55 protein-coding genes and 1 riboswitch (2 of these 56 cut by a window edge) are annotated in these 56,194 nt (G+C 62.3%); of the genes, 34 read left to right on the top strand and 21 right to left on the bottom strand.

Going from position 1 to position 56,194, the window contains the following annotated elements; genetic code table 11:
* Nucleotides 1–229: the 5' portion of a VOC family protein gene (locus EDD52_RS08095; protein WP_132243660.1), read on the bottom strand. 188 nt of this gene lie to the left of the window's left edge; 229 of the gene's 417 nt are visible here — the first part of the coding sequence; it begins with the start codon at nt 227–229; its stop codon lies off the left edge, out of view.
* A 110-nt stretch (nt 230–339) separates the two neighbouring features.
* Between EDD52_RS08095 and ychF the strand changes: the two genes are divergently transcribed.
* The 3 genes from ychF (at nt 340) to gndA (ending at nt 4,220) form a co-directional block, all read left to right on the top strand.
* Complete coding sequence (ychF, locus tag EDD52_RS08090; RefSeq protein WP_132243658.1) at nt 340–1,437, top strand: redox-regulated ATPase YchF; 1,098 nt, start codon at nt 340–342, stop codon at nt 1,435–1,437.
* Between the two features lie 250 nt (nt 1,438–1,687).
* On the top strand, nt 1,688–2,662 hold the full coding sequence (locus EDD52_RS08085; protein WP_132243656.1) for a glycosyl transferase family protein: 975 nt from the start codon (nt 1,688–1,690) through the stop codon (nt 2,660–2,662).
* A 160-nt stretch (nt 2,663–2,822) separates the two neighbouring features.
* Complete coding sequence (gene gndA / locus EDD52_RS08080) at nt 2,823–4,220, top strand: NADP-dependent phosphogluconate dehydrogenase (RefSeq protein ID WP_132243654.1); 1,398 nt, start codon at nt 2,823–2,825, stop codon at nt 4,218–4,220.
* 6 nt (nt 4,221–4,226) lie between these two features.
* Here the strand turns inward: gndA and EDD52_RS08075 are convergent, their stop codons facing one another.
* Both EDD52_RS08075 and EDD52_RS08070 read right to left on the bottom strand, forming a co-directional pair.
* A complete protein-coding gene (locus tag EDD52_RS08075) occupies nt 4,227–4,685 on the bottom strand; it encodes an NUDIX hydrolase (RefSeq protein ID WP_132243652.1) in 459 nt (152 codons plus the stop codon).
* Nucleotides 4,686–5,106: 421 nt separating this feature from the next.
* Nucleotides 5,107–5,598 (bottom strand): SH3 domain-containing protein, encoded by a 492-nt coding sequence (locus EDD52_RS08070; protein ID WP_132243650.1) that lies wholly within the window; start codon nt 5,596–5,598, stop codon nt 5,107–5,109.
* Nucleotides 5,599–5,710: 112 nt separating this feature from the next.
* On the opposite strand from EDD52_RS08070, the gene EDD52_RS08065 reads away from it, so the two are divergent.
* Nucleotides 5,711–6,697: a 2-hydroxyacid dehydrogenase gene (locus tag EDD52_RS08065; RefSeq protein ID WP_132243648.1), complete on the top strand. Its 987-nt coding sequence runs from the start codon at nt 5,711–5,713 to the stop codon at nt 6,695–6,697.
* A gap of 169 nt (nt 6,698–6,866) precedes the next feature.
* On the opposite strand, the gene EDD52_RS08060 is transcribed toward EDD52_RS08065, so the two are convergent.
* Nucleotides 6,867–8,435, bottom strand: a complete 1,569-nt coding sequence (locus EDD52_RS08060) for a 2-isopropylmalate synthase (RefSeq protein ID WP_132243646.1) — start codon at nt 8,433–8,435, stop codon at nt 6,867–6,869.
* Nucleotides 8,436–8,916: 481 nt separating this feature from the next.
* The gene (locus tag EDD52_RS08055) at nt 8,917–10,380 is read right to left on the bottom strand and encodes an MORN repeat-containing protein (RefSeq protein WP_132243644.1); all 1,464 of its coding nucleotides are present in this window, start codon (nt 10,378–10,380) and stop codon (nt 8,917–8,919) included.
* 154 nt (nt 10,381–10,534) lie between these two features.
* Here EDD52_RS08055 and EDD52_RS08050 point away from each other — a divergent pair, with 154 nt between their 5' ends.
* From EDD52_RS08050 to EDD52_RS08040, 3 genes are all read left to right on the top strand, one after another.
* Complete coding sequence (locus EDD52_RS08050; protein ID WP_132243642.1) at nt 10,535–12,193, top strand: NAD+ synthase; 1,659 nt, start codon at nt 10,535–10,537, stop codon at nt 12,191–12,193.
* A gap of 199 nt (nt 12,194–12,392) precedes the next feature.
* The gene (locus tag EDD52_RS08045) at nt 12,393–13,700 is read left to right on the top strand and encodes an NAD(P)/FAD-dependent oxidoreductase (RefSeq protein WP_243651874.1); all 1,308 of its coding nucleotides are present in this window, start codon (nt 12,393–12,395) and stop codon (nt 13,698–13,700) included.
* 76 nt (nt 13,701–13,776) lie between these two features.
* Nucleotides 13,777–14,202 (top strand): DUF1801 domain-containing protein, encoded by a 426-nt coding sequence (locus EDD52_RS08040; RefSeq protein ID WP_132243638.1) that lies wholly within the window; start codon nt 13,777–13,779, stop codon nt 14,200–14,202.
* A 25-nt stretch (nt 14,203–14,227) separates the two neighbouring features.
* Here the strand turns inward: EDD52_RS08040 and EDD52_RS08035 are convergent, their stop codons facing one another.
* Nucleotides 14,228–15,172: a 1-phosphofructokinase family hexose kinase gene (locus EDD52_RS08035; RefSeq protein ID WP_132243636.1), complete on the bottom strand. Its 945-nt coding sequence runs from the start codon at nt 15,170–15,172 to the stop codon at nt 14,228–14,230.
* On the opposite strand from EDD52_RS08035, the gene EDD52_RS23635 reads away from it, so the two are divergent.
* From EDD52_RS23635 to EDD52_RS08025, 3 genes are all read left to right on the top strand, one after another.
* Nucleotides 15,173–15,328: a hypothetical protein gene (locus EDD52_RS23635; RefSeq protein WP_165907482.1), complete on the top strand. Its 156-nt coding sequence runs from the start codon at nt 15,173–15,175 to the stop codon at nt 15,326–15,328. It begins immediately after the preceding gene.
* 64 nt (nt 15,329–15,392) lie between these two features.
* Nucleotides 15,393–16,721, top strand: a complete 1,329-nt coding sequence (gene gltX, locus EDD52_RS08030) for a glutamate--tRNA ligase (RefSeq protein ID WP_132243634.1) — start codon at nt 15,393–15,395, stop codon at nt 16,719–16,721.
* Between the two features lie 163 nt (nt 16,722–16,884).
* A complete protein-coding gene (locus EDD52_RS08025) occupies nt 16,885–18,186 on the top strand; it encodes an acetylornithine deacetylase/succinyl-diaminopimelate desuccinylase family protein (protein WP_132243632.1) in 1,302 nt (433 codons plus the stop codon).
* Between the two features lie 99 nt (nt 18,187–18,285).
* On the opposite strand, the gene EDD52_RS08020 is transcribed toward EDD52_RS08025, so the two are convergent.
* Nucleotides 18,286–18,861, bottom strand: a complete 576-nt coding sequence (locus tag EDD52_RS08020) for a gamma-glutamylcyclotransferase family protein (RefSeq protein ID WP_132243630.1) — start codon at nt 18,859–18,861, stop codon at nt 18,286–18,288.
* A gap of 97 nt (nt 18,862–18,958) precedes the next feature.
* Between EDD52_RS08020 and EDD52_RS08015 the strand changes: the two genes are divergently transcribed.
* The 5 genes from EDD52_RS08015 (at nt 18,959) to EDD52_RS07995 (ending at nt 25,482) form a co-directional block, all read left to right on the top strand.
* The gene (locus tag EDD52_RS08015) at nt 18,959–19,444 is read left to right on the top strand and encodes an RrF2 family transcriptional regulator (protein ID WP_132243628.1); all 486 of its coding nucleotides are present in this window, start codon (nt 18,959–18,961) and stop codon (nt 19,442–19,444) included.
* Between the two features lie 9 nt (nt 19,445–19,453).
* A riboswitch (glycine riboswitch) is annotated at nt 19,454–19,540 on the top strand.
* Nucleotides 19,541–19,633: 93 nt separating this feature from the next.
* The gene (gcvT, locus tag EDD52_RS08010) at nt 19,634–20,836 is read left to right on the top strand and encodes a glycine cleavage system aminomethyltransferase GcvT (protein ID WP_132243626.1); all 1,203 of its coding nucleotides are present in this window, start codon (nt 19,634–19,636) and stop codon (nt 20,834–20,836) included.
* A gap of 18 nt (nt 20,837–20,854) precedes the next feature.
* Nucleotides 20,855–21,217, top strand: a complete 363-nt coding sequence (gene gcvH, locus EDD52_RS08005) for a glycine cleavage system protein GcvH (RefSeq protein ID WP_132243624.1) — start codon at nt 20,855–20,857, stop codon at nt 21,215–21,217.
* Between the two features lie 118 nt (nt 21,218–21,335).
* Entirely contained in the window at nt 21,336–24,185 is a 2,850-nt protein-coding gene (gene gcvP / locus EDD52_RS08000; protein WP_132243622.1) for an aminomethyl-transferring glycine dehydrogenase, read from the top strand.
* A 61-nt stretch (nt 24,186–24,246) separates the two neighbouring features.
* Nucleotides 24,247–25,482: a lytic murein transglycosylase gene (locus EDD52_RS07995; RefSeq protein ID WP_132243620.1), complete on the top strand. Its 1,236-nt coding sequence runs from the start codon at nt 24,247–24,249 to the stop codon at nt 25,480–25,482.
* A 108-nt stretch (nt 25,483–25,590) separates the two neighbouring features.
* Here the strand turns inward: EDD52_RS07995 and EDD52_RS07990 are convergent, their stop codons facing one another.
* The 3 genes from EDD52_RS07990 to EDD52_RS07980 form a co-directional block, all read right to left on the bottom strand.
* Nucleotides 25,591–26,481, bottom strand: coding sequence for an inositol monophosphatase family protein (locus EDD52_RS07990; RefSeq protein WP_132243618.1), 891 nt, complete (start codon nt 26,479–26,481; stop codon nt 25,591–25,593).
* 69 nt (nt 26,482–26,550) lie between these two features.
* Nucleotides 26,551–29,079 (bottom strand): ABC transporter permease, encoded by a 2,529-nt coding sequence (locus tag EDD52_RS07985; protein ID WP_132243616.1) that lies wholly within the window; start codon nt 29,077–29,079, stop codon nt 26,551–26,553.
* Nucleotides 29,076–29,780, bottom strand: a complete 705-nt coding sequence (locus tag EDD52_RS07980) for an ABC transporter ATP-binding protein (RefSeq protein WP_207905985.1) — start codon at nt 29,778–29,780, stop codon at nt 29,076–29,078. The genes EDD52_RS07985 and EDD52_RS07980 overlap by 4 nt, the downstream gene beginning before the upstream one ends.
* 18 nt (nt 29,781–29,798) lie before the next feature.
* Here EDD52_RS07980 and EDD52_RS07975 point away from each other — a divergent pair, with 18 nt between their 5' ends.
* Nucleotides 29,799–30,470, top strand: a complete 672-nt coding sequence (locus EDD52_RS07975; RefSeq protein WP_132243612.1) for an arylesterase — start codon at nt 29,799–29,801, stop codon at nt 30,468–30,470.
* A 169-nt stretch (nt 30,471–30,639) separates the two neighbouring features.
* Here EDD52_RS07975 and EDD52_RS07970 read toward each other — a convergent pair whose 3' ends face one another.
* From EDD52_RS07970 to EDD52_RS07960, 4 genes are all read right to left on the bottom strand, one after another.
* The gene (locus tag EDD52_RS07970) at nt 30,640–30,846 is read right to left on the bottom strand and encodes a cold-shock protein (RefSeq protein WP_132243610.1); all 207 of its coding nucleotides are present in this window, start codon (nt 30,844–30,846) and stop codon (nt 30,640–30,642) included.
* 201 nt (nt 30,847–31,047) lie between these two features.
* Nucleotides 31,048–31,224 carry a hypothetical protein gene (locus tag EDD52_RS23630; RefSeq protein WP_165907481.1) on the bottom strand — a complete coding sequence of 59 codons (177 nt, stop codon included), beginning with the start codon at nt 31,222–31,224 and terminating at the stop codon, nt 31,048–31,050.
* A 92-nt stretch (nt 31,225–31,316) separates the two neighbouring features.
* The gene (locus EDD52_RS07965; protein WP_132243608.1) at nt 31,317–32,459 is read right to left on the bottom strand and encodes an NAD(P)/FAD-dependent oxidoreductase; all 1,143 of its coding nucleotides are present in this window, start codon (nt 32,457–32,459) and stop codon (nt 31,317–31,319) included.
* Nucleotides 32,460–32,480: 21 nt separating this feature from the next.
* Complete coding sequence (locus EDD52_RS07960) at nt 32,481–33,038, bottom strand: L,D-transpeptidase (protein ID WP_207905984.1); 558 nt, start codon at nt 33,036–33,038, stop codon at nt 32,481–32,483.
* Between the two features lie 217 nt (nt 33,039–33,255).
* On the opposite strand from EDD52_RS07960, the gene trxC reads away from it, so the two are divergent.
* Both trxC and EDD52_RS07950 read left to right on the top strand, forming a co-directional pair.
* A complete protein-coding gene (gene trxC / locus EDD52_RS07955; RefSeq protein ID WP_132243606.1) occupies nt 33,256–33,684 on the top strand; it encodes a thioredoxin TrxC in 429 nt (142 codons plus the stop codon).
* A 52-nt stretch (nt 33,685–33,736) separates the two neighbouring features.
* Entirely contained in the window at nt 33,737–34,234 is a 498-nt protein-coding gene (locus EDD52_RS07950) for a DUF2938 domain-containing protein (RefSeq protein ID WP_243651873.1), read from the top strand.
* 43 nt (nt 34,235–34,277) lie between these two features.
* Here the strand turns inward: EDD52_RS07950 and EDD52_RS07945 are convergent, their stop codons facing one another.
* Together EDD52_RS07945 and EDD52_RS07940 are read right to left on the bottom strand one after the other, a co-directional pair.
* Entirely contained in the window at nt 34,278–34,484 is a 207-nt protein-coding gene (locus EDD52_RS07945) for a cold-shock protein (RefSeq protein ID WP_132243604.1), read from the bottom strand.
* Nucleotides 34,485–34,744: 260 nt separating this feature from the next.
* Nucleotides 34,745–35,359 (bottom strand): TetR/AcrR family transcriptional regulator, encoded by a 615-nt coding sequence (locus EDD52_RS07940; RefSeq protein WP_132243602.1) that lies wholly within the window; start codon nt 35,357–35,359, stop codon nt 34,745–34,747.
* Nucleotides 35,360–35,450: 91 nt separating this feature from the next.
* Between EDD52_RS07940 and EDD52_RS07935 the strand changes: the two genes are divergently transcribed.
* The 15 genes from EDD52_RS07935 to EDD52_RS07870 all read left to right on the top strand — a co-directional run bounded on the left by EDD52_RS07935 (nt 35,451) and on the right by EDD52_RS07870 (nt 52,165).
* Nucleotides 35,451–37,496 carry an NADH:flavin oxidoreductase gene (locus EDD52_RS07935; RefSeq protein WP_132243600.1) on the top strand — a complete coding sequence of 682 codons (2,046 nt, stop codon included), beginning with the start codon at nt 35,451–35,453 and terminating at the stop codon, nt 37,494–37,496.
* A 343-nt stretch (nt 37,497–37,839) separates the two neighbouring features.
* Nucleotides 37,840–39,114: a flavin-containing monooxygenase gene (locus EDD52_RS07930; protein WP_132243598.1), complete on the top strand. Its 1,275-nt coding sequence runs from the start codon at nt 37,840–37,842 to the stop codon at nt 39,112–39,114.
* Between the two features lie 14 nt (nt 39,115–39,128).
* Nucleotides 39,129–40,271 (top strand): aromatic ring-hydroxylating oxygenase subunit alpha, encoded by a 1,143-nt coding sequence (locus EDD52_RS07925; RefSeq protein WP_132243596.1) that lies wholly within the window; start codon nt 39,129–39,131, stop codon nt 40,269–40,271.
* 37 nt (nt 40,272–40,308) lie between these two features.
* On the top strand, nt 40,309–40,725 hold the full coding sequence (locus EDD52_RS07920; RefSeq protein WP_132243594.1) for a RidA family protein: 417 nt from the start codon (nt 40,309–40,311) through the stop codon (nt 40,723–40,725).
* Between the two features lie 4 nt (nt 40,726–40,729).
* A complete protein-coding gene (locus EDD52_RS07915; RefSeq protein WP_132243592.1) occupies nt 40,730–41,404 on the top strand; it encodes a DUF1028 domain-containing protein in 675 nt (224 codons plus the stop codon).
* A 15-nt stretch (nt 41,405–41,419) separates the two neighbouring features.
* On the top strand, nt 41,420–41,569 hold the full coding sequence (locus EDD52_RS23625; RefSeq protein WP_165907480.1) for a hypothetical protein: 150 nt from the start codon (nt 41,420–41,422) through the stop codon (nt 41,567–41,569).
* Nucleotides 41,570–41,754: 185 nt separating this feature from the next.
* Complete coding sequence (locus tag EDD52_RS07910) at nt 41,755–42,693, top strand: LysR family transcriptional regulator (RefSeq protein ID WP_132243590.1); 939 nt, start codon at nt 41,755–41,757, stop codon at nt 42,691–42,693.
* Between the two features lie 88 nt (nt 42,694–42,781).
* The gene (locus tag EDD52_RS07905; RefSeq protein ID WP_132243588.1) at nt 42,782–44,851 is read left to right on the top strand and encodes an oxidoreductase; all 2,070 of its coding nucleotides are present in this window, start codon (nt 42,782–42,784) and stop codon (nt 44,849–44,851) included.
* 37 nt (nt 44,852–44,888) lie between these two features.
* Nucleotides 44,889–46,031, top strand: coding sequence for an acetylornithine deacetylase (argE, locus tag EDD52_RS07900; RefSeq protein ID WP_132243586.1), 1,143 nt, complete (start codon nt 44,889–44,891; stop codon nt 46,029–46,031).
* Between the two features lie 352 nt (nt 46,032–46,383).
* Nucleotides 46,384–47,475 (top strand): ABC transporter ATP-binding protein, encoded by a 1,092-nt coding sequence (locus EDD52_RS07895; RefSeq protein ID WP_132243584.1) that lies wholly within the window; start codon nt 46,384–46,386, stop codon nt 47,473–47,475.
* Nucleotides 47,475–48,404: an ABC transporter permease gene (locus EDD52_RS07890; RefSeq protein WP_132243582.1), complete on the top strand. Its 930-nt coding sequence runs from the start codon at nt 47,475–47,477 to the stop codon at nt 48,402–48,404. Before EDD52_RS07895 ends, EDD52_RS07890 begins: the two co-directional genes overlap by 1 nt.
* A 1-nt stretch (nt 48,405) precedes the next feature.
* Nucleotides 48,406–49,209 carry an ABC transporter permease gene (locus tag EDD52_RS07885; protein WP_132243580.1) on the top strand — a complete coding sequence of 268 codons (804 nt, stop codon included), beginning with the start codon at nt 48,406–48,408 and terminating at the stop codon, nt 49,207–49,209.
* Nucleotides 49,210–49,230: 21 nt separating this feature from the next.
* Nucleotides 49,231–50,268: an extracellular solute-binding protein gene (locus tag EDD52_RS07880; RefSeq protein ID WP_132243578.1), complete on the top strand. Its 1,038-nt coding sequence runs from the start codon at nt 49,231–49,233 to the stop codon at nt 50,266–50,268.
* A gap of 59 nt (nt 50,269–50,327) precedes the next feature.
* Complete coding sequence (locus tag EDD52_RS07875; RefSeq protein WP_132243576.1) at nt 50,328–51,356, top strand: histone deacetylase family protein; 1,029 nt, start codon at nt 50,328–50,330, stop codon at nt 51,354–51,356.
* The gene (locus tag EDD52_RS07870; protein ID WP_132243574.1) at nt 51,353–52,165 is read left to right on the top strand and encodes a nitrilase-related carbon-nitrogen hydrolase; all 813 of its coding nucleotides are present in this window, start codon (nt 51,353–51,355) and stop codon (nt 52,163–52,165) included. Before EDD52_RS07875 ends, EDD52_RS07870 begins: the two co-directional genes overlap by 4 nt.
* 349 nt (nt 52,166–52,514) lie before the next feature.
* Here EDD52_RS07870 and EDD52_RS07865 read toward each other — a convergent pair whose 3' ends face one another.
* The 3 genes from EDD52_RS07865 to EDD52_RS07855 form a co-directional block, all read right to left on the bottom strand.
* Entirely contained in the window at nt 52,515–52,790 is a 276-nt protein-coding gene (locus EDD52_RS07865; protein ID WP_132243572.1) for a periplasmic substrate-binding domain-containing protein, read from the bottom strand.
* 147 nt (nt 52,791–52,937) lie between these two features.
* Complete coding sequence (locus EDD52_RS07860) at nt 52,938–53,522, bottom strand: ATP-binding cassette domain-containing protein (protein WP_132243570.1); 585 nt, start codon at nt 53,520–53,522, stop codon at nt 52,938–52,940.
* A gap of 164 nt (nt 53,523–53,686) precedes the next feature.
* Nucleotides 53,687–54,124 carry a pyroglutamyl-peptidase I family protein gene (locus EDD52_RS07855; protein ID WP_132243568.1) on the bottom strand — a complete coding sequence of 146 codons (438 nt, stop codon included), beginning with the start codon at nt 54,122–54,124 and terminating at the stop codon, nt 53,687–53,689.
* Between the two features lie 36 nt (nt 54,125–54,160).
* On the opposite strand from EDD52_RS07855, the gene EDD52_RS07850 reads away from it, so the two are divergent.
* Nucleotides 54,161–54,649, top strand: a complete 489-nt coding sequence (locus EDD52_RS07850) for a LysR substrate-binding domain-containing protein (RefSeq protein WP_132243566.1) — start codon at nt 54,161–54,163, stop codon at nt 54,647–54,649.
* 22 nt (nt 54,650–54,671) lie between these two features.
* On the opposite strand, the gene EDD52_RS07845 is transcribed toward EDD52_RS07850, so the two are convergent.
* Together EDD52_RS07845 and EDD52_RS07840 are read right to left on the bottom strand one after the other, a co-directional pair.
* Nucleotides 54,672–55,445: a LamB/YcsF family protein gene (locus tag EDD52_RS07845; protein WP_132243564.1), complete on the bottom strand. Its 774-nt coding sequence runs from the start codon at nt 55,443–55,445 to the stop codon at nt 54,672–54,674.
* Nucleotides 55,446–55,455: 10 nt separating this feature from the next.
* A protein-coding gene (locus EDD52_RS07840; protein ID WP_132243562.1) for a 5-oxoprolinase subunit C family protein crosses the window boundary here: on the bottom strand, nt 55,456–56,194 show its 3' portion. Its footprint extends 275 nt past the window's final position; only the last 739 of its 1,014 coding nucleotides appear in the window; the start codon falls outside the window, past its right edge — the gene reads right to left on this strand; its stop codon occupies nt 55,456–55,458.

Genomic DNA, 56,194 nt, shown 5'->3' with positions numbered 1-56,194 from the left:
GTTTTGCCTCGCTCGAAGGGTCGTCGCTGCCATAGATCCACCCGTCGCCCGTATCCAGCCCCGCATGCATCACCGCATCCGCTGGCACGCCGGGCATCTGCGCTCGCACCTCCTCGGGCATGGCGGAAAAGGGCATGATCTCTGGCGGGGGTGTGCCAAGGACGCTGGCGTAGAAAGCCATCGCTTCGGCGCAGGTTCCGTTGAAGAAGAGATAGGGGATCGGCTGCATGGCGGGACTCCTCTTGCTGGCGATTCCACGCATCCTAACACAGGACCATGTTGCAGCGGGGCCGGCTTGTGCCTAGAAGGCGCGGGAAACCTAGCTGGGAAAGATGTGTCATGGGATTCAAGATGGGAATTGTGGGTCTGCCGAATGTGGGCAAGTCGACCCTGTTCAACGCGCTGACCCGAACCGCCGCGGCGCAGGCGGCCAACTTCCCGTTCTGCACGATCGAGCCGAATGTCGGCGAGGTCGCCGTTCCGGATGCGCGGCTTGATAAGCTGGCAGAGATCGCGGGCAGTCGTCAGATCATCCCCACGCGCATGACCTTTGTGGATATCGCGGGCCTTGTGAAGGGCGCGTCCAAGGGCGAAGGTCTGGGCAACCAGTTCCTGGCCAATATCCGCGAGGTGGACGCCATCGCGCATGTGTTGCGGTGCTTTGAGGATGGTGACGTCACCCATGTCGAGGGGCGCGTTGATCCGGTTGCCGATGCCGAAACCATCGAGACAGAGCTGATGCTCGCCGATATCGAATCCATCGAAAAGCGGATGCAGAACATCGTGCGCAAAGTGCGTGGCGGCGACAAGGAAGCGGTTCAGCAGGAACGCTTGCTGAAGGCGGCGCTGGCCGTGCTAGAAGAAGGCAAACCCGCCCGCACGGTCGAGGTGGATGCCGAGGACGCCAAGTCCTGGAAACTGCTGCAACTGCTGACGACAAAGCCGGTGCTTTATGTCTGCAACGTCTCCGAAGAAGAAGCGGCAGAGGGCAACGCCCATTCCGCGCGTGTGGCCGAGATGGCCGCGGCCGAAGGCAATTCGCATGTCATCATCTCTGCCCAGATCGAGGAAGAGATCAGCCAGCTTGACGATGACGAAGCAGAGATGTTCCTGACCGAGATGGGGCTGGAAGAACCCGGCCTCGACCGTCTGATCCGCGCCGGATACGAGCTGTTGCACCTTGAAACCTATTTCACCGTTGGCCCCAAAGAGGCACGCGCCTGGACAATTCGTCAGGGCACGGCAGCCCCGCAAGCGGCGGGCGTCATTCATGGCGATTTCGAAAAAGGGTTCATCCGGGCCGAGACCATCGCCTATGACGATTTTGTTGCTGTCGGCGGCGAACAGGCTGCGAAAGAAGCGGGCAAGATGCGGGCCGAGGGCAAAAGCTACATCGTGAAAGACGGCGACGTGCTGCATTTCCTGTTCAACACCTGAGCGACTTGCGGCGGGCCTGCTCGCTTATCAAGCGGGCGGGGGGGCTGCGTTGCGGGCAGGGTGCAAAGCTGCTGGCCGGGTGTTATCCGGGCGTGTTAGCTGTGTTCAAACAGCGGTCGCGTCGTGATCTTTGCGCCAACCGAAGGGCGTGCTGAGCGGCTGCGGGACCGAAGGCCAAAGGGGCGAATATGCTGAACGGCAATACGGCGGGATCTGTCCAAGACGTTGTGCCGAACCGAAAGGCCGTGTCATGAGCCTTGCACCCTATGTTCGGATTCTTGCCCGTGGTCAGGGTCGCGCGCGGCCGTTCACGCTGGACGAGGCGCGCGAGGCGATGACGCTGATGCTGCGCGAGGATGCCGACCCGGAGGCCTTGGGCGCGATCCTGATGCTGCTGCGCCTGCGCGGCGAGACTGCCGAAGACATCGCCGGGTTCACGTCTGCTGCGCGCGCCAGCCTGCCCGAATGGCAAGGCATGCGGCCCGCGCTCGACTGGCCCAGCTATGCTGCGGGGCGCACAAGGGGCCTGCCGTGGTTCCTGCTCTCGGCCAAACTGGTGGCGGGCGGCGGTGTGCCGGTGCTGCTGCACGGTTGGAACAGTCATCAGCAGGGGCGTGCCTCGGTGCGCGATGCGCTTGCGCCCTTGGGTATTCCCAACGCCGCAACGATGGCCGAGGCGGGCGCTTTGTTGCAAAGCCACGGCATCGCCTATCTGCCGCTGGAAGTGCTGTCGCCCCGGCTGATGCACTTGCTGAGACTGCGCGACAAGTTCGGCCTGCGGTCCTGCGTCAACACGGTGCTGCGAATGCTCAACCCCGGTGCGGCACCTGCTGCGGTTCAGGGCGTCTTCCACCCCAGCTACCGCGAGCTTCAGGCCGATGCCGGGCGCCTTCTGGGCGATGCGCGGCTGAGCGTTCTGAAAGGCGGGGGGGGCGAATTCGAACACCATCCGGCCAAGGATATTGCTGTCTACGGCCTGCGGGACGGAGAGTCGTGGACCGGCTTCACCGGGCGCAGCATTGCCGAACACCGCCGTTTGGCGGAGGATGAGCTGGAACCACAGGCCCTGTCTGCGCTTTGGGCCGGAGAACTGGACGACGCCTTTGCACGCGCCACCGTCCTTGGCACGGCCGGTCTGGCGTTGGAGGCTGCGGGCGTCACCAAAGAAGGCGCCCTGATGGCAGAGGATCTCTGGGCGCGGCGCCGCGCAATCACGTCAGTCTGAGGCGACTGACGCGGCCCGTCGGTTTGACCGGTTCTCGCGATAGCGTTAACAACGGCAGCGGTGCACAGGGCACGTTTGTACCTGCGTCCGAAAGGGCACAGCAACGCTGCCGCCTTTGCATCCCGATATGCGTCGCAATCCAACCAGGAGACCAGACCTCGTGAGTAAAGCTGAGATTGGCCTGATCGGCCTTGGAACCATGGGTGCTGCGCTCGCGCTCAATATCGCGGAACATGGCTTTGACATCGCGGTCTGGAACCGCACCGCAAGCGTCACCCAGGGGTTTCACGCCTCTGCCGGGGAGCTTGCCGCGCGCATCACCCCGACCGAGACGCTGGAGGCGCTGGTCGAGGCCATCGCCCAGCCCCGCGCCATCATCCTGATGGTTCCGGCGGGGGCGGCGGTGGACGAACAGATCGCGGCGCTGCGTCCGCTTCTGGGGCCGGATGATCTGATCATCGACGCGGGGAACGCCAATTTTCACGACACCAACCGCCGCACGCGCGACGCGACCGGGCCCTTCCTTGGCATCGGCGTTTCGGGCGGCGAAGAGGGCGCGCGCCACGGCCCTGCCATCATGGGCGGCGGCAAACGCGCGGACTGGGATCGCGTGGCGCCCATTCTGACCGCCATTTCCGCAAAGCATGACGGCGAGCCTTGTGCCAACTGGATGGGTGAAGAAGGCGCCGGGCATTTCGTCAAGGCCGTCCATAACGGCATCGAATATGCCGATATGCAGATGATCGCCGAGATCTACGGCATCCTGCGCGACGGGATGGGATACACGCCCGACCGTGTCGCGGATGTCTTCGCGCGGTGGAATGACGGCCCGCTGCAAAGCTATCTGGTCGAGATTTCGGGCAAGGTGGCGGCTGCTGTCGACAAAAAGACCGGCAAGCCGCTGCTGGAGGTCATTGTCGATGCCGCAGGTCAGAAAGGCACAGGCCGCTGGACGGCAATCGAGGCGCAGCATCTGGCCGCGCCCATCCCCTGCATCGAGGCGGCCGTGGTCGCGCGCAACCTGTCCTCGCGCCGTGACGCGCGGGCCGAGGGCGAACGGCTGTTCGGTGCTGGCCCGGTGCCAATGGGCGACGCGGTTCCATCCGAAGCGGCACTGGAAAGTGCGCTGATCTGTGGCAAGATCCTGTGCTACGCGCAGGGGTTCGAGATGATCGCTGCGGCGTCAGAGCAGTTTGGCTGGTCGCTGGATCTGCCCACGATTGCGCGCACATGGCGCGCTGGCTGCATCATCCGTTCGGCGATGCTGGACGACATGGCAACCGCCCTTGCCGAAGCCTCCAGCCGCAACCTGATGTTCGCGGACTTTTTCACCCGCAAGATACAGGACAGCCATGCCGACTTGCGGCAGGTTGTCTGCGCAGGGGCCGCGCATGGCATCGCGCTGCCGGCCCTTGGCGCGGGCCTGTCCTATTTCGATGCAATGCGCACCGCGCGTGGCACGGCGGACATGATCCAGGGACAGCGCGATTATTTCGGGCTGCACGGCTTTGAAAGGTTCGATGGCCGCAAGGACCAGCACGGACCGTGGGCGGGCTAAGGGGGCTTACGACGCCTTCCTGACCATCCTGACGCTTGGTTCCTTGTGGGGCTTCTTGTCCAGACGAAGAAGAAGCGCCGAAAGCTCGGGCTCGTGCACGCGTTTCGCGGCGGCTTTTGGCGTGAACCAATGCCTCTTGCGCTGGTCGCGCTCTTTCCAGTTGCGTTTCAGCTTCCGGACTTTCATCGGATAGACGGTCACCCGGCATCGCAGGGTGCTGCCATCGTCCAGCACCTTGTCATAATGGTATGCACCAAGCTCCTCATCCGCGATGCAACCGTCGGCGCCCGCTTCCTCCAGCGCCTCGATCTTGGCGGCATCCCAGGGTTTCTTGTTGTCCATGATCCAGCCCTTGGGCAGTACCCAGCGCCTCGTCTCGCGCGATGTGACCATCAACACCGTGATCTTGCCGCTCTTGTCCCACTTTATCGGCAGGGCTGCGATCTGCTCGCCTTTCTCGTTCATCGTCGTTCTGCTCCTCGGCGCCCCTCGGGGTCACCTCTGCGCGCTGTTGTTTCTTAACGTTTCTCGCGCGTGCCTATAGGCGGTAATCATTACACCCGCCCTGATGGGACCGGGCTTTATACCTTCGTCTTCAAGGCCGGGATGGGCAGTTTCGTGCCAGACATATCGTGCCTGTTGCCCGAAGATCACGATTTTTAGATCGTGTCGCTGCGCCGCCCATGACCTTGGGTCAATATGCGCGAAAGGCATGTGTGACCAATCCGCGACGGAGGCTATACCAGTCATCCTCAGCGCCTTCAATCGTGGCACGAAAGCGCAGGTCTTGCGGTTGCGAAAATGCCTCTGCCGACCGTCAGTGGCAGGGTTTTACGGGGCACCGCAGACGCATCAATGCGAAGCGGTGGTGATCGCCTTGGGGCGGCTATTCGCGGATTTCGTCCGGCTTCACACCCCAAAGGGCGGTCTTGTGCGCCCACCCCTTGTAGCCGGCGGCGGTAAGCTTGCACCATTTCTGCGTGCATTCGCCAAGCCGCGCTATGACACCCATCTCCAGCCGGGCAGAGATCTGGGCATCATCCGCAGGACGGGTGCGCAGCTCCAGCATTTCCTGTTCGACGATGACGGTGCGCACACCGGACAAAAGCGAATAATGCACCCAGCCACCGGCGCCGTCGCGGTCGCGCACCCGGCGCCAATGCCCATATTCCGCCGTGATCTCGAGCGGCATGTCGCGGCGTTTGAACACCCAGTCGATCCGGTGCGACAGCGAGGGGCCGCGCCGGACGTTCCCTTCGTTTGCCTTCATCGACACGAACCGGGGAATGGGCAGGTTCGTCACCGGCCCGCGCTCTTGCGCCTGCGCCGAAACTCCCAGCAATATTGCGAGTATAAGCCCAATCGCGATGGGTTTCATTCTACCGGTCCCTGACTGCCTCAGTGTTTTTCGCGCAGGGTTCTTGTGCCCCGTCGCAGCTTGCGCCACTGTGCCAAAAGCCATGAGGGTTTGAAAGCAGCTGGAGGGCAGGATGCCATCAAAACGCCTGAGTGTTGTCGTGACGCGACGCTTGCCGGAGGTGGTCGAGACCCGGCTCACGGAACTCTTCGACGTCCGTCTGCGCGATGATGACACGCCCATGACGCGGGCAGAGATCGTGGCCGCCGTGAAAGAGGCCGACGTTCTTGTGCCGACGCTGAGCGACACGATCGATGCATCCCTGATTGCTCAGGCAGGGGAGCGTCTGCGCCTGATCGCGAATTACGGCGCGGGCTTTGATCATATCGATGTCGAGACCGCCCGCCAGCGTGGCATTCTTGTCTCCAACACGCCCGGCGTGGTGACGGAAGACACGGCCGATATCGTGCTTTCACTGATCCTCGCGGTCACACGGCGGCTGCCCGAAGGGCTCGGCGCGATGCAATCGGGCGACTGGAGCGGCTGGGCGCCCACGGCCTTTCTGGGCGGGCGGCTTGGCGGTCGCAGGCTCGGCATTCTCGGGATGGGGCGCATCGGCATGGCAGTGGCCCGGCGCGCACGGGCTTTCGGGATGCAGATCCACTATCACAACCGTCGCCGCCTGCGCCCCGAGGTCGAGGAGCAGGTCGAGGCGACATGGTGGGAAAGCCTTGACCAGATGGTCGCGCGGATGGACATAATCAGCGTGAACTGCCCGCATACGCCCTCAACCTTCCACCTGTTGAACTCGCGTCGACTGAAGCTGTTGAAGCCCAGTGCCGTTGTGGTCAACACATCCCGCGGCGAGGTTATCGACGAGGCCGCACTTACCCGCATCCTCAAGGCGGGCGAGATCGCAGGCGCGGGGCTGGACGTCTATGAGCAGGGCTCGCAGCTTAACCCCGAACTGCGCAACCAGCCCAATGTCGTATTGCTGCCGCATATGGGCTCTGCGACCGAAGAAGGCCGCGTGGAGATGGGCGAAAAGGTGATCATCAACATCAAGACCTTCGCTGATGGCCACCGTCCGCCCGATCAGGTCGTGCCCTCGATGCTCTAGGGCGAATAACGCCCGATGAGCAGTGTCTTGGCGCGCGGGCGCCAGACGTTGGTTGGTCAATCCTTGCGGAACCCAGCGCAGATCAAAGAAAAAAGCAACCCCGTCGTCATGACCGGGCTGCTTTTTCGGTTCTGGCGCAGGGCAGGGTTGCTCTGCAGGTGCGGGGCGTTCAGACGTCTTTGTAGCTGACCTCGCGCGCATCCGCGCCCGGGCCCGCCTTTTCGCGGCGTACAAGCAGCCGGTTGAGCGCGTTGACATAGGCCTTGGCCGAGGCCACGACCGTGTCGGTATTGGCCGACTGGCCGGTTGCGATCATACCGTCCTCTTCCAGCCGCACGCTGACCGTGGCCTGCGCGTCGGTGCCTTCGGTGACCGCATTCACCTGATAAAGCTGCAGCTTTGCCTTGTTGGGATGAATGGCGCGGATCGCCTTGAAGGTCGCATCGACAGGTCCGTCACCTTCGCAGGTCGCGGTCTTCTCTTCACCGTCAACCTCCATCTCCAGCACGGCCTCGGCCGGGCCGCCGGTGCCGCAGATCACGCGCAACGACACGATCTGAAGCCGGTCGGTTTCGCCCTCGGCTGCGGCCGTCACAAGCGCAAGAATGTCTTCGTCGAACACCTCTTTCTTGCGATCGGCCAGTTCCTTGAACCGCACGAAGATATCCTTGAGCTGGTTGTCGCCCACATCCACGCCCAGATCCTTGAGCTTGGCACGCAACGCCGCCCGGCCCGAATGTTTGCCCAACGGCAAGGAGGTGCCAGCAAGGCCCACATCCTCGGGGCGCATGATCTCGAACGTTTCGGCATTCTTCAGCATGCCGTCCTGATGGATGCCGGACTCGTGCGCAAAAGCGTTCTTGCCCACGATGGCCTTGTTGAACTGAACCGGAAAGCCCGACACGGTCGCAACGCGGCGCGAGATATGCATGATCTTCCTGGTGTCGATGCCGGTGTCGAAGGGCATGATGTCGCCGCGCACTTTCAAGGCCATGACGACCTCTTCCAGCGCGGTGTTGCCCGCGCGTTCGCCCAACCCGTTGATCGTGCATTCGATCTGGCGCGCGCCCGCCTCGACGGCGGCAAGGCTATTTGCCGTCGCCATGCCAAGATCGTTGTGGCAATGCGTGGCCCAGACAACCTCGTCCCCGCCGGGCACCTCGGCGATCAACCTGCGGATAAGATCGGCGCTTTCACGCGGGGCGGTATAGCCCACCGTGTCGGGGATATTGATCGTGGTGGCGCCCGCCTTGATCGCAATTTCGCAGACGCGGGCAAGGTAGTCCCATTCGGTCCGCGTCGCATCCATCGGCGACCATTGCACGTTGTCGCACAGGTTGCGGGCATGGCTGACGGTCTGGTGAATCCGATCTGCCATCTCATCCTTGGTGAGGTTCGGAATGGCCCGATGCAGGGGCGAAGTGCCGATGAAGGTGTGGATGCGCGGCTGTGCTGCGTTTTTCACCGCCTCCCAGCAGCGGTCGATATCGGGCAGTTGCGCCCGCGCCAACCCGCAGATCACCGAGTTTTTCGAGCGTTTTGCAATCTCTGACACGGCGGCGAAATCGCCTTCGGAGGCAATGGGAAATCCCGCCTCGATGATATCGACGCCCATGTCGTCCAGAAGCTCTGCAATCTCGAGCTTTTCGTCATGGGTCATGGTGGCGCCGGGGGATTGTTCACCGTCGCGCAAAGTGGTGTCAAAGATCACCACGCGGTCTTTGGTCGTGTCGGTCATGGAATTTTCCTTTGGTTCTCCTGGGGTTCTGGCGCGAACGATGCCTCCTCTGAGCGGTCGCGCCGGAACGGCACGCTCAGAGGCGGCTTAGGAGAAGCAGGCCAGCCAGCAGCGCCGCCGAAGGGCGGGCAGGGTGCGTGATATGGCCTTGGGTCAACATGGGCGCGACTATACGGGTTTTGTAGCCGGGGAAAAGCCCCTTTTGCAGGTGATTTTTCGCAAGGTCAGATTGATGAAGGCGGTGCGGGCATTGTCTGTGCAGCAGTGGATCGGACTGGCATCCGATAGCCCGCCGCGCTTCCGGGATGAAGGACGAGCGCTGTCATGTGGTCCGGGCAGGGCCGAGAGCCACCCCGACGGATTGCGCGGCTGGCACGGTGAACTGACGGGCGTTCTCGCAGACGTCTATCAGGGCGCGGTTCAGACACAGCGCCCCGAAGCGTGCTTGCGCAGTGCAGCAGTCAGCACGCGTTACGTCGGATCAGTCGCCATCCGCGGGGGCCGCGGTTTCCTGAGCCGCTTCGACCTCTTCGGCCGACCGGGTTTCGCCCTCGGTGAGGGCGCCGTTTTCCCAACTGCCGACCGCCTGTTCGCCGCTGGCATAGCGCATCGTGCCTTCGCCCTGACGTTTGCCGCCCTGGAACGTGCCTTCGTAGACATCGCCGTTGAGATACGTTGCCTTGCCGCTGCCACTGATCTCTCCGGCCTTCCATTCGCCTTCGTATTTAAAGCCATCGGCCATCACGATCGTCCCCTGACCCTCGCGCTGCCCATCCACGAATTGCCCGGTATAGACGGTGCCATCGGGGTAGGTGGCCGTTCCCTGACCATGACGCTGGCCGTCCTGCCACGCGCCTTCATAGCGATACCCGTCGGCATAGGTCATCACACCCTGGCCGTGGTTGCGCGCATTCTTGAACTCACCCTCGTAGACCAGCCCGCTGGGATAGGTGGCCCGGCCCGTGCCTTCGATCACCCCGTCGACCCAGTCGCCCTCGTAGGTCGACCCGTCGGGATAGACGATCTTGCCCTTGCCATTGGCAAGGTCGCTGCGGAATTCACCGGTATAAACCGACCCGTCAGGATAGGCGACTTCGCCCTGACCCTCGATCTGCCCGGCGACCCAGTTGCCGGTGTATTTGTAGCCATCCGCCCCGATGAACGTGCCCTGACCCTCGCGCTGGTCGTCCTTGAACATGCCATCATAGACATCGCCATTGGCATATTCGACGCGGCCTTTGCCCTGACGGCGGCCGCCAACCAGTTCCCCGGAATAGATATCGCCATTGGGTTGGGTCAGTGTTCCCAGCCCCTCGATCTGGCCCGCATGCCACATGCCTTCATAGACAAGGCCGTCCTGCATGGTCAGCTTGCCCTCGCCTTCGCGCGCGCCATTCGCGATGCGGCCCATATAGACCGACCCGTCGGGATAGGTGATGCGGCCATTGCCGTCTTTCACCCCGTTGACCCAGTCGCCTTCGTAGACATAGCCGCCGGGGCTGGTCATCGTGCCGCGCCCGTGATGCATGGCATTGCGAAAGCTGCCCTCGTAGCGCACGCCATTGGCATAGGTCGCGATGCCCTGTCCCGTGATCTGGCCGTCGACCCAGGTGCCCTCATATGTGCCACCATCGGCAAAGATGATCTTGCCATCCCCGTCCGGCTTGCCCTTGGCAAAGGTGCCCTCATAGACCGATCCGTTGGGGAAGCGCGCGACGCCCTTGCCCTTGATCTCTCCGTCGACCCACTGGCCCGTATATTCGTAACCATTGGGCAGCCGGTAGGTGCCGGTGCCGTGTTGCAGCCCGTCCTGGAAGGTGCCCTCATAGACGCCGCCATCATCATATTGCTTGGTGATGACCTCAGCCTCTTGCGCCGAGACGCTGCTGCCCAGCAGGATCAGGGCCGAGATCCGGCCCCAATGGCGTCGGTTTTTGGCTGTCATGCTGCGTGTGCCCCCGCTACGGTACTTGCTGCCTCAAATCGCCTCGAAACTAATTGACGCCCCCGGTCAAGACAATGGCTTTTCCCAAACGGACTTTTCCTCGGGCGTCTATCTGCTAAACGGGTGGCCAGAACGTATGTTTGAGAGGACGACCATGGCAGATCGGTTTCGCCTGATGCTGGCACAGCTCAACCCGACGGTTGGCGACCTGAACGGCAATGCAGCGCAGGCCCGCGACGCATGGAAAGCGGGAAAGGCTGCGGGTGCAGACCTCGTGGCCCTGCCAGAGATGTCGATTACCGGCTACCAGACCCAGGATCTGGTCATGAAGCCGGCCTTCATCAACGATGCCGTCGCCACGATTGAGAAACTTGCAGCAGATTGCGCCGACGGGCCTGTCCTTGCCGTGGGTGGCCCGTTTCCGGACGGCACGAAGCTGCACAATTCCTACTACGTCTTGCAGGGAGGCAAGGTTGCGGCGGTCACGCACAAGTATTTCCTGCCCAATTTCAACGTCTTTGACGAAGTGCGCCTGTTCTCGCGCGACGCGTTGCAGGGGCCTGTCAATATCAACGGTGTCCGCGTCGGCATGCCCATCTGCGAGGATGCCTGGTATCCCGACGTCGTCGAGGCGATGGCAGAGACCGGGGCAGAAATCCTCGTGATCCCCAATGGATCGCCCTATTTCCGCGAGAAATTCGACTTTCGCCTGAACAAGATGGTCGCCCGGGTGGTCGAGGCCGGGTTGCCGCTTGCCTATCTCAACATGACCGGCGGGCAGGACGATCAAGTTTTTGACGGCGGCAGCTTTGTGCTGAACCCGGGCGGAGAGCTGGCCGTGCAGATGCCCGTGCTCGAAGATGCGATGACATTGGTGGAATTCGAGCGCACGGATACGGGCTGGCGTGCGATCCCCGGCGAGGTGCATGTCCATCCGGATGCGATGGAGCAGGACTATAACGTCATGGTCACGGGCCTGCGCGACTATTGCCGCAAGACCGGGTTCGGCAAGGTGTTGCTGGGGCTTTCCGGCGGGATCGACAGCGCCATTGTCGCCACCATCGCTGCCGACGCGCTGGGGCCGGAGAATGTGCGCTGCGTGATGCTGCCCTCGGAATACACATCCGAGGCATCCCTTGATGACGCAAGGGCCGTAGCGGAGAATCTGGGCTGTCGCTACGATTTCGTACCGATTGCCGAGGGTCGGCAGGCGATCACATCAACCCTTGCGCCGCTTTTCGAGGGCACCGAACCGGACCTCACCGAGGAAAACATCCAGTCCCGCCTGCGGGGCCTGCTGCTGATGGCGCTGTCCAACAAGTTTGGCGAGATGCTTCTGACCACCGGCAACAAATCCGAAGTGGCCGTGGGCTATGCCACGATCTATGGCGACATGGCGGGCGGCTACAATCCGATCAAGGATATGTACAAGACCCGGGTATTCGACTGCTGCCGCTGGCGGAACGCGAACCACCGGCCCTGGATGAAGGCGCCAGAGGGCGAGGTCATCCCGGCACGCGTGATCAGCAAGCCCCCGAGTGCGGAGCTGCGCCCGGACCAGAAGGACAGCGACTCGCTGCCCGACTACCCGGTGCTTGATGCCATCCTGCAGATCCTTGTCGACGAGGACGGCTCCATCGAGGATTGCATGGCGGCCGGGTTCGACCGCGTAGATGCAAAGAAGGTGGAGCATCTGCTCTATATCTCCGAGTATAAGCGGTTCCAGTCAGCACCGGGGCCGCGCCTGTCGCCCCGTGCGTTCTGGCTTGACCGGCGCTATCCCATCGTCAACCGCTGGCGCGAGCAAAGCTGAACCCAGCCTTTCGGATCAGTTCCGCTGGGTAATGCGTGCTTTGCTTGCCACGCCGCGCAGATCATTGCAGGCGACGCGATGCGGCGGCTTGACCCCATGGCATGCTGCTACCCATGCTGTCGCCGAGCCGCGCTCTGCTGTTGCGGCTTGCTGCCAATTATCGACGGACCCTGCTTTGCCCGGCCCGCTGCCAACACCTGTGTCACCAGATTCGTCCCTGCCTTCGGCGGTGGATGTGGTCGTGATCGGGGGTGGCATCATCGGGGCGGCAACCGCGATGGAGCTGGCATCCGAAGGCGTGTCCGTGGCGCTTTGCGAAAAGGGCGAGATCGGCTGCGAGCAAAGCTCTCGCAATTGGGGTTGGGTGCGCCTGTCCCAACGCGATCCGCGCGAAATTCCCCTGATGATCGACGCGATCAAACGCTGGGAAGGGATTGACCAACGGCTTGGCCGCAAGACCGGCTTCGTGCAGTCGGGCCTTTTGTTCACTGCGCGCAATGCCCGGCGGATGGCGGCGTATGAGGCGTTCGCAGAGCGTCTGAAAGAGCACCAGATCGACTGCCGCATGGTCGTTGGCCGCGAGATGGACGATGTGATCCCGGGCCATGCAATGAAACTGGCCGGGGGGCTGCTGACGCCGTTCGACGGGCGCGCGGAACCGCAGCTTGCCGCACCTGCCATTGCCGAAGGCGCCCGCGATGAGGGGGCCAAGCTCTTCACCCGCTGCGCGGTGCGATCGGTCGAAACCTCTGCCGGGCGTGTTTCTGGCGTTGTGACGGAACGCGGACGGATCGCTTCTTCCAGCGTGGTCCTGGCGGGGGGCGCCTGGTCGCGCCTCTTTGTCGGCAATGCCGGTGTGGCGCTGCCGCAGCTCAAGGTCCTGAACTCTGTTCTGCGGACCACGCCGATTGCGAACGGACCAGAGCAGGGCATCTGGGCGGACGGGTTTTCGCTGCGCAAGCGGGCCGATGGCGGCTACACGGTGTCCGGCGGCTCTGAAAACCTGCACCATATCACCCCGGACAGTTTCCGACTTGCCCGCCAGTTTCTGCCTGCGCTCAGGGCTGAATGGTCGTCGATGCGCCTGCGTCTGGGAGGCCGCTGGCGTGAAGAAGCCGCGCTGCCGCGCCACTGGGCCGGCAATGAGCGCAGCCCGCTTGAGCAGAACCGCATGCTTGATCCCGCACCGGATGATCGCAGCCTGCAACGGGCGCTCGCCTCTGCACGTGCGGCTTTCCCGGTCATGGCCGATTGCGAGGTCGTGCAAAGCTGGGCCGGCATGATCGACGTGACCCCGGATGCGATCCCGGTGATCTCGGAAGTGGAGAAGCTTCCGGGTCTGTTCATCTCGACCGGGTATTCCGGGCATGGTTTCGGCATTTCGCTGGGTGCGGGCCGACTGACGGCAGATCTGGTCACCGGGGCGACCCCCATCGTTGATCCTGCCCCTTTCCGCCTGTCCCGGTTTTTCGATGGCAGCCCGATCACGCTCGACTCCGGGTTCTGACGGAAAACGCTTCCCTGTCGCCAGACTTGCATTTTCACGCTACTGCTATCGTGAAGCGGGTGATTGGGGGGAATGCATGGCCAACAAGACAGTGCCGACCGGCGCGAGTGTCGATGATCACCTCGCCAGCATCACGCCAGAGCGCAGACAGCACGACGCCCGCGCGCTCGACGCCCTTTTTCGCGAGGCCACGGGCTTCCAGCCGAAAATGTGGGGGCCGTCCATCCTTGGCTATGGGCGGTATCACTACCGGTACAAATCCGGCCGCGAAGGCGACTTTCTTGCCACCGGTTTTGCGCCGCGACGGTCTAACCTCGTCGTCTATATCATGCCCGGCTACGGCGATTTCGCGACCATCCTTGACCGGCTGGGCAAGTTCAGGATCGGAAAATCCTGCCTTTATATCAATCGTCTGTCTGATGTGGACAGGGATGCGCTGACAGATCTGATCCGCGCGGGGTTAAGCGATCTCGCCAACCACTGGCCTGTTCAGCCCGAATGAAGAAGGCGCCGTGAGGATGGGCCCGTCAGGCAGGCAGTTGCGTCAGTGTGCACCGGTCGACCAGCGCGTCGGCATCGGCGCGTTTGCACAGCTGCGTGCCATCGGTCATCACGGCGGCGCTCGCCGCGGCGGCACCGCGCTGAAGGGCCTCTGGCAGGGATAAGCCGCGCGCCAGCGCCAGCACCATGCCACCCACGAAACTGTCGCCCGCGCCGATCTTGCTGCGCACGGGCACATCCGCCGCGCAGGCGTGCCAAAGACCGTTCGGCGCGGCCAGAACAGACCCGTCGGCGCCCCGCGCGATCACCACGGCCTGCGCCGCACCCTTGTTGACAAGCTGTGCAGCAAATGCGGCGCTGTCGCGACGGTCGGGCAAGCTGCGCCCGGCGAGGGCTTCGGCCTCTTCGCTGTCCATGCGAAGCAGGTAAGGCGCGGGGGACGCTCCGGTTGCGAGATGGATCAGGGCGGTGCCGGAGGTGTCCACAATCAAGCGGCTTTGCGCAGTTGCCTCACACAGCTGCGTTGCAAAACCATCGGGGATGCCGGGTGGCTGGCTGCCACTGAGGACAACATAGCCGCCGGACAAGTCCGACCCGATCCGTGCCAGCAGGTCGGCAACATTGCTGGTCGTCCATTCCGGCCCCGGCAGGACAAATCGGTATTGCGCGCCCGTCTGGCGGTCGGTGACAGCCACGCTCTGCCGGGTTTCGCCGGGGGCGGGGTAGGTGATCGTGGGGATGTTTTCCGCAGCAAGCAGCGCTTCAAGCTTTGCGCCCATCGCCCCGCAGGTGGCCACGAAGGCGCGGCTTTGTCCGCCAAGATTGCGGATCGCGCGGCTGACATTGATGCCACCGCCACCCGGTTCGAACACCGGGGCGTCGCAGCGCAACTTTGGCCCCGGCGCCACGGCCGCTGCCGAGGTCGACAGATCGACCGCAGGATTAAGAGTGATTGTCAGAATGTCCTGCATATGCGTGCCTTTCGCGCCAACAGCAAACTGGCAGGCGCGCCCGGCATTGCCAAGGGGCAAAAGGGGCATGGCCGCGTGGACGGGCTGCGTATCCAGACTGACCGCAGGGATGTCGCGCTGTTCGGCGCAAGGGGCCGGGTATTGGCACCGGCCTGAAAGCCCCATTCATATGGACAAACCGGCCTGTCTGTGAAATGCCAGCGCGCAACAGGAGATCCAGATGACCACCACCCGTTTCGCCCCGTCGCCGACCGGCTATATCCATGTCGGAAACCTGCGCACTGCACTGATGAACCACCTGATTGCCCGCAAATCGGGCGGCACGTTCATTCTGCGGATTGATGACACCGATCCCGAGCGGTCCAAGGAAGAATATGTCGATGCCATCAAGCGCGACCTGGAATGGCTGGGTCTGACCTGGGACCGGGTAGAGCGGCAGTCCGAACGGCTGGATCGCTATGCAGAGGCGGCCGACAAGCTGCGCGAGATGGGGCGGTTCTACGAGTGTTTCGAAACGCCGACGGAGCTTGACCTCAAGCGCAAGAAACAGCTCAACATGGGCAAGCCGCCGGTTTATGACCGCGCCGCGCTGGCGCTGAGCGAAGACGAGAAGGAAAAGCTGCGCGCCGAACGCGGGGCGGGCCATTGGCGGTTCAAGCTTGACCATCAGCGGATCGAATGGGCGGACGGGATTCTTGGCGACATCTCCATCGATGCGGCCAGCGTGTCGGACCCGGTGTTGATCCGTGGCGACGGGCAGGTTCTGTATACGCTGGCCTCTGTCGTGGATGACACGGAAATGGGCGTGACGGATGTTGTGCGCGGCTCTGACCATGTGACCAACACCGCCACGCAAATCCAGATCATCGAGGCTCTTGGCGGGGCGGTGCCGAATTTCGCGCATCACTCGCTGCTGACCGGCCCTCAGGGCGAGGCGCTGTCCAAACGCCTGGGCACGCTTTCCCTGCGAGATCTGCGCGCGCAGGGTGTTGAACCGGCCGCTTTGCTTAGCCTGATGGCGCGGCTTGGCTCCGCCGATCCAATAGAGCTGCGCGGTTCTGTCGACGAACTGATCGAGGGGTTCGACATTTCCCGCTTCGGCGCGGCGCCGACGAAATTCGACGTGCAGGACCTGTTCCCGATGACCGGGCATTACCTGCAACGGCTGGATTATGCGGATATGGCATCCGATATCGCAGCGCTCGGCGTGCCGGATGACATGGCAGAGCGTTTCTGGAAGGTGACCCGCGACAACATCACCACGCGTGCTGATCTGGCGCGCTGGTGGATGCTGTTCCGGGAAGGCGCAGAGCCCGAAATTGCCGACGAGGATCGCGAGTTCATCGCTCAGGCCATGGCGCTTCTGCCCGAAGGCCCGTTTGATGACGACACGTGGTCAAGCTGGACCGCCGAGGTCAAGGCCGAGACGGGGCGCAAGGGCAAGGGCCTGTTCATGCCGCTGCGCAAGGCGCTGACGGGGCAAGGCCACGGGCCCGACATGTCCGACGTCATGCCGCTGTTGCAAGTGATCCGGGCGCGCAATACCTGACCCGGCCCGAGCCTGATCGCATCTGAGCACCCCGCCGCCCCTGACGCGCGCGGGGCGCCCTTGCGACGCATGGCAGCATGCGCCCATCTTCCGTCGGCCCCTATTGAACCTCCGGTCAAAGCCGGAAACACTGGGGTGAATTCCCAACCGACGGAGGCGTGTCATGGAGCAAACCGGCAAGCAAGACGATCTTTCTGCGCGGCTTTCCGCCCGGATCGACGACATGCGCGACGCGTTGGTCGCCGTGACTCAGGATCTGATCCGCATCCCGACGTTGAATCCCCCCGGGGAGAATTACGCCGCGATCTGCGAGTATCTGGAACAGCGGCTCAAGGCGTCCGGGTTTGAGACCCGCCTGATCCGCGCTGAGGGCGCGCCGGGTGACAGTGACCGTTATCCGCGCTGGAACATCGTCGCGCGGCGTGAGGGCAAGCGCCCCGGTGACTGCGTGCATTTCAACAGCCATACCGATGTGGTCGAAGTGGGGCATGGCTGGACCTGTGATCCGTTTGGAGCAGAGCTTCGCGACGGGCGGATCTATGGTCGCGGCGCTTGCGATATGAAAGGCGGGCTGGCCACCTCAATCATCGCGGCAGAGGCCTTTCTTGCGGAATGTCCGGACTTCGCTGGCGCCATCGAGATTTCCGGCACGGCGGATGAGGAATCGGGCGGGTATGGCGGTGTGGCATATCTGGCCGAGCAGGGGTTCTTCGATCCGGCCCGCGTGCAGCATGTCATCATCCCGGAACCGCTCAACAAGGACCGGATCTGTCTGGGCCATCGTGGCGGCTGGTGGGCGGAGATTGAAACCAAGGGAGAGATTGCCCACGGGTCGATGCCTTTCCTGGGCGATTGCGCGGTGCGCCATATGGGTGCCGTGCTTGATGCTTTCGAGGAAACGCTTTTCCCTGCCATGGCTGCGCGATGGACAGAGATGCCGGTGGTGCCGGATGGTGCCCGGCAGTCGACCATGAATATCAATTCGATCCACGGGGGCCAGCCCGAACAGCCCGCCGACTATACCGGGCTGCCCGCCCATTGCGTGCCCGACAGCTGTCGCATCGTGATCGACCGCCGTTTCCTGATCGAAGAGAATGTCGACGGCGTGCGCGCCGAGATTACCAATCTGCTGGATGGGCTGAAATCCAGCCGCCCCGATTTTGACTACGAGCTGCGCGAGATCAACCGCGTGATCCCCTCGATGACCGATCGCGATGCGCCGATCGTCACCACGGTTGATGCCGCCATCCGGTCTGTCATGGGCACAGAGCCTGCCTATGTGGCCTCCCCGGGCAGCTACGACCAGAAGCATATCGACCGGATCGGGAAGCTGAAAAATTGCATCGCCTACGGTCCGGGCGTACTTGAGCTGGCGCATAAACCCGATGAATGGATCGGGGTCGGCGACATGGTCGACAGCGCGAAGGTCATGGCACGGACGCTGCAATCCCTGCTGGCGCAGTGACGACGGGCCTGCCACAGGCCCCTTGCCGGACCGGACGCCGGGCCCCGCACAGATGATCACATGTGCCGGGCGGACCGGCGCCAGAGGGTCCGAACCGACCTAAGCCAGCGCCTCTTTGGAAAAGACATCGGCCCCCGTTGCCCGCAGAACGGCATCCACGAAGTCCCGCTCGGCCATGTGCAGGGGCTGGTGGCGCGGATAGGCTGGCGCTGCGCGATCATCCAGAACCGGGACATCCCATCCCAGCGTGGTATCGACAAAGGCCTCGGCGCCCCTTTGACCGAAAACCCGCAGATAGCCCTGCAACACCACGTCGACATAGCTTAGCAGCACCGGGCTGGACCGGCTGGGCAGCGTCACGCTTTCCGGCGCAATCGCATAGATCGCCAGCTCCCGCGGTTCCTTTTGACCAATGTCGATGCAGTGGCGCGCATCCAGCCTGTCATAGCTCGCCTCGCGGGCGTCAAGCGCGGCCCAGTCGCCGCCGGGTACCTCCGCCACCAAACCGTCGATGCGGCTGCCCGGTGCTTCGATCACCGTCAGAAACGCCGCCTTGCGCCCCGCCGCACACCGCCAGGCCCGCTGCCAGCCAATGGCCGTGGCGGGGAAATGGCCGCTATAGTCATGCGTGGCCACGTTGACGAGACTGCCATATCCGAAAAAAAGTGCATCCATGGAACAGGTTTGTGCCACCGGGTTGACCTGAATCAAACCGCTTTTCGACAATTGCGTGCAAGTTCGCATCGATAGGACCCCGCCGGGAGGACAGGTAATGCGCATCACGAAACGCACCAATATCGCCATGCGCGTGCTGATGTTCTGCGCGGCGAACCCGACCCGGATGGTCACGAAGGCAGAGATTGCCGCGCGCTGCAACGCGTCGGAAAATCATCTTGCACAGGTCATCAACCAACTGGCGCAAATGGGGTATCTGCACACGCAGCGGGGGCGGAACGGGGGGCTTCAGCTGGCGCGCCCGGCAAGTGACATCGTGATCGGCGAGATTTTCCGAAAACTCGAAGCGCCGGTGCCGCTTGCAGAGTGTTTTGCCGATGTCGACAATACCTGCCCGCTGACGGAATGCTGTCGGCTGAGATCCGCGCTGACAGAGGCAGCAGAGGCGTTCTACCGCACGCTTGACCCCGTGACACTGGACGGCATGGTTTGCGGAAATGTGGCGCTGCTGGATTTCCTGTCGGCGCATGTTTGTGAAGGGACGCGGCAAAGACCTCTTGCCACGCTGACGAGTGTCAAATAGCTTCACCCCGAATCTGCGAGGGGAGAACCGGCATTGCCGGTGCCGAAGGAGCAACCGCCCCGGAAACTCTCAGGCCAAAGGGACCTTCGCAGGTTAAGTACTCTGGAGAGTGATGCGCATGAATCGCATCCGCCGAAGGGATAACGATCTCAGGCGAAAGGACAGAGGGGGCATCCGAGGCGCATCGTGATGACGCGCGCACGGGTGCCGGTACGTCCCCACAGACGGACCCGGGACCTTGTTAGACAGGGGAATGACGGGTTGTCGGACGAAGAATTGAAACGCACGCCGCTTTACGATCTGCATGTCAAACTTGGCGCCAAGATGGTGCCCTTTGCCGGCTACGAGATGCCCGTGCAATACGCCACGGGCGTCATGGCGGAACACAATCACACGCGCGCCAAGGCCGGGCTGTTCGATGTCAGCCACATGGGTCAGGTGATCCTGCGGGCGCGCGATCCGCAAAAGGCGGCGCTGGCGCTGGAAACGCTGGTGCCGGTGGATGTCGCAGGGCTGGCGGAGGGTCGGCAGCGCTATGGCTTTTTCACCAATGAGGATGGCGGGATCGAGGATGATCTGATGATCGCCAATCGCGGCGATCACCTGTTTGTCGTCGTGAATGCCGCGTGCAAGGACGCGGATCTGGCGCGGATGCGCGCCGCGCTGGAGCCCGAGGTCACGGTCAAACTGATCGACACGCGCGCGCTTTTGGCATTGCAGGGACCAGCGGCCGAGGCGGTTCTGGCCGAACATTACCCAGCCATCCGCGACATGCGTTTCATGGATGTAGAGACGCTGCCCATCGCAGGGGCGGAATGCTGGGTGTCACGCTCTGGCTATACCGGTGAGGACGGGTTCGAGATTTCCGTGCCCGCATCGGCGGCAGAGGATCTTGCCCGGGCGCTGCTGTCGCATGAGGACGTGCTGCCCATCGGGTTGGGCGCGCGCGACAGTCTGCGGCTGGAGGCGGGGCTGTGCCTTTACGGCCATGACATTGACAGCGTGACCTCCCCGGTCGAGGCGGGGCTGACCTGGGCCATTCAAAAAATCCGCCGCAGCGGGGGCGACCGCGCGGGCGGATTTCCGGGGTCTGAGCGCGTGCTGGCTGAGGTGACCGACGGGCCTGCGCGCAAGCGCGTGGGGCTGCAGCCTGACGGGCGCGCACCAATGCGCGAAGGCGTGCAACTTTTTGCATTTAAAGAGGCCGATACGCCAATTGGACAGGTGACATCCGGCGGATTTGGCCCGACCATCGGCGCGCCGGTTGCAATGGGATATGTCGAGGCGTCCCATGCTGCTGTCGAGACAGAGCTTTTCGGAGAGGTGCGCGGCAAGCGGCTGCCTGTAAAGGTTGCGAAACTGCCGTTCGTCACCCCCGGATTCAAGAGATAAGGATAAAGGAAAACGCGCATGAAATACACTGAAGAACATGAATGGCTGGATCTGGATGGCGATGTCGTCACTGTGGGCATCACGGCCCATGCCGCAGAGCAGCTGGGCGATGTGGTGTTCGTCGAACTGCCAGATGTTGGCGCCAGCGTCACCCGCGATGACGAGATCGTGGTGATCGAAAGCGTCAAGGCCGCGTCCGACATTCTGGCGCCGCTTGATGGCGAGGTGGTCGAGGTCAACGAGGTGCTGGTCGAAGAGCCCGGCAAGGTCAATGACGACCCCGAGGGCGATGCATGGTTCTTCAAGCTGAAGATCGAAGATGCTTCGGCGCTGGACGAATATATGGATGAGGCCGCGTACAAGGCCTTCATCGCGGACTGACAGGGACCCCGGGGGCTGCGCCCCGGACCATTTCAACCAACCAGAAGACAAGGTGCCGAGCCCGGCGGCCTTGTCTTCCAGACCGACTGCCTGCGGCTTGCGTGAACGAGGTTTCTCAATGAGCTATGACCCTACCGAGTATCTGCCCTATGACTTCGCCAACAGGCGTCACATCGGCCCATCGCCCGCAGAGATGTCGGATATGTTCGACGTGCTGGGTGTTGCGGATCTGGACGCGCTGATCGACCAGACCGTGCCGCGCGCGATCCGGCAGGCAGAGCCGCTGGATTTCGGCAAGCCGATGTCGGAACGCGAATTGCTGCATCACATGCGAGAGACGGCCGAGAAGAACAAGGTCTTGGTGTCGCTGATCGGGCAGGGCTATCACGGCACGGTCACACCACCCGCGATCCAGCGCAACATCTTCGAGAACCCGGCCTGGTATACGGCTTACACGCCTTACCAGCCCGAAATCAGCCAAGGCCGGCTGGAGGCGCTGCTGAATTACCAGACGATGGTGTCCGATCTGACTGGGCTGGAGGTCGCCAACGCATCGCTGCTGGACGAGGCCACGGCCTGCGCCGAGGCGATGACAATGGCGCAGCGCGTCGCCAAGTCCAAGGCGCCCGCCTTTTTCGTGGATGAAAACTGCCATCCGCAGAATATTGCGGTGATGCAGACCCGCGCCGCCCCGCTGGGCATCGAGGTCATCATCGGCGCGCCAGAGGATCTGGACCCCGAGGCCGTCTTTGGCGCGATCTTCCAGTATCCGGGCACGCATGGTCACGTGCGCGATTTCACCGATGTTATCGCGGCGCTGCACGAGGCCAAGGCCATCGCGGTGGTGTCCGCCGATCCAATGGCGCTTTGTCTGCTGAAAGAGCCGGGCGCGATGGGGGCGGATATCGCCGTCGGGTCCACTCAGCGGTTCGGCGTGCCGATGGGCTATGGCGGCCCGCACGCGGCCTATATGGCGACGAAAGATGCCTATAAGCGCGCGATGCCGGGGCGGATTGTCGGTGTCTCCATCGACAGTCATGGCAACCGTGCCTACCGTCTGTCACTGCAAACCCGAGAGCAGCATATCCGGCGCGAGAAGGCGACCTCGAATGTCTGTACCGCGCAGGCGCTGCTGGCCGTGATGGCGGGGTTTTATGCCGTCTTCCACGGGCCGGACGGGCTGCGCGCCATTGCGCAGCGCATTCACCGCAAGACGGTTCGGTTGGCCCGCGGGCTGCAGGCGGCGGGCTTTGTCATAGAGCCGGACGTGTTTTTCGACACGATCACGGTAGAGGTCGGGCTGCTGCAGCGCGGCGTTTTGCAGGCTGCGGTGCGCGAAGGTGTGAACCTGCGTCGTGTGGGCAAAACAAAGGTCGGCATCACGCTGGACGAAGCGACCCGCCCCGAAGTGATCGAGTCGGTCTGGCGTGCCTTCGGGCTGTCGCTGCGGGACGATGATCTGACAGCGGAATACCGGTTGCCGGGTTCGCTGCTGCGCCAGTCCGGTTATCTGGAACATGACGTATTCCACATGAACCGCGCCGAGACCGAGATGATGCGCTATATGCGCCGTCTTGCCGATCGCGATCTGGCGCTGGACCGCGCGATGATCCCGCTGGGGTCCTGCACGATGAAGCTGAACTCTGCGGCTGAGATGATGCCGGTCAGCTGGCGCGAATTTGCCATGCTGCACCCTTATTGCCCGGCCGATCAGGCGCAGGGCTATGCCGAGCTGATCGCGGATCTGTCCAACAAGCTGTGCGATATCACCGGTTACGATGCGATTTCCATGCAGCCCAATTCGGGCGCGCAGGGCGAATATGCGGGGCTGCTGACGATTGCGGCCTGGCACCGGGCGCAGGGGCAGGGGCATCGCAATGTCTGCCTGATCCCGACAAGCGCTCATGGCACCAACCCGGCCAGCGCGCAGATGGTGGGCTGGAAGGTCGTTCCGGTGAAATCGGCCGAAAACGGCGATATCGATCTGGAGGATTTCCGTGCCAAGGCCGAGAAACATGCCGAGGCTCTGGCCGGCTGCATGATCACCTATCCCTCCACCCATGGTGTGTTCGAGGAGACGGTGAAAGAGGTTTGCGAGATCACCCATTCCCATGGCGGGCAGGTCTATATCGACGGGGCCAACATGAACGCGATGGTGGGGCTAAGCCGCCCCGGCGATCTGGGTGGCGATGTCAGCCACCTCAACCTGCATAAGACCTTCTGCATTCCGCATGGCGGCGGCGGTCCCGGCATGGGACCGATTGGCGTGAAACAGCACCTTGTCGCGCATCTGCCCGGCCACCCTGTGTCTGGCGGCAGCGAGGGGCCGGTGGCGGCCGCGCCTTACGGTTCGCCCTCTTTGCTTCCGATCAGCTGGGCCTATTGCCTGATGATGGGCGGCGAGGGGCTGACGCAGGCGACGCGGGTGGCGATCCTGAACGCCAACTACATCGCGCGGCGGCTCGAAGGGGCGTATGACGTGCTCTACAAGGGACCGACGGGACGGGTTGCGCATGAATGCATCCTCGATACGCGGCCGTTTGAGAAAAGCGCAGGGGTCACTGTCGAAGATATCGCCAAGCGGCTGATCGATTGCGGGTTCCACGCGCCGACGATGAGCTGGCCTGTCGCGGGCACGCTGATGGTTGAACCCACGGAAAGCGAGACCAAGGCGGAGCTTGACCGGTTCTGTGATGCCATGCTGGCGATCCGCGAAGAAATCCGCGCCATCGAAGAGGGCAAGATTGACGCGGAAAACAACCCGCTGAAGAACGCGCCGCACACGATGGAGGATCTCGTCAAGGAATGGGATCGTCCCTATAGCCGCGAGCAGGGATGCTTCCCCCCCGGTGCCTTCCGGGTCGACAAGTACTGGCCGCCGGTCAACCGTGTTGACAACGCATGGGGCGATCGGAACCTCGTCTGCACCTGCCCGCCAATGTCCGACTATGCCGAGGCCGCAGAGTAGAGCTTTGCGCTGCCCGCCCCTCGGCCTATAATTGGGTGAAAGAGGCGGGCAGGGGGCTTTGATGAAAGTACTGGCACTGGTCGTGCTCCTATTGGGACTGTGCGGGCAGGCGTTCGCACAGGACCGGGCGGCGGTGGAACAGCAGTTTCGCAGCTGGTTGGAGCAGGAAATCTGGCCGCGCGCCCGGTCCAAAGGCGTGGGGCGCGAGACGTTCGAGACAGCTTTCACGGGAGTGTCCCTGAACTGGGATTTGCCCGACCTTGTGCCACCCGGCACGAAAAAGCGGACCCCGCAGCGCCAGCGTCAGGCGGAATTCGGCAGTCCGGGTAAGTACTTCAACCGCGGCTCGATAGATGGCGCGACCTCTGTCGGCAAACAAATGGCAGCACGTCACGCCGCGGCGCTCTCGGCGGCAGAGCGCATGACCGGCGTACCGGGACGCATTATTCTGGCGATCTGGGGGCGCGAGAGCGGTTACGGCCGGGTGAAGATCCCCCATGACGTGTTCGAGGTCTTGGGCACCAAGGGGTTCATGTCCACGCGCGCGGAATACTTCCGTGATGAACTGATAGCGGCGTTGCAGATTGCCGAAGCCGGTCACGCGCCCACGGGTGCGATGAAGTCGAGCTGGGCGGGGGCGCTTGGCCAGCCGCAATTCATGCCGTCAAGTTTTCTGAAATACGCCGCTGACGGGAATGGTGACGGTCACGCCGATATCTGGAGATCAGAGGCAGACACGATTGCCTCCATCGCGCGCTACCTGCAAAAACACGGCTGGAAGAACGGCCGTGACTGGGGCTTTGAGGTCTCTGTGCCGGCGACGGTATCGTGCACGCTGGAAGGGCCCGATCAGGGGCGCAAGATCCGCGTTTGGGAGGCGATGGGGATCGCCCGCGTGTCCGGCCGGGCATTTCCGGACCATGAACGGCGGGCAGAGGGTTACCTGCTGATGCCTGCCGGGCGAAACGGACCTGCCTTTATCGTGACACCCAACTTTTACGTCCTCAAGGACTATAACATGAGCGATCTCTACGCATTGTTTGTTGGCCATGTCGGGGACCGTATCGCCTATGGCGTGGGCGATTTCACTGCGCGGTGGGGGGCTGTGGGCGGATTGCGGCGTTCAGACGTGGCGGCCATGCAGCGCGCGCTGGAGGCAATGGGCCATGATGTGGGCGGCGCGGACGGTCTGGCGGGCTACAAGACCCGCCGGTCCATCGGGCGCTGGCAAGAAGCGACCGGACAGGCCGCCACCTGTTTCCCGGAAGCGAAGATGAAAGCCGCTCTAGGCCGATAGACTAGGGACGTCGGCGGATGCGGGCCGTGACGCGCCCCGGACTTGATCCGGGGCCTTGTGTAGCCTTGGCCGGTTGAGGCCCCGGATCAGGTCCGGGGCAGGGCGCGCTCAGTTTTCGACGTTCTCCGCGGCGTCGCCGTCCAGCAAGAAGGCAAAGCGGTCGCGCAACCGGGCCCATGTCGCGGCATCGGGGGCTGCCAACACGTAACCCCCGCGCTGGCCGGCGGTATAGTCGGACCCGTCCAGCATCGCCACATGCCCGCCCGCCTGGCGACAGATAATTACGCCTGCTGCATGGTCCCACGGGGTCAGATGGCCGGTGACAAGGAAATCCATCTTGCCCTGCGCCAGCATCCGGAATTCATGGCAGGAGCACCGCAGGTTCAGCACCCGGTTGAAATCGGGGAAGGTGGCGGCCATTTCGGCCTGCTTGTCCTTGGGCAGAAGTGCGAGCGGAAGATAGCCCGACAGCCCTTCGATCGGGCCCCCCTGAGAGACGTGCACACGCGCGGCGGGGCGGTTCTTGCGAACAAACTCTGCCGCGTTCTCCTCGTCGGCGATGATCCAGTCGTCAAGGATCGGGTCGTAGAGCAGACCAAAGACCGGACGGCCGAACCGCGTGACCGCGATGATCACACCGAAGACACCCAGCCCGTTCGCAAAATTCCAGGTGCCATCCACCGGATCGATGATGAAGGCCAGATCGGCGCTGTCGATCTCGTCCCAAAGCTCGGGATGTTTGGCTACGGCCTCTTCTCCGACGATCAGCGCGTTGGGAAAGGCGCGCGCGATGCCCCGCGCGATCATCGCCTCGGCATTGCGGTCTGCCTCTGTCACAAGGTCATCGGGGCCAGACTTGGTATCGATCTCGTCACCGCGAAGTGCGCGGAACCGGGGCAGGATCTCGGTCCTGGCGGCGCGGCGCACAAGATTGATAAGCTGGGTCCGCTGCGCGTGGGTCAGCGGCGCGGTGATGGGCATAGGCAACGTTTCGGTCATCGGTTCATCCCGTGGCTGATGTGACGGTTGTCAGACCCATGCCAGCCCATTGCGCCGGGATCAAGGTGCCTATTCGCGCGCACGCAAGATACGCGCTGGTCGGACGGACATCGGACGCAGAGCAAAAAACAGACCGGAGAGCAGGGTCAGGACCACGCCGCCGAACACGATCATTAGCGCATTCCCCGGCAGGAAGGTGAAATCGGCCTCCATGACGAAGGTGATGACCCCCCAGGCCCCCAGTCCACCAGCAACCACGGCAACGACACCCGCACCGGCACCCAGCAAGGCCGACCGCAGGGCAAAGCTGCGCAGAATGCGCCCACGGCTCGCCCCCAGTGTCTTTAGCAAGGCGGCTTCGAAACTGCGCGCGCGCTCTCCGGCCGCGGCAGCACCGATCAGCACCAGAAGGCCGGTCAGCAATGTGGCCGCTGCCCCCCAACGCGTCGCATTGGCGATAGAGATCAGCAGCGTCCCGACCTGATCGATGGCGTCGCGCACACGTATCGCGGTGATGTTGGGGTAGGCCTGGGCAAGGTCGCGCAGAATGGCGGCTTCCGCCTCTTCCTCGGCGTAAACGGTCGAAATGAAGCTGTGCGGCGCGCCTTGCAGCGCGGCCGGGTTCAACGTCATGACGAAGCCGATCCCCATGGTCGAGAAATCAACCTCGCGGAAGCTGGCGACGGTGGCCTCGATATCGCGGCCAAGGATGTTCACGGTGATCTTGTCACCCAAGTTGAGGCCGATCTCTGCGGCCTCTTCGGCGGCAAAGCTGACAAGCGGCGGGCCTGCATAATCCCGGGGCCACCATTCGCCAGCGGTCAGCGTGGTATTGTCGGGCAGATCGGCAGAATATGTCAGGCCGCGATCACCGCGCACGACCCAATGATTGCCCGCAACTTCGCGCGCGGGCCGCCCGTTGATGCCGTTCAGCACACCCCTCAGCATCGGCGCGCTGTCGACACGCGACACGGCGGGGTCATTCTCCACCCGGTCGAGGAAACCCGGCATCTGGTCCTGCTGGATGTCCACGAAGAAATAGGACGGCGCGACATCCGGCAATTGCCCGTCAATCGCCTTGCGCAGATTGCCGTCGATCTGTCCGACCGCCGCCAGAACGGACAGGCCCAATCCCAGCGAGATCATCACAGAGGCTGCCGCCTCTCCCGGTCCTCCGATAGCCGACAGGGCCCAACGCAACACCGGGCGACCGCGCGCAAGGGTGCCGCTGGCGCGGGCCAGCCGCCGTACACCCTGTGCCGCCAGAGCCAGCACGACCAGCGCGCCAATGATGCCGCCCGCCGTCCAAAGCGTCAGGAACGTGTTGCCGGAAAAGGCAACCGCCGTTCCAAGCAAGACTGCCAGCAGCGCCGCCGTGGCCAACAGAAAGCGCGGACGTGGCAGCAGCCTGGCCTGCCCCAGCGCATCGCGAAACAACGTTGCGGCGCGCACATCCTCCGTTCGGGCCAAGGGCCACAGCGTGAAGAGCGCGGCGGTCAGGACCCCGTATATCGCGGCCTCGATCAAGGGAGAGAGGTGTAGCGAGAAATCGGCAGGCACCGGCAATGACGCGGCGATGAACGGGGCGAGCAGTAGCGGAATGCCCGCGCCCAACATCAGCCCGATCGCGATGCCCAGAAGGCTGAGCGCGCCGATCTGGATGAAATACGTCTGGAAGATCACGGCGCGGCTGGCCCCCAGCGTCCGCAACGTGGCGATCACGCCCGTCTTGGCCGACAGGTAAGACCGCACGGCGGCAGAGACGCCCACGCCGCCCACGGCAAGGCCCGATAGCCCCACCAGCACCAGAAAAGCGCCCAGCCGGTCGACAAAGCGCGCCACGCCCGGCGCGCCGTTGCGGGCATCGCGCCAACGCATCCCGCTATCGGCGAACCGGTCCTGCGCCTCGGTCTTCAGCGCGTCCAGATCACTGCCGGGGGGCAGGGTCAGGCGATAGTTCGTCTCGAAGAGGGTGCCGGGCGCAAGCAGGCCCGAGTTTACCAATGCCTGTGTCTGGACAATCGTGCGGGGGCCAAGGCTGAACCCGGCGCTGCCGGCGTCAGGTTCATAGGTCAGCAATGCAGAGAGGGTGAACTCTTGCGTGCCAAGCCGAAACCGGTCGCCCGTCTGAAGGCCCAGCCTGTCCGCCAGCACCGGCGCCATCACGGCGCCCGGGATCGTTCCGTCACCGTCCAGCGCCTCTGGCAAGGGCATCTCCGGGTCCAGTTCCGGCGTGCCCAGCAGAGGGTAGGCCCCGTCCACCGCTTTCACCTGTGTCAGCGCGCGCTCTTCGCCCCCGGCGCCTGGAACCACCACCATCGAGCGGAAATCGACCACTTTCGACATGGCGGTCGAGATCTCGCGCATCCATGCCAGCTCTGCCTCGTCGGCGTCGCGATAGGTCAGGCGCAATTCGGCGTCGCCGCCCAGGATCACCGCACCCTGATCGGACAGGCCCGACTGAATGGCCGCGCGGACAGACCCCACGGCAGCAATCGCCGCAACGCCAAGCGCGAGGCAGGCCAGAAACACGCGAAAGCCGCGCAGACCGCCCCGCAATTCGCGTGCAGCCAGACGAAAGGCAACTGGCACGCTCATTCTGCGGCAGCCTTCGTGGCGGTTGGGGTTGCCGCGGAAATACGCCCGTCATGCAGCCGCACAACACGGTTGCAGCGCTGCGCCAGAGCGTTGGAATGGGTCACCAGGACCAGCGTCGCGCCGTGGCGGTCGCGCAGGTCGAATAAAAGCTCGATGATCGCATCGCCGTTTGCCGCGTCCAGATTGCCCGTGGGTTCATCCGCCAACAGCAGGCGCGGACGCGGGGCCGAGGCCCGCGCAAGCGCGACGCGTTGCTGCTCCCCACCCGACATCTGCACCGGGTAGTGATCCGCCCGATGACCAAGGCCCACCGCCTCCAGCTCTGCCGCGGCGCGTTCGAACGCATCCTTATGGCCTGCCAGTTCCAGCGGGGTGGCAACATTTTCCAGCGCCGTCATCGTCGGGATCAGGTGGAAGGACTGGAACACCACGCCCATGCCATCACGCCGCAACCGGGCAAGTTGGTCCTCGTCCATCCGGGTCATGTCTTCGCCCAGAGCGGTGACGCGGCCTGCACTCGCGCGCTCCAGCCCGCCCATGATCATCAGCAGCGAAGATTTCCCGGATCCGGACGGACCGACCAGCGCCAGTGTCTCGCCTTCTGCAACCTCCATCGAGATTCCGTGAAGAATTTCTACCGGACCGGCATTGCCCTCCAGCGCCAAAGTGACATCTTGGAGGGAGAGAATGGGTTTGGTCATCGTAGAAAGGTCCAGTCAATGCAGGTTCAGGCTCAATATGGGCGCTTGGCGGCGGCGGGCAAGGCCACTGTTGCAATCTGGTTCGCTTTCGCGGCTATGGCACAGGCGGCCGAGACGCATATTCTGGCGCTAGGCGACAGTCTGACACAGGGCTACGGGCTGATCGAGGAAGAGGGGTTTGTGCCGCAATTGCGTGCCTGGCTCGAAGAGCGCGGCCACGACGTACGACTGATCAATGGCGGCGTGTCGGGCGACACCACCGCAGGCGGGCTGGCGCGGGTCGAATGGTCCCTCACGCCCGAGGTTGAGGGGATGATCGTGACACTTGGCGGCAATGACCTGCTGCGCGGCATTCCGCCTGAAAACGCGCGCGAAAACCTTCGCGGCATCATGGAGGTCGCAGAGGCGCGGGGGATAGAGGTTCTGCTGGTCGGGCTGCCTGCGCCGGGCAATTACGGGGCGGCCTACAAGCAGAGCTTTGATGCGATCTACCCCGAACTTTCCGAGGAGTTTGGCACGCTCTACTACCCTGATTTCTTTGAAGGAATGCGGATCGCCGGGGCGACATCGACGAATAATGGCGACTTCATGCAGGATGATGGGATACATCCAAACGCCAAGGGAGTGGCGCATATCGTGGACGCCATCGGCCCGGCGGTCGAAGAGCTGATAGAGCGTGCCGGGGAATAGGCAGGGACTGACCCTTGCATTGGAAAGCGGTCGCGGGCGTAAACTGTCAGAAAGCTGCAAGGCCGTCGCGTCGCCTCGGGGGCGTTTTACAAGGCTGGAAAGATGACAAAAAGAAACCCGGTCGGCAGGGCCGTCCGGGTCGAATGTCTGGTGCCGGAAATGGCGCGGCTCAGGCCAGAGAAATGTTCACGGCTGACTCTCGACCGTCGCGGCCGGGCTCAATATCGAAGGTCACCTTCTGGTTGTCTGCAAGTCCGGTCAGACCCGAACGCTCGACTGCAGAAATGTGAACGAAAACGTCTTTGCTTGCGCCATCGGGCGCGATGAAGCCGTAGCCTTTGGTGGTGTTGAACCATTTGACGGTGCCGGTGGCCATCGTCGTGTCTCCTGTCAAAGTGCTGCCCGCGGAAATGCGGCAGTGTGGCTAGTCAGTGCAGAATCGAGAACTGAGCCGTTTAACAGGAACAGTGGGTCGATAGTGGTAACGTCGCGGAAATATCATTTCCCCAACTCAGGACGTTTTTCAAGGTTTTTTGCGCAGTTTCAGACGGCAATTGCTGCGTTGGCAAACTTGTGCCTATTCGTCTGTTTCAGGAGTAAACATCATCGCGGTGGTGCAGATGCCCAAGGAAAGAACCCCGCCGAAGACGTAGACGAAGAAGGAATAGGCGATGGACCAGTCGAAGAAGACCCAGCCGGTTACGGCAGTGATCAACCCCGCGAAGCTGCCAAGGACCAGCGCAATAGTCGCCATGAACTTCCTCCTTTTTTGACAGTTTGCCTGCCAAAACCTTTAGGAAAGGTTACTACGCGATAATTTGTCGCAAGTATGGTAAAAAATCTCCTTTAGCGTGTATGGGCAAGAGTCCGCCAAAGCAGCGCGGGCAGACGCCGGCCCACAGCGCGCGTAATATCGGCATATTCAGTCTCGCCCGCGAGGAGGCGCAAGTATTCTTGGCGAAGCGTCGAAGAGCGCGAAAACCCACGAATAAAGGTCGATCGGAACACAGGACGGAACATCAGCTGGCGCAAGTTTCTGGCCTGAGAGATGGCACGGGTGATGCTGCGCAAGTCAGCGCGATACGCGGCAAGCGCGGATTGCGGTGTCCCGGCAGACAGGGCACGGATCGCGGCTTGCGCGGCAAGTTGCCCGCTTTTCATGGCATAAGCGATTCCCTCGCCCGTGATAGGATCAACAAGCCCTGCGGCATCACCTGCAAGCAACACAGTGCCCAAGCCCGGAACCTTGCGCGCCTGTCCGAACGGCAAGAACTGGCCCTTCACGGGGCCATGTGCCTGTGTGCCAGTGAATTTGAGGTAGTTGGTCAGCGCGGATTTCAAATCAGTATTGCGTTGCATCACGCCGCCCACGCCCACTGTTACACCGTGGTATTTCGGGAATGCCCAGCCATAGCCCCATTCTGCGGCACCAAAGTCGATGCGGACGGGCAATTTGTCGGGATCCCCTTCGCTTTCCACTTCCAGTGCAAAGCCGATCTTGCTGCGGTCGAAGGCTGAGCCGAACAGAACCCGCGCGCTTGGACTGTTGACCCCATCAGCCCCAATCACGATCCGACCTCGCAGATGTGTACCGTCAGTCAGCGTGACCGCGCCCGCAGGCGTCAGGGATGACATCCCCCGTCCGGTATAGTCCTCGGCCCCCATGGCCACGGCGCGGGCGAACATCTCGGCATCCAGTGACCGGCGCATGGCAAGGTGGAGCGGGGGGCAATCCTGATAGGTGCCCAAATGCTCTCCGAAGGCATAGAAGGCCATCTCGTTTCGGGTGAGGAACGGCGCATCTGGCCGCGGGGCGCCATAGATCTGCTGATAATAGCCGAGGCTTCGCCCGGTAAAGCCCCCCCCGCAGAGCTTATCCCGGGGGAAGCGGGCCTTGTCGATAAGCGCCGTCCGCAAGCCTGCACGCGCCGCAGTGGCGGCCGCCGCCGCACCGGCCGGTCCTGCGCCGATGACAACGACATCATGCATGAGGGGCGGCCGTTGCGTGTATTACAGCACAGTCACCTTGGTACCGATCGGCACACGCTGGTACAGATCAATCACATGATCGTTAATCATGCGGATACACCCGTTGGAAACCGACCGTCCGATGGAACGTGGCGCCGTGGTGCCGTGGATGCGGAAGTACGTGTCACGCCCGTTCTGGAACAGATACAGCGCACGCGCACCCAGCGGGTTGCCGGGGCCGCCGGGCTGGACGTAGTCGTTGTCCACAAACTTGGAATAGGCCTCTGGCTCGCGTTCGATCATTTCATTGGTCGGGCGCCAGGTCGGCCATTCCTTCTTTACATCAATCGACGCGGTGCCGGTGAATTCAAGCCCGGCCTTGCCGACACCCACGCCGTAACGACGCGCGCGGCCAGGTTCGGTGATGAAGTAAAGGAAGTGCGCGCGCGGCACGATCAGGATCTGGTTGGCCGCCAGCGCCGGGTCGATCCTCACGGACTGGGGCAGGAAGATCGGGTTGATCTGGAAGGCTTGCTGCGCAAGCGCAGGTGTGGCGAGTGTGGCAGCACCCGCAGCAATAAAGGTTCGTCTGGAAATCATGGACATTCTCATACTCTCATCTTGACGCGGCATTTTCAGCATTATCGTTCCAAAAATCAACGCGAGCGGCCTGAAGTTCCATAGTCTCATCGAAATGTTACCGTTTGATGTTGCCCGCATGCACCTTCTTGGCCCTGCGGGCGCGCGAAATCCCGCCCACCCTTGTTCGCAGGCCCGGCCAGACACATATGCGATTCGAAATATGGTGGAGGCGGCAATGGCCGGAAAGAAACTGACATGCCTCGATTGCGGGCAAGTGAACCGTGTGCCGGATGATCGATTGAGCGAAGGCCCGAAATGCGGAACCTGCGGCGCGGCCTTGATGTCGGCCAAGCCGGTGGAGGTGGATCTTGCCACGCTGAAAAAGGCCGCAGCGACTGATGAGGTGCCGTTGATCGTGGATTTCTGGGCCCCGTGGTGTGGTCCCTGCCGCATGATGGCGCCGGAGTTTTCCAAGGCAGCAGACGCCCTGCGCGGATCTGCGCGGCTGATCAAGATCAACACCGAGGATCACCCGGGCGCGGGCCAAGGCTACGGTATTCGCGGCATACCGACGATGATCGCCTTTCAGGGTGGTCGTGAAAGAAAACGCCAGTCAGGCGCGATGCCAGCGGCACAGATCGTGAGCTGGGCAAAGAGCGCCTGATCTGTTCGCCCCCGTGGCATTGCGCCCCTGTCCGATGTCGGGCATTGAAAACATGCGCAACAGGGAAGGGGCAGAGATGGGGCTGATAACGGTCGGAATTCTGATGGGGCTGGGCGGCACGCTGGCGATGGATCTCTGGGCGGTCCTGCTGCACCGGGCTTTCGGTCAGCCTAAGCCCAACTGGGCCAATGTTGGCCGTTGGTCGGGGCATACGATGCGCGGGAAGCTGTTTCACGATGACATCGCGGTGGCAGAGCCGGTTCCCTCGGAACTGAAACTCGGCTGGGCGGTGCATTACGGCGTGGGCATTGCCTATGGCGTGATTTTCGTTCTGCTGGCGGGGAAGCAATGGGTCGCAGATCCGACATTCCTGCCGGTGTGGATCTTCGCGCTGATCACGATTGCGGCTGGCTGGTTCCTGCTGCAACCCGGCATGGGGTTGGGCTGGGCCCTGTCACGTACACCGCGTCCCTGGAAGGGGCGGATCATGGGGCTGGTCGCCCATACGGTTTTCGGCTTGGGGATGTTCCTCACGGCGCTGGCTCTGTGAGGACAGGGTGGGGCGGGCCCGATGGGCCCACCCCGAAGCGGTCTTAGACCAGTGCGAGGTTGGTCGCGCTCTCACGGCCGTCACGGCCGGATTCGAGCTCGAACTCGACTTTCTGGTTGTCGGCGAGGCCGGTCAGACCCGAACGCTCAACAGCGGAAATATGGACGAAAACGTCCTTGCCGCCGGAGTCAGGTGCGATGAAGCCGAAGCCTTTGGTGGTGTTGAACCATTTCACGGTGCCAGTGGCCATATCCGTGGTCTCCTTAGTAATTCGCTGCCCACTTTATTGCGGCAGCCCGGCGCGGTCGGTCTGGATCGAGGGACTGAGCGCCGTATGAGGGAGACAGTAGAGCGATAGAGAATAACGTAGCGACGCAGCATATGACAGCCTTCGCGATTCGATACAAGGACGTAATCACGCTGCAAAGGGCGAGGAGCCGACGGTCGCAACAATCATAAGCAGTTCGGGGCCACGTTGAGCCCAACCAACCGATCATCCGGCCGGCGGGGTCAGCGATGACGCTTCAGGAACGCGTCTTTCTCTGCCTCCGTTGGGGCCTCGCCCGCGAAGATCTCCACGTAGTGGCAGCCAGCGAGCGCGCGTTTGAGACGGGGTTCGGACACATGCATCGAATAGTACCCGGTCTGGGTCAGGATCACGGTCAGGGCGCGGAAATGGGCAGCCTCCCCCGACCTTCCGAACCGTTCGAACAATGCCCTGACGGCTGCCAGCCGGTCCTCGTCAGACTGATCGACAATCACTTGCAGCCGCGCATCATTGCGTGCCCAGTTTCGGATTGCGAGATCAAGCGGGGCATCGAAAAGCTCATTGTCGATCCAGCAATCCAACAGGTTGAAAAGCGCGGCACACAGGCTTTGCGCGGGCATCGCGCAGCGTTCAAGAATGATGCCGGTGTTCCGGGTTTTCCAGATCTCGACTATGGCGTCGTGCAGCTCTGAAAGGTCTTTGAAATGCCAGTAGAAACCGGTGCGCGTCAGGTTCAGATTCTTGGCCAGCGGCATGACCTTGACCGCCTCGATCCCTTCCTCCACGAAAAGGGTGTAGGCGGCCTCTATCCATGTCTCGCAACTGGCGCGGTTCCTGTTGGCCGACGGCTTTTTCATGACGATATACCTAAAGAACTTGACAGGGGTGTCAATTCCGCAAATTCTGACCTGACACTTATGTCAGGAAACAACGCGTAAGGCAGCCGAAATGTCCAGCGATCCATTGCTTCAGCCGTTCCAGCTCAAAAACCTCTCATTGCGCAACCGGATCATGACGACGAGCCATGAGCCGGCCTATCCCGAGGATGGCATGCCCAAGGAACGCTACGCTGCCTATCATGCCGAACGGGCCAAGGCAGGTGTGGCGCTTGCGATGACGGCCGGATCTGCCGCCGTCAGCCGGGACAGCCCGCCGGTTTTCAACAATATCCTTGCTTATAAAGATGAAGTGGTTCCCTGGATCCGGAACCTTACCGATGGCGTGCATGAACATGGCTGCGCTGTCATGATCCAGCTTACGCATCTTGGGCGACGCACCACCTGGAACAAGGGCGATTGGCTGCCCTCGGTGTCGTCCTCCAAGCACCGCGAGCCTGCGCATCACGCCTTTCCCAAACTGATCGAAGATTGGGACATTGATCGCATCATCACCGACTTTGCCGATGCCGCAGAGCGGATGCAGGCGGGCGGGATGGATGGCATCGAATTGCAGGTCTACGGCCATCTGCTGGATCAGTTCTGGTCGCCGCTGACAAATGATCTGACCGGGCCATACGGGGCCGATACGCTGGAAAACCGTATGCGGTTCCCGCTGGATGTGGTCGAGGCGATCCGCAAACGCGTGGGCGCAGAGTTCATCGTCGGTCTGCGCTACACTGCGGATGAGGCGCAAAAGGGTGGGATCACACCCGAGGAAGGCTTGGAGATTTCCAAACGCATCGCCGCCACCGGGCAGATCGATTTCCTGAACGTCATCAAGGGGCGCATCCACACTGACCCCGCCATGACCGACGTGATCCCCATTCAGGGGATGAAGTCTGCCCCCCACCTTGATTTCGCGGGCGAGGTGCGCAAGGCGACGGGCATGCCAACGTTCCATGCCGCGCGCATTCCGGATGTGGCCACGGCGCGCCATGCCGTGCAGGCTGGCCTTCTGGATATGGTCGGAATGACGCGCGCCCACATGGCGGACCCGCATATCGTGCGCAAGATCATCGAAGGGCGCGAGGATGATATCCGCCCCTGCGTCGGGGCGACCTACTGTCTGGATCGCATCTATCAGGCCGGGGATGCGCTGTGCATTCACAACGCCGCCACCGGCCGCGAATTGACCATGCCGCACGAGATCGCAAAAGCGGAGGCAGCAAGAAAGGTTGTCATCATCGGTGCCGGTCCCGCCGGGCTGGAAGCCGCACGGGTCGCTGCCGAACGCGGCCATGGCGTGACAGTGTTCGAGGCGGCAGCCCAACCCGGCGGACAGGTCTTGCTGACGTCGCAATCCCCGCGCCGCCGCGAGATGATCGGCATCATCGATTGGCGCATGGCGCAATGCGCCGCGCGCGATGTGAGGTTCCACTTCAACACATGGGCCGAGGCGGGCGATGTGACCGCCCTGAACCCCGATGTGGTGATTGTCGCCACTGGCGGGCTGCCCAATACGGAACTGTTCGAGCAGAAAGGCGAACAGACCCATGTTGTCACCTCCTGGGATATCATCTCGGGCGATGTGAAACCTGCGGGCAAGGTTCTGATCTATGACGAAAGCGGCGACCACCCTGCCTTGCAGGCCGCAGAAGTCGCGGCGAATGCGGGCGCTTCGGTAGAGATCATGACGCCGGACCGGACCTTTTCGTCAGGCGTGATGGCGATGAACCTCGTGCCCTATATGCGTTCGCTTCAGGACAAGGATGTGACCTTTACCGTCACGCGCCGCCTGATGGATGTCACCCGGCGCGGTAACACGCTGACTGCGACGATCGGCACGGATTACAGCGACCACAGCTATGAGCTGGAGGTTGATCAGGTCGTCGTGAACTACGGCACCCTGCCGCTGGATGAGCTGTATTTCGATCTCAAACCTCTGGCGACCAATGCCGGAGAGGTGGATTACAACGCGCTGATCGACGGCAAGCCGCAAACCTGCACGCGCAACCCGGACGGCGCGTTCCAGCTGTTCCGCATCGGCGACGCCGTTTCCGCACGCAACACCCACGCCGCCATTTACGACGCCCTGCGCCTGGTCAAGGACATCTGAACGCGCTGCAGGGTATCATTTCGCGTGGCGCCGAGCTTTGCCAAAGATGAAGGCGGCAAGCTGTCACCGCCGTTGCGCCATCCGGACCTACTGGCGGTCCGGGTCATGCCGTTGGCCAAGTGCTGCCGGGAACGAACGGCACGTTGCGCGAAGGTTTGGCTTTCAGTGGCAGCTTGTACGGGTACGGGCACAGGGCGCAGATGTGATTAGGCAAACCCTAAGGCATGATGAGCCAGACAATGATTTTCTGTCGAAAGCAAAGATGAAACCCTGAACTCACCGAACCGATGCTGCGATGCGCCGCGTGCGATCTGTTCGAGTTTTGAAATGTCAGGGAAACGCAATGCCTACTGAAAAGACAGATACCTTGGTTGTGGGGGCGGGTCAGGCGGGAATCGCGATGAGCGAACATCTCAGCGCGCAGGGCATTCCCCACCTCGTTCTGGAAAAGAACCGCGTGGCCGAGGCCTGGCGGACCGGGCGGTGGGAGTCGCTCGTGGCAAACGGGCCTGCCTGGCATGACCGTTTTCCCAACCTCGAATTTGAAGGCTGTGACCCGGACGGGTTCCCGACCAAGACGATTGTCGCCACTTATATGGAAACCTATGCGCGCATGATCGACGCGCCGATCCGCACCGGGGTCGAGGTGGCCAAGGCAGAGCGCAATCAGGGCCGCCCCGGCTTTACCGTCGAAACCTCGGCGGGCAAGATCGAGGCCCTGAACGTTGTTGCGGCAACGGGCGCGTTTCAGCACCCGGTGATCCCGCCAGTGGTGCCCGAGTCCGAAGGCGTGACGCAGTTGCACTCCTTCCACTACAAGTCTCCCGATCAGCTGCCCGAAGGCGCGGTCCTGGTGGTCGGTGCCGGATCGTCCGGCGCGCAGATCGCGGATGAACTGAACCGCGCCGGGCGCAGGGTTTATCTGTCGGTCGGCCCGCACGAACGCCCGCCGCGCGCCTATCGCGGGCGCGACTTCTGCTGGTGGCTGGGCGTGCTTGGCCTGTGGGACATGGCGGCAGCAGAGCCCGGCAAAGAACATGTGACGATCTCGGTCAGTGGCGCCTATGGTGGCCAGACCATGGATTTCCGCCGCCTCGCCAGCGAAGGTGTGACGTTGCTCGGCCTGACAGAGGCCTGCACCGAGGGCGTCGTTCGCTTCCGCGACGATCTGCGCACCAATATTGCGGCGGGCGATGCCAGCTATATCCAGATGCTGGACCTTGCCGACGCTTATACCACGCGCAATGGCCTTGATCTGCCGCAGGAGCCGGAGGCGCGCGACATGCTGCCAGATCCGGAATGCCTGACCAATCCGATCCGGGAGCTGGACCTGAAGGGCGCGGGCATCACCACCATCATCTGGGCCACCGGGTTTCGGCAGGATTTCAGCTGGATGAAGGTCGATGCCTTTGACGAGAGCGGCCGTCCCCGGCATCAGCGTGGCGTGTCGTCCGAACCGGGGATTTATTTCCTCGGCCTACCGTGGCAATCGCGGCGGGGCTCGACGTTTATCTGGGGCGTCTGGCATGATGCCAAATACGTGGCTGAACAGATTGCAATTCAAGGCAAGTACCGCGCTTACCGCGGCGCGTCCGATCATCAGGCATCGGCAAGCTGACCAAAGGGAACATAATGGCAAAGGATCACACAGACCCGATCAAGGATTTGCGCCACAATACGGCGCAACCGTTCGAGGCCGCGCGCGCGATGCCGCCATCGGTCTACATGTCAGACAGCTTTCTGAATGAGGAACTGACGCATATCTTCTCCAAAGATTGGTTCTGCGTCGGGCGGGCCGACAGCCTGGCCGAGCCGGGTGATTACACCACCTGCGAACTGGCCGGTCAGCCAATCATCGTCATTCGCGACCGCGACGGCGCTTTACGGGCCATGTCCAATGTCTGCCTGCACCGCATGTCGACGCTGTTGCACGGGCGCGGCAAGACGCGCGCCATCGTCTGCCCGTACCATGCGTGGACCTACAACCTTGATGGGTCGCTGCGCGGCGCACCGGGAATGACGCGCAACACGGGCTTTTGCAAGGACGCCTACCACCTGCCCGAAATCCGCTGCGAGGAATGGCTGGGCTGGGTCTTCATCTGCCTCAACGAGGATACGCCCCCGGTGGCCGAGCAACTGGCCGATGTCGAAGACCTTGTCGCCGGCTATGACATGACAAATTACACCGAGACCTTCTTTGAAGAGCATGTCTGGGACACCAACTGGAAGGTTCTGGCCGAGAATTTCATGGAAAGCTATCACCTGCCGGTCTGCCACGCGGGCACCATCGGTGGATTGTCCAAGCTGGAGGATATGGTCTGCCCGCCCGGTCTGCCCGCCTTCAATTACCACACGATCCTCAAGGACGACCAGTTGCGCATCGCCATGGCGCACCCGTCGAATGATCGTTTGAAAGGCGACGAACGCCGCACGACCTTCCTGCTCGCGATCTATCCCAGCCTGATGATCACGTTGACGCCGGGCTATTTCTGGTATCTGAGCCTGCATCCCAAGGGCCCCGGACAGGTCCATATCCGCTTCGGCGGCGGCATGTCTGACGACTATGCGGGGGACGAAGATGCGCAAAGCAATTTCGAGGCGCTCAAGACGCTTCTGGACGACGTGAATGTCGAAGATCGTGGCTGCACCGAAAAAGTGTATCGTGGGCTTTGTTCGGATCATGCGGTGCCAGGGCATCTCAGCCATCTTGAACGCCCGAACTATGACTTTGCCCAATATCTGATGGCCCGGCTTGAAGAGGGGCGCGCCGACTGATCCCGATTGCCCGATCCTTCCCACGACAGGAGCTTTCATGGCCCATACCCGTATACGCAAGTTCAACACGCGCGAGACATATCCCGAGCAGAACCTCGACAACGATCTGTGTCAGGCCGTGGTCACCCATGGCGGCAAGACCGTCTGGCTGCGCGGCCAGTGCCCGCAGAACCTCGACGATGCCAAGAACATCGACAGCCACGATCCGGTGGAGCAGACCCACAAGGTGATGCAGAACATCCGCCAGCTGATCGAAGAGGCAGGCGGCAGCATGGAGCATCTGGTCAAGGTGGTGGTCTATATCACTGACGTTCGCTACCGAGAGGCGGTTTACCGGACCATGGGCGAATATATCAAAGGCGTGCATCCGGTCTCGACCGGGCTTGTGGTGCAGGCGCTGGCCCGGCCCGAATGGCTGGTCGAGATCGACGGTACCGCCGTCATTCCGGAGTAGGCGCATGACGTTTTCCCTGGTCGCCCGCTGCGAAGAGACGGGCATGTTCGGCATGGCGATAGCGTCCTCCTCGCCCGCCGTCGCGGCGCGTTGTGCTTATGCCCGCGCGGGCGTGGGCGCGGTGGCGTCGCAGAATGTGACAGACCCGACGCTGGGCCCGCTGGCGCTGGACCTTATGCAGGGCGGGATGAGCGCGGCCGAGGCCATCGCCGGCGTCCGCGACCTTGGAAAATTCATCGAATACCGTCAGGTTCTGGCGGTGGACAGGCAAGGGCGGACGGCGATCCATTCAGGGCCGAAATCGCTTGGCATCTGGACGCAGGCCGAGGCGCCGAACGTGGCCTCTGGCGGCAACCTTCTGGCCAATGAGCGCGTGCCGCAAGCCATCGTTGACGGCTATAGAGCCGCGACGGGCCATATCGGAGACCGGCTGATTGCCGCGATGCGCGCGGGGCTGGCTGCAGGGGGCGAGGCCGGTCCGGTGCATTCCGCCGGGTTGCTGATCGTCGACAAGGTCAGCTGGCCCGTGGCCGAGTTACGCTGCGACTGGACCGAGGACTGCCCGATCGAGAATATCGCAACCGCCTGGGGCGTCTACGAACCGCAACTGGACGCCTATATCCAGCGCGCGCTCGACCCGCGAGAGGCGCCGTCCTACGGCGTGCCCGGCGACGACTGAAATTAGGAAACAGGCATGCTCGACTGCACTGTGGACAACTGGAACCGTGGTGCCGCGGTGCTGACATTTAGCAGCAAAGGCGGCGTTGAGCGGCAGTTGTTGATGCAGCCAAGCAATCCGTTCGGCTGGTCAAAGGCTGCGCGCTGCGTATCTCTGATGCGCTGATGGCGGGCACCGTTTAGGTCACCATCGTGGATGTGATTTCGGCCATGACGCCCCTTGGCGGCATGCAACAATCCGGGTTCCGGCGCGATGTGTCGCCGCATTCGCTGGGCATGTACACCGCGCTTAAAACAACGCGGATCACGTACGAGGCTTGAATTTCTGCAAGTGCAGCGTAAACAGTTGCAATGCCCCTACGCTTCACCCTGCGCCAATTGGAATACTTCGTCGCCGTCGGCGAAATGGGGTCGATCGCGCTGGCGTCGGAAAAGGTCAGCGTATCATCCCCCTCGATTTCGGCCGCGATCTCGCAGCTTGAAAAGGAATTCGGCATCCCGCTGTTCGTGCGCCAGCACGCGCAAGGGCTGTCGCTGACGCAGGCTGGCAGGCAGATGCTCGAACGGGTTCAGGTCGTGCTGAGCGAAGCGAATGCTTTGGTTGATCTTGCAGGCGACATTTCGGGCGCGGTGCGCGGAGGGTTGAATATCGGCTGCCTCGTGACCTTTGCCCAGCTTGTACTTCCTGCTGTGCGGCAGAGTTTTCAGGCCGAATTCCCTGAGGTCCGCAGCCGCCAGACCGAACTGAACCAGGCAGAGATTTTCAGCGCCCTGCGCCGGGCAGAGATCGACGTGGCGCTGACCTATGACTTGCAGTTGCCCGCCGATCTGGTGTTCGAAACGCTGCTGGAATTGCCGCCATATGCCATCATAGGTGACGGGCATCCGCTGGCCGGAGCGGACGAGGTGTCGGTGGATGATCTGGCTGATCATCCGATGGTGCTGCTGGACCTGCCCTATTCATCAGAGTATTTCCTGTCGTTTTTCGTATCAGCCGGGGTGCCGCCGGTGGTCGCGGAACGCACGCGGGACATGGCGGTAATGCGCAGCCTCGTGGCCAACGGTTTCGGGTTTTCCATCGCCAATGTTCCGTTTCTGAGCGATCGCGCGCCCGATGGTAAACCGCTGCACTACATCCCGATCCGTGGCAAGGTTCGGCCCATGCGCATGGGGCTTCTGACCCCCACCGATGCCGACCAGTCCAGCGTGATCCGCGCCTTTGTCGGCCATTGTCGGCAGCAATACCAGAACGGAGCCTTTCCCGGACTCGCACCCGCCGAAGCCGGTTAGGTTCTGCCTAAGCGGCGCTTTCGCAACCGCACCTTTTCCCGCCGTTAAGGCGCGATATTCTGCGAGCTGACAAATGCAGGAGCAAGACGTGCGCGACCAACGCTATGACATTCTGTTCGAGCCGATGGATATCGGGCCCGTAACCGCCAAGAACCGGTTCTATCAGGTGCCCCATTGCAATGGTGGCGGCTACCGCGACCCTTCCGCCGCCGCCGAGATGCGCGGTATCAAGGCCGAGGGGGGCTGGGGTGTGATCTTTACCGAGCAATGCGAGATGCATCACACCTCGGAGATCACACCCTTCATCGAATTGCGTCTGTGGGAGGACAAGGACATCCCGATGCTGCGCCGCATGTCGGAAAAGATGAAGACCCACGGCGCGTTGGCGGGCATCCAGCTTGCATATTCCGGCATCAACGGGCCGAACCTTTATTCCAAGGAAGTGCCGCTGGCCGTTTCGGCCATGCCGATCCGCACTTTCACCAATGATCCGGTGCAGGCCCGCGCGCTCGACAAGACCGAAATCCGCGATCTGCGCCGCTGGTTCGTCAATGCCGCGAAACGGTCCAAGGATGCGGGCTTTGACCTGATTTGTCTTTACGGCGCGCATGGTTTCGGCATTTTCCAGCACTTTCTGAGCCGCGCCACCAACCAGCGCAGCGACGAATATGGCGGCAGCTTGGAAAACCGCGCGCGCTTTGTCCGCGAGGTTATTTCTGACATGCGCGACGCGGTGGGTGACACGATGGCGCTGACACTGCGGGTCAGCCTTGACGAGACCATCGGCGATCTGGGCTTTTCCAACGCCGAGGTGCGCGATTTCATCGAGATGAACCGCGATCTGCCGGATCTCTGGGACCTGGCGCAGGGCACCTGGGAGGATTGCTCTGGCCCGTCGCGGTTCAAGGAAGAAGCCGCACAGGAACAATTGGTGCGCGGCATTCACGAATTGACCGACAAGCCCATCGTCGGTGTCGGCCGATTTACCTCTCCGGACGTGATGACGAAAATGATCCGCACCGGCACGCTCGATTTCATCGGCTGCGCGCGGCCCTCGATTGCCGATCCCTTCCTGCCCAAAAAGATTGAGGAAGGCCGGATCGAAGACATCCGCGAATGCATCGGCTGCAATATCTGCATCACCGGCGATATGACCATGTCGATCAGCCGCTGCACCCAGAACCCCACCTTCATGGAGGAATGGCGCAAGGGCTGGCACCCCGAAAGGATGAACTCCAAGGGGGCGAGTTCGAACGTGCTGGTGGTAGGTGCCGGACCGGCCGGGCTGGAGGCAACGCGCGCCTTGTCCGAGCGCGGCTATGACGTGGCGCTGGCCGAGGCCGGTACCATGCTGGGCGGGCGTGTGGCGCGCGAACGCTTGCTGCCGGGGCTGTCGGCCTGGGGACGCGTCGTGGATTACCGCGAGTATCAGATCAGCCAGAAACCCAATGTCGAGACCTATTTCGACAGTGCGCTGGATGCCGATGCGATCCTCGAATTCGGCTTCGAGAATATCTGCGTGGCCACGGGCGCGACATGGCGTCGGGACGGTGTAAGCCGGCAGCATGTGGTGCCGTTCCCAATCGACGCGGCGATGCCGGTTTTCACGCCTGACGATATCATGGCGGGGAAGAAACCCACCGGCAACGTCGTGATCTATGACGACGACCATTATTATATGGGTGGCGTGTTGGCCGAACTTCTGGCGCAGGAGGGTTGCAACGTCACCATCATCACGCCTTCGGCCTACCTGTCCGACTGGACGGTGAACACGCTGGAACAGCATGCCATCCACCAGAAGCTGGCGCGGATGGGGGTGAACATCGTCCTCAACCGCGGGGTTGTCGAAATCGGCAATGGGCATGTGGTGTCCAACTGCACCTATACCGACATTACTCAGCAGTTTGGCTGCGACGCCGTGGTCATGGTGGCCTCGCGGCAGGAAACCAACGGGCTTTACTTCGACCTTAAAGCGCGCGAGGCCGACTGGGCGGATGCGGGTATCAAGTCGGTCAAGATCATCGGTGACGCCAATGCGCCGGGGCCGATTGCCTGGGCCACCTATGCAGGCCACCGCTATGCGCGCGAGGTGGACGGCGAGGATATTGGCGACGATCTGCCCTTCCGCCGAGAAATCACGCAGTTGGCCGCCGAATGAGCTGTGCATCTGCTCCCCGGACAGCCGCGCCGCAGCGATGAGCGTCGTCCTAGATATCCTCGACCGGTTGATCGGGTTCGATACGGTCAGCGCGCGGCCCAACCGCGAGATGATGGATTACATCGCGGATTTTCTGGCGACGCGCGGTGCCAGAGTGACGACGATTGCCGGGAAGGAGCCGGGCAAGAGCGGCCTTGTCGTCACCATCGGTCCCGCAACAGCGGGCGGCATTGTACTGTCGGCGCACACGGATGTGGTGCCGGTTGACGGACAGGACTGGACCTACCCGCCCTTTGCGCTGACCCGCGAGGGGTCGCGGCTTTACGGGCGCGGAACCACCGACATGAAAGGCTTTGTTGCCTGCATGCTGGGGGCCGCGGACGAGGCGGCGCAGACCGGGTTGCGGACGCCACTGACGCTTGTGCTGTCCTATGACGAGGAAATCGGCTGCGTTGGCATTCAGGAGATGCGCCCAGAGCTGCCTGCGTTGATCGGCGCGCCCCGGCTTTGCATTGTGGGCGAACCCACGGGTATGGCAATTGCCACCGGGCACAAGGGCAAGATTGCGCTTCGCGCCACCTGTGGGGGCACATCCGGCCATTCGGCCCTTGCTCCGGACTTCGTCAACGCGCTCGACCTTGCCGCCGATCTTGTGGTTGCCATTCGAGACTTGCAGCGAAATTTGGAACAACGCGGCGCCCGGGACAATGCCTATTCCATCCCCTACAGCACCGCCCATGCCGGGCTGCTTTCTGGTGGGCGGGCGCTGAACATCGTTCCGGACCTTGCGGAACTGACCTTCGAACTGCGCCACCTCGCGGCCGATGCACCTCAGGAGCTTCTTTCGCGCATCCGCGCCTCGGCGGAAAGCATAACCGCACGATATGGCCCCGCGGCGAGTATCAGGTTCGAAACGCTCACGGCCTATCCCGGGCTGGATATTGCCACGGATGATCCCGCCGTCGGGCTTGCCAGACAGTTCGCCGGGACCGGGCAGCTTACCAAAGTGGCCTTCGGCACCGAGGCCGGGGTGTTTCAGGAAATGGGCGTCCCCACGATCGTCTGCGGCCCCGGATCCATGTCGGGTCAAGGCCATAAACCGGATGAATATATCGAGACCTCGCAGATCGAAGCTTGTCAGGCCATGCTCGGCCGCGTCGTGAAGGATCTGCGCGCCTGACGACGGCAACGGCGGCTCATCAGTGGTCCACTTCGGCAACAAAGCGATTCCTATCCACGTCGGATAGGCAGCGGCGATGCCCACCAATCTGTGATGCTTGATCTGGCCAAAACGGCGGCCTGCGGAGTGCGCCGGGGCGCCTTCCTCGACCAGAACCAGGCCGAATTTGGTGCCATACTCACGCTTGATGCGAAACCCGGCTGACCCGTCGGGGCATGCTTAACTATTCGGCAAAAAACGAAAAATCGGCTTAGGAAAAGGCTAAGGCGGGGTGAGGGAGTTAAGACTTAACGCATGACGCGGCCGTTCCTATAGTTGGCGAAGTCATAAAGCTGCCTTTGGGGGAAACAAAGTGTCCGACGGAACCGTCCACGCGATCGACGTGCGCAATGCCGTCAAAAGGTACGGCACCTTCACCGCCCTCAAGTCTGTTTCGCTGTCGATCAAGGATAACGAATTCTTCACCCTGTTGGGGCCGTCGGGATGCGGCAAGACCACGCTTCTGCGGATGATTGCCGGGTTCGAGGATGTCACGGAGGGCGAGATTTTCCTCTTCGGGGACGAGATCGAAAAGCTGCCGCCCAACAGGCGCCCGGTGAACACGGTGTTCCAGAACTATGCTCTGTTTCCGCATATGAGCGTGCTGGAAAATGTGGGTTTCGGGCTGGAAATGCTGGGGCGCGGCAAGGCCGAGGCGCGCAAACGGGCGGGCGAAATCCTTGAAATGGTGCAGCTTTCGCAATTCTCCGGGCGCAAACCCTCGCAGCTCTCCGGTGGCCAGCAACAACGCGTGGCGCTGGCCCGCGCGCTGGCACCCCAACCCAAGGTGCTGCTTCTGGACGAGCCGTTATCGGCGCTGGATCTGAAGCTTCGCAAGGCGATGCAGCTGGAGCTGAAGCACCTGCAACGCGAGACCGGGATCACCTTCATCTTCGTCACCCACGATCAGGAAGAAGCGCTGACCATGTCCGACCGCATCGCCGTGATGTCAGCGGGCGAGATGCAGCAGCTGGGCGCGGCGCGCGACATTTATGAGCGCCCGGAAAACCGCTTTGTCGCGGATTTCATCGGCGAGACCAACCTGATCAATGTGATCGTCAAATCGAAGGACGGCAACCGGGTGCTATGTGGTTTTGAGAACGGCCTGACCCTCACATGCGATGCCGTGCCGGGGATCGACGTGGGTCAATCCGGACATATGTCGATCCGGCCGGAACGGATGAAGCTGCAACAAGAGCAGGTCGAGGCTGAAAACTTCCGCGGCACCGTCATCGAAAACGTTTATGTCGGCACTGACGTGCAAAGCATCATTGGGCTTGACGGTGGCATGAGGCTTACGGTGCGGACCCAGAATTCCGACAGAGGGAAGGCGCGGATCTTCGAGCCCGGCAGCGACGTGTTCGTTGATGTCGAGTTCGGCTCTGCACGCCTTCTGGCCAACTGATGGCGGGCGGTGCGGCAGGCGGCGGCAGCACGCAGGGCGACACCTACAAAGAGGTGCGCACGTGGCTGCTGCTCCCGACATGGGCGACACTTTCCATTCTGGTGCTGGTGCCTGTTCTGCTGATGCTGGTCTATTCCTTCCTGACCAAGGAGTTTCGCGGCGGGGTGATCTGGGAGTTCAGCTTTGCCGCCTATGACCAGTTCTTCTGTGATCGCGGCCTTTTTGGCGACGAGCCCTGCAGCATCGAGTGGACCTATATCACTATCTTCTGGCGGTCGATCTGGCAGGCCGGGCTGGCCACGATCCTGAGCCTGTTCATCGGCTTTCCCACCGCCTATTTCATCGCCACGCGGCCCGCCCACGTCCGCCCGCTCTGGGTGTTCCTGATCACGATCCCTTATTGGGTCAACCTGTTGATCCGCACCGTCTCCATGCGCTTCATGCTGCGCGAAGAGGGGCCGCTCAACAATGTCCTGGTCTGGAGCGGGCTGACCGACGCGCCTCTGCAGATGATCAACACCAATTTCGCGGTGCAGATCGGCCTGTTCTATTCCTACCTGCCGTTCATGGTTCTGCCGGTCTATGCCGCGGTTGAGCGCTATAACTTCTCGCTCAGCGAGGCGGCGGCCGATCTTTATGCGTCGAAATGGACCACGCTGCGCCGCATCGTTCTGCCTGCTGTCAAACCGGGCGTCATTGCAGGCTGCATTCTGGTCTTCGTGCCGTCGCTGGGGGCTTTCCTTGCACCTGACCTGCTGGGCGGGGCCAAGAACTTCATGATCGGCTCGCTCATTGAGGAGCAATTCAAGGGCAATGCCGGCAATTGGCCGTTCGGCGCTGCGGCCTCGATGATCCTGCTGTCGGTGGTCCTCATTATCCTGACGATTTACGCGCGCCAGCAAGCGCGTGCGGGCGGCAAGGAGCGCTGAGATGTCAAAGGCCAGATTTGATGTGAAATCCTACCCCGGCTTCGTGCAACTGACCGTCCTTTGCCTGCTGATCCTCTACCTGCCGCTCATGGTCGTCGCGGTCTACAGCTTCAACGCCTCGGCCTCGATCGTGAATTGGGAAGGGTTCTCTTTGCGTTGGTACGCCGATGTCTTCACCGGTCCGGAAAGCGCCAAGTTCAAGCTCGCCGCGCGCAACAGCTTTGTCATCGCCATCATCGCCGCCACGGTGGCCACTGCAATTGCAACGCTGGCTGCCACGGCGATGATCCGGGGCGGCAAGTTTCGCCTGCGGGTGCTGTCACTGGGCCTGATTTCGCTGCCGCTGATGGTGCCAGAGATCGTGACCGCCGTGGCCACGCTCATCTTCTTCAACTCCATCGGATTCGAGCGTGGGTTATTGACGATCCTTCTGGCGCATATCGCCTTCTGCATCCCCTTTGCCTACTTGCCAATCTCGGCCCGGATGCAGGGGATCGAGGATACCTATGAACAGGCGGCGCTGGACCTTTATGCCACCAAACGGCAGGCGTTCACCCGGATCCTGCTGCCGCTGATGATGCCGGGGATCGTGTCTGGCTACCTCTTGGCCTTCATCATCTCGCTTGACGATTTCATCATCACCAACTTCGTGAAGGGCGCTGGCGTCGAAACCCTGCCCACCGCGATTTTCGGTGCGGTCAAACAGGGACTTAAGCCCAACATAATGGCGATTTCGACCATGCTTGTCGGCTTTTCGATTATCATGGTCACGGTCTCGTATTTCGTCGGCAAAAAAGACAACTAAAGTCCAACAACGGAGCAAATAATGAAAAACATCCTGGCATCGACCATCGCCGCCGCTGCCCTTATGGCCGCAGGCAGTGCCGCACAGGCGGAAGGTAAACTCGCCGTCTATCACTGGTTCGAATACATTCCGCAGGAGCTTCTCGACAAATTCGCCGCAGAGAATGATGTCGAGATCATCATGGACACCTATGACAGCAACGAAGCGCTGCTGGCTTCGCTCAAAGCCGGGGCGATGGGCACCTATGACGTGGCCGTGCCGGGCGATTACATGGTCAAGATCATGGCCGACGAAGGGCTGCTCGACACCATCGCAGAGGGCGAATTGGCCAACACGGGCAATATCGCACCGGAATGGGCTGACCCGGCCTTCGACCCCGGCCGCCAGCACTCGATCCCCTACCAGTGGGGCTCGACCAGTTTCATGGTCAACCGCGATATCTATCAGGGCGACATCGACACCACCGACATTCTGTTCAATCCCCCGGCCGAGCTCTCGGGCAAGATCAATATGCTCGACAGCCAGGGCGAAGTGCTGGCGATGGCCTCGCTGCACCTTGGAATTCCGCAATGTTCGACTGACCGCGATCAGCTGAAGGCGCTGAACGACATGCTGCAAGAGGCCAAGGGGCACTGGGCGTCGTTCAACTCTGACACGGCCAAGGAGGTGCTGGTCTCCGGCGACGTGGCGGTGGGCCAGATCTATGACGGCTTCGGCGCCAAAGCCCGCGCCGAGGGTGCAAATGTCGAATACGCCTTTCCGACCCAAGGCTATGTCGTCTGGATGGATAATGTCGTGTTGCTGAACGATGCGCCCAACCGCGAAAACGCCCTGAAATTCATGGATTTCCTGCTGGAGCCGGAAAATATCGCCGCGGTTTCGAACTATGCACGCTACGGCGCAGGCGTCACCGGCGCGGGTGAATACATGGATCCCGAATTGGCATCTCAGCCGGAATCCAACCCGCCTGGAACAGCGGGCGAAGGTGTCTTCATCGAGGTTTGCGATCAGCAGACTCAGGAAGTGTATGACCGCATCTGGACCGCACTGAAGAAGTAACCCAAACGCCGCGCGCCGCTTTCAGGCGAGCGGCTTCTCCTTGATCGGACAGTGCGCAGATGGAAACGATCTACACCGCAAAACACAAGCTGCGTGATGCGCGGACAGAGCTTTTCGGCGGACAGCTCGTCGCGCCATTCGAACGCCCATCGCGGGCGGAACATGTGATTGCGCGCATCCGCGAAGAGGGTCTGGGCGCGGTGTCGGATCCCGACGATTTCGGGATGGATCCGATCCACGCCATCCACCCGCAGCATTTCACCGATTTCCTGCGCACCGCGTGGGGTCGCTGGAAGGAGGCGGGGTTCGAGGGCGAGGCTATTCCAACGTCCTGGCCCGCCCGGCGGATGGTGGACCGTCCGCCGCGGCATATCGACGGGTTGCTGGGCTATTACGCGCTGTCCGCCGAGACCAGCCTGACCGAATCCACATGGGACGCTGCCTATGCCAGTGCACAAGTCGCGTTAACTGGTGCCGAGCGGCTGCAAGAAGGTGCGAGTGCCGCCTTCGCGCTATGCCGCCCGCCCGGCCATCACGCCACGGCGGACATGTATGGCGGCTTCTGCTTCCTGAACAATGCAGCTATCGCGGCACAGCACATGCTTAGCCACGGTGCGTGTCGCGTGGCGATCCTCGATATCGATTTTCACCACGGCAACGGCACTCAGGATATCTTCTACGATCGTGACGATGTCTTGTTCATATCCCTCCACGGTGACCCGTTGGACGCCTATCCCTATTTCCTTGGACACGCCGAGGAAACCGGGATGGGCGCGGGCCAGGGCCACACGCTCAACCTGCCCATGCCGCCGGGCACCACATTCGCTGTCTGGCGAGAGGGCCTTGCGCGCGCCCTGTCAAAGATCGCGGAATACGGGGCTGACGCGTTGGTCGTGTCCCTCGGCGTCGATACGTTTGAGAATGACCCGATCAGTTTCTTCAAGCTGCGCAGCGAAGATTTCCTGACTACAGGACAAGATCTCGCCGCAGCCAATATGCCAACACTCTTCGCGATGGAAGGCGGCTATGCGGTCGAGGAAATCGGCATCAATGCCGTGAACGTGCTGCAAGGCTTTGAAGGCGCGTGACCCGGCCCCCTGAATTTCACATTGGCCTTTGGCAAGAGGAAACGCCTCCCGGCACTCTATCCGAAGTCATCGATCAGGTTGGGCGCGCGGTCGCCCAAGCCCACGCGGCGGGTGTGGCGCTTCTGGTGTTTCCAGAATGCTACCTGACCGGGTATTACCGGCCCTCGCCAGACGTGCATGGCATTGCCCGAACGGTCAGCCAGGGCCACCTGACGCGCCTGTCGCAGATTGCCGACGAAACGGGCGTGGCCTTCGTGATCGGGGCCTATCAGGTTACTGCGCAAGGGGTGGCGAATGCTGCGCATGTCTTCCTGCCCGGATCGTCTGCTCCGCTTACCTATCACAAGCGCGCCCTTTACGGAGATTGGGAAAAATCCGTCTTCACCTCTGGCACTGGTCCGCTGATCTTCGATTACGGGGGCCGCAGGTTCGGCGTCCTGATCTGCTTCGATGTGGAGTTCCCGGAACTGGTCCGCGAGGCTGCGTCTCTGGGCGCCGACACGGTGCTGGTTCCCACCGCCCTGATGGCACCAGAAGATGACGTCGCAGATTTTCTCGTCCCCGCCCGCGCAATCGAGAACGGCATCTCCGTGGTCTATGCCAACCGGATCGGGGCCGAGCAGGAGCTTACCTTCATCGGCAAGAGTCAGATCTGCGGGCCGCATTCGAGCTCGCGCATTGTCGCTGCCGCAGGGTTCCGTGGTCTGCTTCACGCCCCTCTGACGACCGAGGCAGCGCCCATCGACTACGTCAAGGAAGTCGTTGCGCAAGGCATCCCACGCCGGGAAACCACGATTCTGAAGGGTTGAAGTCCTTCGCGGCCGCTCGGATTCGCCAATCTCCGCTTAACTCGACCCCGATGTATTCTTTCTCGACCGCATCGAACGTTCGCTTTTCTGAAGCCTTTCGTGGCGAGCCGGGGTGCGACGCTGCCTTTTTGCACAGCGGTTGATATGAATGCTGAGACGCTTAAATGATGCATGGAAATATGGGGTAATAGAGAAGTACCCATCTTTTGGCAGTCGCGGATTGCAGCCTACTTGCCATGAAATGGGATCAGCGCCTGCCTATACCGAATACGGCATTTTACGCGTTTAAACGGTTTGCAGTCTATGCGTAAAGGCCCCAATACCAGTAGAAAACACCCACCGAACCAATCTAACCCCAATCTACACCACCAGAAAGAAGCTCGGCAATGCGGGTTTCATCGTCGAGGTCTTCGCCGCGAAACACGAGCGATTCAAAGATATTGCTGCCGATTGAGCCCCAGGACAGGCGGAACGTGTCGATCGGGTCGAGGTTCTGCGGGTCCTGTTGCTGGGCGACGTTCAGGGTGGTGCCTTGGGCAAAGGCCGGGGCGGCCAGCGCGAGGCAGGACACCAGCAGCGCGGACCGCAGCGCGGTCTTTGCCGAGAAAGTTTGGCGGATGTTCATCTATCAAGTCTCCTGTTGGGATAGCGAAAGGGTGAAAGGGCGTGTCGTCAAACCTGTGCGGCGACGAAATGCCCGTCACTGACCGTGACAAATTCTATCGGCGCGGGTTCGTCCCCGACGGCCCGCATGCCGCTGGGGATTTCGCCCTCAAGAGGCGGCCGGGTCGGGCGCATGCCGGGGTTGAGCGAGCCGTAGGGATCCTGAAAGACATATTGCGTCTGCTTGCGGAACGCCTTGCGGTCCTCGGGGGGGGAGCGAAAAGATATTTTGCCCGTGAAAACGCATCGCGCCGGACACCGGATCCTGCAATTGCTGGAAGTTCTTGCCGACGGTCGACTTGTCGCTGCCGGATTCACCCACAAGCGCCAGCGTCTCGGCCGGATAGATGTTGAACGACACTTTCTCGGCGGCATGGACGCGGTGGGTGACACGGCTCAGCAGCCCGCCCCGGATGTCGAAGCGCACCGTCAGATCCTTGATCTCCAGCATCGGTTTGCTGCGGTCCACCGGCTTGGCCGGGACGTCCTCTGGCGCAATCTCTTGCGCCGGAATGTCGAAGAGTTTCGGCACCGCTGCCAGAAGCGCCTGCGTATAAGGCGCCTTGGGATGGCCCAGCACCTCCTTCACCGCGCCGGCCTCAATGGGCTTGCTCGCCTTCATCACCAGCACATCGTCGGCCATTTCCGACACGACGCCCATGCCATGGCTAATGAAGATTACCGAGGTCTGCATCTCGGCCTGAAGGTCACGGATGATGTGCAGGATCTGCTTGAAACAACAACTCGCCCCCTGCAACGCGGGCGGCGGAGGACGGGTCGCCGAACTCGACACTCAGGTCGCGGACGGACGGCAGGGGCGTTTTCGGTGGGGTGGTTGCGGGCATGTCGGTCTGCTGCTCAAACGGTCTCTGTTTGTCGTGCTGTCAATACGGTCGCGAGCGTGGCGATGCAGATCTCTATGGCGTGGGTTGTCATGGCAAGGCTCATGGAGGCCATCTGCCGATTGCGGCCCTCCATCACGGCACCATTGCGGGGGGGTTGCGGAACATGGATGAACCCGATGAGCGTCTGCAGGCCGCGTTTCTGGATTGCATGTGCCGTGGTGTAGAGCATTTGGTTGCACAGATGCGTTCCGGCGTGAAAGGGCACCGCCGCCGGGATGCCCGCGGCGTTCACGGCGGCCACCATCTCGGCATGTGGCAGAGTTGCGCCGTAAGCCACCTGCCCGCAGGTCATGATCGGCGACAGGTCGACTTGCGCACCGGAACTGTCAGGCACGTCGACATGGTGCCAGTTGATGCACCCTGCGTCCTTCCTTGACGTAACGTTGGACACGTTTCTTGGTCACGGACTTGTTGCAATCAAGCCAGTTTGGGAATCACCCACGCTTTCCCAGACCTGCCGGGACTGACGCAGAAGACCTTTCTGCGGGCGTCTCATGTCTGCGCGATGCACAGCTCGCATCCGCTTGCGGGCAAGGATGTGATCGTGCCGCAGGACCTTGAAAGCGAGAATGTTTTGCGCATTCTGCCCGAGGGAGAAGTGGATTGGGATGCCACGATGGCGGTGCTGGAAAATTCCGGCGTCCGGTTCAGCAGCAATATCGCCACGCAAAGCTCGCACACCGGCTATGCGCTTATCGCGCAAAACCTTGCGATTGGGTTGATAGAGCCCTTTGCCGCCCATCCCTGGCACCGCAGCGGCGTTGTGACCCGGCCCTTCGAGCCGCGTCTTGACTATACCTATGTGGTCACCCAGCCTGAGTTGCAGCCCGTCTCGAGCATGATCACGGCGTTTATCGACATCCTGTGCGAAACCGCGGCATCGTTTGACTCAAGCGCCCACCCGGACGCGCCTTGAGATCCCTTGACCTACACCGTGGTCAGACCGGCGCGCCGTTGAAACGGGCCAGAGCGACACCGCTGTCTTGCAGCGCGCGTCGGACCTCGGCGGCGATCCTCACCGCTGATGGCGTGTCGCCATGCAGGCAAATGGTGTCGATGCGGGTCTCGATGCGTTTGCCGTTTTGGGTAAGGATGGCTCCCTCGCGGACCATATCGGCCATGCGCTTGCCGGCGAGGTCCGGATCGTGGATCACCGCGCCGGGCAGGCTGCGGTCAACCAGCGTCGCGTCGTCGTTATAGGCGCGGTCGGCGAAGATCTCGCAGGCGACCGGGCAGCCGAGCGTACTGGCCGCGCGCTGCTGCGCAGTCCCTGCGAGCACCATGATGATGATGTCCGGTGCCACCGACAGTGCTGCCTCGTAACAGGCGCGCGCCATCGCTTCGTCTTCGGAGGCCATGTTGGCCAGGGCGCCATGTAGCTTCAGGTGACGCACCGCGCCGCCCGCCGCCTTGGCCATCGCCTGCGCGGCGCCGACTTGATAGCGAACGAGGTTCTGCAGCGACGATGTCGCCATCTTCATGCGCTGCCGGCCAAAACCGTGAAGGTCGGGAAAGCCGGGATGGGCACCGATGCCAACATCCCTGGCCACCGCCGCCTGCATGGTATCGGCCATAACATCCCAGTCGCCGGCGTGAAAGCCGCAGGCGATATTGGCCGAGGTCACGATGTCCAGCAATGCCGCGTCGTCACCCATCTTCCAGGCGCCATAGCTCTCGCCCATGTCTGCGTTGAGATCGACTGTTGGTGCCATCTTGTCCTCCTTAGATGTCTTCATCCCCGGCGACGACGCCGCTGATCAACTGATAGGACAGCAGATCGCGCATCTGGCGCGGGTCGCGGATCAATGGGCGGCGGTGTTTGCCCAGCTCTGCGCGGCGTTTGGCCTCGGTGCGTTCCAGTTCCACCGCCTCGTTTAGGTCGACGAAGCGAAACCGCAACTCCGCGCCTGCCGGGGCCTGAGCGACACGCGGCAGGTCGCAGGGCAGGACGGTGCCGATCCGGGGATAGCCGCCGGTGGTCTGGCATTCCGACATCAGCACGAAGGGCGTGCCGTCGCCGGTGATCTGGATGTCGCCGGGCAGCACGATTTCCGAGACGACGTTGCGCCCGCCTTCAATATGGTACCCGCCGCCTTGGGGTTTCAGGGCGACGCCCATCCGGTTGGCGCGGGCAGCGCGGTGCAGGGGTTCGGATTGCAGCCGCGCGCGTTCGGCCTCGGCAAATTGATGCGTCTGAAAGCTGGCGGTGAGGCGGACGGGGCCACCTGCGAAACGGTCCTCTGGCTCCAACAGCAGGCCGGTCTGCCCGCCCTTGTCCGCGCCGGTCTCCAGCCAATCGCCTTCCTGCAACACGGCGCCGATCCCGGCGGCCAGATGGGTGGAGCCTGCGCCAAGGAAGGCTTCGGCAACAAACCCGCCACCGACATGCAGGTAGCCGTAGCATCCCCGCGTGACCGCACCGATCGAGAGCCGCGCCCCTGCGGGCAGCAGGTGCGAGGCG

Source organism: Primorskyibacter sedentarius (genome assembly GCF_004342065.1).
In the GTDB taxonomy this organism is placed as follows: Bacteria; Pseudomonadota; Alphaproteobacteria; order Rhodobacterales; family Rhodobacteraceae; genus Primorskyibacter; species Primorskyibacter sedentarius.
This window is presented reverse-complemented; position numbering and strand designations above follow the sequence as displayed.

Bases quoted from the DNA above. Each gene is read 5' to 3' on its own strand.
- EDD52_RS07965 (WP_132243608.1), bottom strand. From the start codon at position 32,459: ATGCATGATGTCGTTGTCATCGGCGCAGGACCGGCCGGTGCGGCGGCG.
- trxC (WP_132243606.1), top strand. From the start codon at position 33,256: ATGGCCGGAAAGAAACTGACATGCCTCGATTGCGGGCAAGTGAACCGT.
- EDD52_RS08065 (WP_132243648.1), top strand. From the start codon at position 5,711: ATGCCATCAAAACGCCTGAGTGTTGTCGTGACGCGACGCTTGCCGGAG.
- EDD52_RS07845 (WP_132243564.1), bottom strand. From the start codon at position 55,445: ATGGCACCAACAGTCGATCTCAACGCAGACATGGGCGAGAGCTATGGC.
- EDD52_RS08015 (WP_132243628.1), top strand. From the start codon at position 18,959: ATGCGCATCACGAAACGCACCAATATCGCCATGCGCGTGCTGATGTTC.
- EDD52_RS07995 (WP_132243620.1), top strand. From the start codon at position 24,247: ATGAAAGTACTGGCACTGGTCGTGCTCCTATTGGGACTGTGCGGGCAG.
- gcvT (WP_132243626.1), top strand. From the start codon at position 19,634: ATGACGCGCGCACGGGTGCCGGTACGTCCCCACAGACGGACCCGGGAC.
- EDD52_RS07935 (WP_132243600.1), top strand. From the start codon at position 35,451: ATGTCCAGCGATCCATTGCTTCAGCCGTTCCAGCTCAAAAACCTCTCA.
- EDD52_RS07915 (WP_132243592.1), top strand. From the start codon at position 40,730: ATGACGTTTTCCCTGGTCGCCCGCTGCGAAGAGACGGGCATGTTCGGC.
- EDD52_RS08075 (WP_132243652.1), bottom strand. From the start codon at position 4,685: ATGAACGAGAAAGGCGAGCAGATCGCAGCCCTGCCGATAAAGTGGGAC.
- EDD52_RS23635 (WP_165907482.1), top strand. From the start codon at position 15,173: ATGCGTGCCTTTCGCGCCAACAGCAAACTGGCAGGCGCGCCCGGCATT.
- EDD52_RS07985 (WP_132243616.1), bottom strand. From the start codon at position 29,079: ATGAGCGTGCCAGTTGCCTTTCGTCTGGCTGCACGCGAATTGCGGGGC.
- EDD52_RS07925 (WP_132243596.1), top strand. From the start codon at position 39,129: ATGGCAAAGGATCACACAGACCCGATCAAGGATTTGCGCCACAATACG.
- EDD52_RS07920 (WP_132243594.1), top strand. From the start codon at position 40,309: ATGGCCCATACCCGTATACGCAAGTTCAACACGCGCGAGACATATCCC.
- EDD52_RS07970 (WP_132243610.1), bottom strand. From the start codon at position 30,846: ATGGCCACCGGCACCGTCAAATGGTTCAACACCACCAAAGGCTACGGC.
- EDD52_RS08035 (WP_132243636.1), bottom strand. From the start codon at position 15,172: ATGCAGGACATTCTGACAATCACTCTTAATCCTGCGGTCGATCTGTCG.
- EDD52_RS07940 (WP_132243602.1), bottom strand. From the start codon at position 35,359: ATGAAAAAGCCGTCGGCCAACAGGAACCGCGCCAGTTGCGAGACATGG.
- gltX (WP_132243634.1), top strand. From the start codon at position 15,393: ATGACCACCACCCGTTTCGCCCCGTCGCCGACCGGCTATATCCATGTC.
- EDD52_RS07910 (WP_132243590.1), top strand. From the start codon at position 41,755: ATGCCCCTACGCTTCACCCTGCGCCAATTGGAATACTTCGTCGCCGTC.
- EDD52_RS08070 (WP_132243650.1), bottom strand. From the start codon at position 5,598: ATGAAACCCATCGCGATTGGGCTTATACTCGCAATATTGCTGGGAGTT.
- EDD52_RS07975 (WP_132243612.1), top strand. From the start codon at position 29,799: ATGCAGGTTCAGGCTCAATATGGGCGCTTGGCGGCGGCGGGCAAGGCC.
- EDD52_RS08055 (WP_132243644.1), bottom strand. From the start codon at position 10,380: ATGACAGCCAAAAACCGACGCCATTGGGGCCGGATCTCGGCCCTGATC.
- EDD52_RS07950 (WP_243651873.1), top strand. From the start codon at position 33,737: ATGCGCAACAGGGAAGGGGCAGAGATGGGGCTGATAACGGTCGGAATT.
- EDD52_RS07960 (WP_207905984.1), bottom strand. From the start codon at position 33,038: ATGATTTCCAGACGAACCTTTATTGCTGCGGGTGCTGCCACACTCGCC.
- EDD52_RS07930 (WP_132243598.1), top strand. From the start codon at position 37,840: ATGCCTACTGAAAAGACAGATACCTTGGTTGTGGGGGCGGGTCAGGCG.
- EDD52_RS23625 (WP_165907480.1), top strand. From the start codon at position 41,420: ATGCTCGACTGCACTGTGGACAACTGGAACCGTGGTGCCGCGGTGCTG.
- EDD52_RS08050 (WP_132243642.1), top strand. From the start codon at position 10,535: ATGGCAGATCGGTTTCGCCTGATGCTGGCACAGCTCAACCCGACGGTT.
- EDD52_RS08040 (WP_132243638.1), top strand. From the start codon at position 13,777: ATGGCCAACAAGACAGTGCCGACCGGCGCGAGTGTCGATGATCACCTC.
- EDD52_RS07945 (WP_132243604.1), bottom strand. From the start codon at position 34,484: ATGGCCACTGGCACCGTGAAATGGTTCAACACCACCAAAGGCTTCGGC.
- EDD52_RS23630 (WP_165907481.1), bottom strand. From the start codon at position 31,224: ATGGCGACTATTGCGCTGGTCCTTGGCAGCTTCGCGGGGTTGATCACT.
- EDD52_RS07890 (WP_132243582.1), top strand. From the start codon at position 47,475: ATGGCGGGCGGTGCGGCAGGCGGCGGCAGCACGCAGGGCGACACCTAC.
- EDD52_RS08020 (WP_132243630.1), bottom strand. From the start codon at position 18,861: ATGGATGCACTTTTTTTCGGATATGGCAGTCTCGTCAACGTGGCCACG.
- EDD52_RS07860 (WP_132243570.1), bottom strand. From the start codon at position 53,522: ATGCAGACCTCGGTAATCTTCATTAGCCATGGCATGGGCGTCGTGTCG.
- EDD52_RS07875 (WP_132243576.1), top strand. From the start codon at position 50,328: ATGGAAACGATCTACACCGCAAAACACAAGCTGCGTGATGCGCGGACA.
- EDD52_RS07865 (WP_132243572.1), bottom strand. From the start codon at position 52,790: ATGAACATCCGCCAAACTTTCTCGGCAAAGACCGCGCTGCGGTCCGCG.
- EDD52_RS07990 (WP_132243618.1), bottom strand. From the start codon at position 26,481: ATGACCGAAACGTTGCCTATGCCCATCACCGCGCCGCTGACCCACGCG.
- EDD52_RS08025 (WP_132243632.1), top strand. From the start codon at position 16,885: ATGGAGCAAACCGGCAAGCAAGACGATCTTTCTGCGCGGCTTTCCGCC.
- EDD52_RS07880 (WP_132243578.1), top strand. From the start codon at position 49,231: ATGAAAAACATCCTGGCATCGACCATCGCCGCCGCTGCCCTTATGGCC.
- EDD52_RS07885 (WP_132243580.1), top strand. From the start codon at position 48,406: ATGTCAAAGGCCAGATTTGATGTGAAATCCTACCCCGGCTTCGTGCAA.
- EDD52_RS08085 (WP_132243656.1), top strand. From the start codon at position 1,688: ATGAGCCTTGCACCCTATGTTCGGATTCTTGCCCGTGGTCAGGGTCGC.
- gcvP (WP_132243622.1), top strand. From the start codon at position 21,336: ATGAGCTATGACCCTACCGAGTATCTGCCCTATGACTTCGCCAACAGG.
- EDD52_RS08060 (WP_132243646.1), bottom strand. From the start codon at position 8,435: ATGACCGACACGACCAAAGACCGCGTGGTGATCTTTGACACCACTTTG.
- EDD52_RS07980 (WP_207905985.1), bottom strand. From the start codon at position 29,780: ATGACCAAACCCATTCTCTCCCTCCAAGATGTCACTTTGGCGCTGGAG.
- ychF (WP_132243658.1), top strand. From the start codon at position 340: ATGGGATTCAAGATGGGAATTGTGGGTCTGCCGAATGTGGGCAAGTCG.
- argE (WP_132243586.1), top strand. From the start codon at position 44,889: ATGAGCGTCGTCCTAGATATCCTCGACCGGTTGATCGGGTTCGATACG.
- gcvH (WP_132243624.1), top strand. From the start codon at position 20,855: ATGAAATACACTGAAGAACATGAATGGCTGGATCTGGATGGCGATGTC.